Raw genomic sequence first — 56,378 nt, forward strand, 5'->3', positions numbered from 1 at the left:
GGCCGTGGGGCTTGGCTGTTCGGGCGTGCGCCTAATACCGCAGTCAGACTTCGTGGTCTGGGTTTCGCGCGGCCTTGGGCGGCGCGGTCGGGTAGGTTCGACGGGTCAGTCGTCGTCGGCGATGAAGTCTGCTATCGCGGCGGCGATGGCTTCGGGCTGCTCGTCGGGGATGAAGTGTCCAGCGTCGGGCACGACGATCCGGGTGGTGTTGTCGGCCCATGGGCTGATGGAGGCGGCCATGTCCGGAACGGAGCCGTGGCTGCTGGAGATTCCGAGGATCGGCACAGTCAGGTGCCGCCACCGGAGCGCCTCGCGGTTCTTACGCGCTGACTCTGCGGCGTCTCGGTAGTACGCGAGGGAAGCGCGCAGGCCGCCGTCGACGGCGACGGCCGCCGCGTAGTGGTCGAGTTCGGCGTCGTCGAACGTGTTGGGAGACAGGGCCTTCACCTTCAGGAACCAGCCGACGTACTCGCGTTCACGGCCGGCAAGCAGTGTCTCGGGCAAGTCGGGCACGATGTGGAACGCGAAATGCCAGGTTTTCCACGCGCGATCCGGGTCGGTGGGAATCGCCTCCGGGAGAGTGATTCCGGGGATTCCGGCGTCGAGCAGAGCGACCCCGCGCAGGTGGCTCTCGAAGTTGAGGGCGAGGGAGAAAGCGACCCAGGCGCCGATGTCGTGGGCGACCAGGGAGTAAGTCGACACTCCGAGAGCCTTCACGGCGGTGTGGACGTGCGCGGCGACCGTGTGCGTGTCGTAGCCGCGCTCTGGACGCTCGGAGTGGCCCTGTCCCGGCAGGTCGATCGCGATGACGTGGAACCGGTGGGTGAGGCTGGGCATCACCTTTCGCCAGGCCCACCAGGTTTGCGGGAACCCGGCGAGCAGGACGACGGCCGGGCCGCTCGGCCGTCCGCCTTCGACGGCATGAAGGCGGACGCCGTCCGCGTCGACCCAGCGGTGAGTGAATCCGGCCAGACGCTGCAGGGGCAGGTCCCGGATGGGGTTGCTTTCGGAGACATGCGGAGTGCTGGTTGCTGGGCCGGTCACGGGGACCTCCGTCGGTGTCAGATGTGCGGTTGGGACGGTGCAGCTGACGGTGGTGGCTGGGGCCACGTGGTGCGTTTCTCGCGAGGTCGCGAAGTGCGCGGTTTGCCCGGCCATGACCACGCTTGAAGGCTACACATCTTGAACTGATCAGTTCAAGATAGAATGGTGCGCAACGCAGTCCGAACCAACGACGCATCGGCAAGGAAGTGCCGCGTGGCAGGCAAGAAGCAGTTCGATATGGATACGGCGCTCAACGCCGCGATGATCCAGTTCTGGCGCGACGGCTACGCCGACACCTCATTGGACGATTTGTCTCGGGCGACCGGCCTGAACCGCAGTTCCATCTACTCCTCCCTGGGCGACAAGGACACGCTCTTCCTGCGCTGCCTGGATCTCTACGCCGCGCGCTATGGGCAGAAGTACGACGCCGCCCTATCGTGTGCAGCCTCGGAACCCGTTGCCGCTGTTCGTGCGTTCTTCGACGTCACCCTCGAGCGCATCGCCGATCCCGAACTACCTGATGGATGCCTGATTGCCCAGTCAGTCATGGCAATCCCAGTGCTGAGTCCGAGCGTCGCGGCGCACGCCAAGCAGGCGCTCGGCTTCCAGCGGCTGCGCCTGCGTGCCGCGCTGAAGGCCGGCCGACTGACCGACCAGGACGCCGAAGCCTTCGCTGTACACGCGGCGGCTGTGAACCAGTCGCTCGCCGTCATGAGCAGGGCCGGGGCGAGCCCGGCGCAGCTCCTGGCTGTCGTGGGCGTCACCGTTGACGCGCTGTCACAGTCGTTGCGCGCGTAGCGAATCTGATACGGCCGTCGGACTCGCGGCCTGGTACGCACAGTCACTTCATGAGTTCGAGGCGAGCGCGGTAGTGGTGCCAACGCGCTCGGACTGGTGGCTTCGTCGCCAATCCCACCAGGCCAGGTGGAACGCTCCTTACCGCCACCACCCTGAGCGGGGCGACACTGTACGTCTTCGCAGTCATCGAGCACACCAACCGCCGTGTCCGCATCCTCGGTGCGACGACTCATCCCACGGCGGCCTGGGGCACTCAGGCCGCCAGAAACCTCGTGATGGGTCTTCAGGACGCTGGAGCCGCAGTCGCGTACACCCGCGCATTCGGCGCCGTCTTCACCGCAGAGGGCATCGAGATCGGCGGCTGGGCTGTGGCGGGAGGAACGCTACCGGCCAGGCGGTGTGTCGTTAGTGATGGTGGGGGCTCTCGGCGATCGGGTCGGTGAGCGGCGCCGCTGCCCGTAGTGCTGCTGCCGGGGCTGCGGGTGTCGTGTGGGCAGTGGCGTCGAAGGCGGGGTTGGGCGCGGTGGAGTTCGACGGGGCGTTCACGGGTTCGCTCGATCTGTGCGAGTCCTATGAGGCGTGTGCGGCCGAGGTCCGGCAGTTCCTGGCTCCGATGTGGACGGCGACCGAGCAGACCCTGCCCGCCGCGGTCCGGCCGCACGTGCACGCCATCATCGGCTTCACGGTGCGGACCGATCGCATCGCCGACGAGGGCGCGCCGGCGGCCCGCGAACGCCGGATCGCGCGGTGGTGCTCCGACACGCTGGAGGATCTGCGCTCGGGCCGCAGCGGGCATCCGCTGCGGCGGGCGTTCGTGGACACGGCGCTGCGGTGGGATCTCGATCGTGCGGTGATCGAGGAGTTCCTCACCACGGTTCATGCCGACTGCGTCTCTCCGCCCGTGTTCGAGACGTTCGCGGACCAGCGGCGCTATCTGCGGGGAACCACGGGAACGTCGGCCGAGATGTGGACTCCGCTGCTGGAACCGCGGGGGCCGGAGGCTTTCCGGCTGGCGTCGTTGCTGGGCGAGGCGTGCCATCTGGCGGACGTGTTCGAGGACATGCCAGCCGACCTCGCCGCAGGCCGCTGCTACCTGCCCCGTGAGGATCTGCGACAGCTGGGCCTGGACGTCGCCGATCTCCGGCGCAGTGAGCCGCGGGAGGCGCTGGACGAGCTGATCGACATTCAGCTGACCCGCTGGCACGGGCTGTTGCAGCAGGCGGCGCCAGTGACCGCGACGGTGGGTTGTGAGTACGAGGCGTTCCTGGGCGCGCTCCTCCTCGGCGCCCAGGTGCAGTTCGACGAGGTCACGCTCCTGCGTTCCCGGGTGCTGTCCGACGGTCTCGAGCCGCTGACGGTGACGGGTCGCGCCCGGCGCCGCCCGGCGTGGCCCGCGGCCGGTCCGGTGCCGAACCATCTGGCGGTGATCATGGACGGCAACCGGCGGTGGGCCGCGCTGCGGGGCATGTCGGTCGCGCAGGGCCATCGTGCGGGCTATCGGGCCGCGATGCGGCTGGTCAACTCCGCGCTACGGCTGGGAATTCGGCACCTGAGCATCTACATGTTCTCCACCGAGAACTGGGACCGCTCCCAGGAGGAGGTGCACGACCTGTTCGACGCCTTGGCCGACGCGATCAGCCGGGACATCGACTGGCTGCACGAACTCGGCGTTCGGGTGCGCTGGTGCGGGCGGCGCGAGCGGATCGATCCCTCGCTCGCCTCCCAACTGGCACTGGTGGAGAGCGCGACGTCGAACAACTCCGAGCTGACGCTGACTGCCTGCGCCGACTACGGCGGCCGGGACGAGATCGTCACCGCCGCTCGCGCGCTGGCCGCGCAGGCGGCGGCGGGGGCGATCCAACCCGAGGACATCGGCCCTGCGGACATCGCCCGGAACCTGTACGCGCCCGACCTTCCCGACGTCGACGTGCTGATCCGTACCTCCGGCGAGCAGCGGCTCAGCAACTTCCTGCCCTGGCACCTCGCCTACGCCGAGTTGGTCTTCGACCCAACTCTCTGGCCCGACTTCGGCCTGACCCAGCTGCAGGAGGCCCTCACTGACTTCGCCAGCCGAGAGCGCCGCTTTGGCGGCAGCCTGCCCGGCCCGGCGAGGCCCGTGGAGCCGGCCCGGACCGACTGACGGATCCGGGCCGGGCCTCGGGTCACCTCTTCGGCGGCGTGTACAAGCCCTCGGCGGTCATGTGCGCCAGCACCGTGTCGGTGGTGAACGCAGGCGTGCCGAAGGCTGCGGCGAACGCATCAGCCAACTCCGCGGTGGGACGCAGCGGCACCTCCTGGATCCGCACCCTCATCGGCTGGCCCGGCGGCACGCTGTCCGTGGTGAGCCGTCCCTCGGCCAGATCACACCCGAACACCGAACGGTGCCCCAGGTCGACGCCGTTGACCACGCACGTCCCGGACACCACCCCGTCCTGCAGAACACTCTCCAGCTTCTCCACCCGGAAGTTGCCACGCGCCGTGCGCACCGCGATGCCGCCATCCAGGCCACCATTGCCCTGCGCCCTCGGAACGTCGGCCAGTGAGGGATCACCCGAGCCCGACCGCACGGGGAACCGCATCGCCGAACCGCGCGAATCCTTCACCAGCCGTGCCGGAGCCACCGCCTCGACCTCCGCCTCGAACTGGTCCAACTGCCTCTGCGCCTGCGGCGTCCAGCGAACCTCGACCCAGCCGTCGGAGACCGTGCCCCACTTGGCGTCCGCAACCGATGCGGACGCCGTTCCCGCGAACTGCGCCAGCAGCGGAGCGGTCAGGGCCGCGCCCAGAACCATTCGTCGCGTCGTGCTCATCGTTGTGCGCACCATCCTTCCTCGGGCCGCAGGGCTCGACCCCCGGAAGGATCATCCGGTCACCTGAGCGCCTGGGGGCGGACAATGCGAGGAATCACCCGGATGGGGGACTGACGCCTCCATCGGAGCCCCCAGGCGTCCCATACGTACCTGTTTCGTCTGGCAGGTCACCGGCCACAGACGTGGCAGAGGCCGACTCGGAGAACGCCAGGAACGACGACGTCCGCCAGGCACCGGCCGTGATCCCAGCGCGCTGGGTCGGCTGGCGCCTCCTGCAATGCCTCAGCCACCAGCTGCGCACCCTCCCCCAGCCGGACGGAAGGGAAGTTCACGCCCTGCCCCAGTCGGACGGAAGGGAAAGTCCACGCCTTCATGCCGTGAGGACAGCCACCCCCGGAGGGTCTGGTAGGAGATTGTGCCTCTCGGCGGCGCGGGGAGGTGGCTTTGGTGTTCTGATGGCTGGTTGGTGCTGCGCGGTGTAGCGTCGTCAGTAGTAGTCGTGGTTCCGAAGTCTCGTTCGCCCGTGACGTGCTCACGGGCGTTCTTGCTGTTCAGCGTCTCTCCGGACCAGGGCGATCACCTCCGGATCCCGCGCGGTGCGGGACTCGGTATGCATTCCCTTGAAGGAGACAGGCATGGCCAGCGGTACCGTGAAGTGGTTCAACAGTGAGAAGGGCTTCGGCTTCATCGAGCAGGACGGCGGCGGCCCCGACGTCTTCGCTCACTACTCGAACATCGACGCTCAGGGCTTCCGCGAGCTGCAGGAAGGCCAGAAGGTCACGTTCGACGTCACGCAGGGGCAGAAGGGCCCGCAGGCGGAGCACATCCGCCCCGCATAACGGCGTATGAGCGAGGCCCCGACCGGATGTCGATTCGGTCGGGGCCTCTCACTTTCCCCGTCCTCGGCAGAAAAGCGCGGCGCCGAACGCCATTACCACGTCAGTGACCTCAACCATGGTGGTGGATGCGGCGGTCACCGCAGTGAGCACCGCCGTCGGCCCCGGCTCCCGAGTCCGTTCCGCTGTCCGGGGCTCACAGACGTTGGGTTGTGCGACGGGCTCATGTCCGTCAGCGATTGCCCCGGCGAGGTGCCCGCCGGGGGCGGCCCGCTCACCGGCGCCACCCACGCCGCGCTGGCGCTCCCGTGGCCCCCGGTGGCGGGCTGGTGGGCAAGGGGAGTCCGAGGCGTCACCTCTGTCGGCTTGCTCTCTCCAGCCCGTCGAGGATCAGGTCGAGCCCGAAAGCGAACTCGTCGCCGTAGTCGTAGCCGGGGCGCAGTATGTGCTCGGTCACCAGCTCGGACATGTGCGGGTACTGGTCGGTGGGGGCCTGCGCCAGGATCGCCTGCGCCAGCTCCGTGCTTGCGGCGGGAGTGTCGAACGGCAGGCTGCGCTCCTGTAGGGCGAACCCGTAGATGTAGCTGTCGAGGACCGAGTACGCGTGCGCGGCCAGGGCAACGGAGAAACCCGCCTTGCGAAGGCACCCGAGGACGGCGTCGTGATGGCGCAGCGTCGCCGGACCGGGTGAGCTGCGCGACTCCATCAGGCCGATCGCCCAGCGGTGGCGGGACAGGATCTGGCGAACCTCGACCGCCCGCTGCCGCATCGCTGCCTTCCAGTGGTCATGAGGGGATGGCAGGTCGATCTCGCCGAAGATCAGGTCGACCATGCCGTCGAGGAGATCTTCCTTGTTGGCCACGTGCGTGTAGAGCGACATCGCCTCGACCCCGACCGCCTCGCCCAGCTTGCGCATGGTGAGCGCCTCAAGCCCGTTCTCGTCGGCCAGGGCGACAGCCGCGTGCAGCACTTTCTGGCGGCTGAGTGGGATGCGGGGCGCCCGGTCGCGCGCGGGCCGCGGGGTCATCTGCGTCCTCCTGTCGTCGACCTTGACAACCTTACAGAGTAAGGATCAACCTTACGGCGTAAGGTCATCAGATTCTGGAGCGTCGCGATCCAGCGCAAACAGTTCGCCAGCCCAACCCAGTCGGCAACTCCGGCCGCCGCGGGGACGACGATGAAGTCGATCGTCCAGGACCGGTACGGGCCGACCCCCGAGGACGTGCTGCGGCTCGCGGAGATCGAGACGCCCACGATTCGGCCAGACGAGGTCCTGGTCAGAGTGCACGCCGCCAGCGTGGACCGGGGGACGTGGCATGTGATGGCCGGTCTGCCCTATCCCATCCGGATGGCAGGGTTCGGTCTGCGCAGGCCCAAGAGCGCCAATCCGGGCCGTGCTCTCGCCGGAACGGTGCACATCGTCGGCGCCGGTGTGACCGGCTTCAAGCCGGGCGACGAGGTGTTCGGCATCGGCAGCGGCTCGTTCGCCGAGTACGCGCACGCGCGACCCGACAAGCTCTGGCTGGGCGGCATCGACCGTCAGCTCAGGGCCCATGCGCTGTCTCCGTTCGTCGGCCAGAACCTCGGTACGTTCGTCGCTTCGGAGAACTCCGCAGACCTGACGGCCATCCGCGAACTCATCGAGTCCGGCAAGGTCACACCCGCGATCGACCGGAGCTATCCGCTCAACGAAGCCGCCGCAGCCATCCGTCACATGCTGGACGGACGGACCTGCGGCAAGGTCGTGATCACCATCTAGGGCGTGAGTCGAATGTGCTGGCCCTGCGCGCCTACATCGACCCGGCGGCCGCCTTCCGACGCGCGGGGCGACGGCTTTCGCGAGACGCTGGGAGGGAGGAGCGTGCGCGGAAGTGGCGACGCATTTCCAGCTGGAACCCGCAGCTAGCCAAGAAGGCGGGCCGTGATGAGCGATTCGGATACGGGCGCCATGGGGCGGAGCCAGGGTGAGACGGTCCGCCTCTCGACGATCAGGCTGAGCGTCAACGATCAGGTGCGGCAGCTTGAGGTGGATCCGCGGACCTCGCTGCTCGACGCGCTGCGCGAACATCTGCGCCTGAGCGGCACCAAGAAGGGGTGTGACCACGGGCAGTGCGGAGCATGCACCGTGCTGGTCAACGGCCGCCGGGTCAACTCCTGCCTGACGCTCGCCGTCATGCACGAGGACGACGAGATCGTGACGATCGAGGGCCTGGGCGATCCCGATGACCTGCACGCCATGCAACGCGCCTTCGTCGAGAGAGACGGTTTCCAATGCGGCTACTGCACGCCCGGCCAGATCTGTTCGGCCGTCGGCATGCTCGCCGAGGTGGAGGCTGGCTGGCCCAGCCACGCCACGGCTGACGTGTCCGCGCCGCAGGTCGCGTTGACCGACGAGGAGATCCGCGAGCGAATGAGCGGCAACATCTGCCGGTGCGCCGCCTACCCGAACATCGTCGCGGCCATCCGCGGCACCGCGCAGGGAGGCCTGTGATGAGGCCGTTCACCTACGAGCGGGCGACGGACGCGCAGACCGCCGTCGCGGCGGTGTCCCGACCCGGCGCGAAGTTCATCAGCGGCGGCACCAATCTGCTCGACCTGATGAAGCTCGACATCGAGCAGCCCAGCCATCTGGTCGACATCAGCCGGCTTCCGTTGCGGGACATCGAGGAGCTCCCGGACGGCGGACTGCGCATCGGCGCCCAGGCGGCGAACTCCGACGTGGCCGCCGACGCCCGGGTGCGCACCCGCTATCCGGTGCTGTCGGAGGCGCTGGTGGCCGGCGCCTCTGGCCAGTTGCGCAATATGGCGTCCACCGGCGGAAACCTGTTGCAGCGCACTCGCTGCCCCTACTTCTACGACACCGCCGCGGACTGCAACAAGCGTGATCCCGGGTCCGGATGCTCGGCGATCGGCGGGTTCAACCGGATACACGCGATCCTCGGCGCCAGCGAGTCCTGCATCGCCACCAACCCCTCGGACATGGCCGTCGCGATGACCGTGCTGGGAGCGGAGATCGAGCTGCTCGACGCCGATCAGGCGGTACGCCGCGTCGCCATCACGGACTTCTACCGGCTGCCGGGCGACACCCCGCACATCGAGACCGTGCTGCGGCCCGGCGAGATGATCACGAGCGTCGTCCTGCCCCCGCCTCCGCCGGGCCGGCAGAAGTACCGCAAGGTGCGCGACCGGGCGTCGTACGAGTTCGCGCTGGTCTCCGTGGCGGCTGTCGTCTCGACCGATCAGGGAACGATCAGTGAGGCGCGGGTGGCGTTCGGCGGTGTCGCGCACAAGCCGTGGCGGTCCGTCGAGGCGGAGGCCGCGTTGACCGGCCGTCCGGCCACGATGGCCAACTATCGCGCGGCCGCCGAGGCGGCGATGCGCGACGCGGTCGGGCAGGGTCACAACGACTTCAAGATCGAGCTGGCCAAACGCACGCTGTGCCGCACGCTGGCGCAGGTAGCCCGGGCGAGCTGAGGAGGCGGCATGATCGGGCAACCTCTGAACCGCGTCGACGGCCCGTCGAAGGTCGCCGGCCGGGCCACCTATGCCTACGAGCAATGGGAGGCCGGTCAGCCGCTCTACGGTTTCATCCTCGGCGCGACGATCGGCAGGGGCCGTATCACCCGGATCGACACGGAGAGCGCCGAACGCGCGCCCGGCGTGCACATGGTGATGACCCATCTCAATGCCCCGGCGCAAGGCCCTCGCGATGAGTCCATTCCGTTCGAGTACTGGCGCGCCCAGCCGGTGCTGACCGGCCCCGACATCCACCATTACGGCGAGCCGGTGGCACTCGTCGTCGCCACGGCCCTCGAGCAGGCCCGCGCGGCGGCCGATCTCGTCGAAGTCGAATACACCAGGGGGCGGGGACGTTTCAACTTCGCCGAGCAGGAAGACGAGGTGTACATCCCGAAGGTGGTCAACGCCGGTCTCCCCACCGACACCGCGGTGGGCGATTTCGATGCCGGGTTCGACAGTGCGGACGTCAGGATCGACCAGTACTACACGACGCCGTACGAGTTCTCGATGCCGATGGAACCACACGCATGTCTGGTGGAACCGCGTGACGAGGACCTGGTCGTCTACGTCAGCTGCCAGATCGTCGATGCGGCGCAGACCTCGATCGCCAGCACGCTGGGGATCGACCCGGCGCGGGTTCACGTCGTCACCCCCTTCGTCGGCGGGGGATTCGGGTCCAAGCTGGGCATCCATTCCGAGACGATCCTGGCAGCGCTCGCCGCTCGCGCGTTGCGCCGACCGGTCAAGGTCGCGATGACCCGGCAGCAGATCTTCCAACTCGTCGGCATGCGCCCCACCTCCAGCCAGCGGGTTCGGCTGGGTGCGGGGGAGGACGGACGGCTGGCTGCGATCGCCCATGACGTCACCATGCACACCAACCCCGACGTGGAGTACGCCGAGCAGACCGCCGCCACGACCCGCAGCCTCTACGCGGCGCCCCACCGGTTGACCAGCCACCGGCTGGCGCCGCTCGACCTGCCGCGCGGGACGGACGTCCGCGCACCGGGCGAGGCGCCGGGCATGCTGGCGGTCGAGTCGGCGATGGACGAACTGGCGCACACGCTCGACATGGACCCGGTGGAGCTGCGGATCCGCAACGAGCCCACCGTCGATCCCGAGCGGGACGTGCCGTACAGCGACCGGCACCTGGTCGAGTGTCTGCGCGAAGGTGCGCGCCGGTTCGGCTGGGAGCACCGCCCCGCCGCCCCGGCGAGTGTGCGCGACGGGCGATGGCTGGTCGGCTACGGCATGTCGGCCGCCATCCGCGGGCACTTCCAAGGGCCGACCGCGGCGCGGGTGCGGTTGGAGGTGGACGGCACCGCCGTCGTCCAGACGGACATGACCGACCTCGGCACCGGTACCTACACCGTCCTGACCCAGGTCGTGGCTGACGGCCTGGGGCTCTCGCCCGATCGGGTGCGGATCGAGCTCGGGCGGTCCGATTTTCCCTCCAGCTGGGGGTCCGGGGGCTCGTGGGGCGCCACCAATTCGTGCACGGCTGTGCATCGTGCGTGCCTGGCCCTGCGCGAGAAGGTGCTGGTCGCGGCGGGCGGTGACACGCGCTCTCCGCTGCACGGCCTCGACCCGGCAGACGCCGTGTTCTCCGATGGCAACGTGGGTATCGGCGGCGCGTCCGAGGCAGTGAGCGAGATCGTCGCACGCAACCATCCCGAAGGTGTGGAGGCGGAGGGCGGGACCCGCTTCATGGGCGATGATCCGAACTACACGGCCTACTCGATCAACACCTACGGGGCCCATTTCGCCGAAGTGGGGGTCGACGCGGACACCGCCGAGATCCGTCTGAGGCGGATGCTCGGTGTGTTCTCGGTGGGCCGCGTGTTCAACCCGAAGACGGCCCGCTCGCAGCTGATCGGCGGGATGATTTGGGGAGTCGGCGCGGCCCTTGAGGAAGAGGCCGTCGTCGACCCGCGATCCGGTGCCTTCGTCAACTGCGATTTCGCGCAGTACCTGGTGCCGGTCCACGCCGACGTCCCGGACGTCGACGCCGTCATCCTTGACGGGTTCGACGACAAGGCCAACGTCCTTGGCGCGAAGGGCGTCGGTGAGCTGGGAATCTGCGGGGCCGGCGCGGCGGTCGCGAACGCGGTGTTCAACGCCACGGGCGTGCGCGTGCGTGACTTCCCCATCACCATCGAGAAGGTGCTGCCCGGTCTACCCCTGCTGGAGGCCTGAGTTGGCAAAGTTTCGGCGCTGGGGCCGCCATGTCCCGCTCCTGCACCAGCCCCACCAGACATCGCACCGCATCGCGTGGTCAAGCCATCGCAGCACGCCCTGACGGCTCGTCCGGTGTGGCGGGAAACGGCCGGTGCCGGTGGCGTCGTCCTGGTTCGATCGGGCGCAGGCGGATGACCGCGTCGAGGCCGCCCCCGGCCGCGGGACGCAGTTCGATGTCTCCGCCGCTGGCGTGAGCGAGTTGCTGGGCGATGGCCAGGCCGAGACCCGTACCGTCCGGGGAGGCGTTCGGGGCGCGCCAGAACCGGTCGAAGGCGTTGGCGCGTTCCACGTCGCTCATCCCCGGCCCCTCGTCGGTCACATGGATCTCCACGTATGCGTGGCCTGAGTCGCGGCCGGCAGCGACTGAGTGGGCCAGGGTGACGGTCGTGCCGGGTGGAGCGGCGCGCAGCGCGTTGGCGAGGAGGTTGTCGACGATCTGCTCCAGTGCGCCTGGCACCGCCCAAACCCGACCGACGCGGTCCCCGGCGAGGGCGATGCCGATGCCACGGTCGGTGGCGAAGGCGTTCCAGGTATCCGCCCGGTCGCTCAGGATCACGTTGGGGTCCACTGGTACCGGGGCGGTCTCCGAACTCTCCGCGCGGGCGAGGGCAAGGAGGCCCTGGATCATGCGGACGAGACGGTCGATCTCGGAGAGGGCGCTGTCGAGGTTGTGCTGAGCGTGCGGATGGAGGTCGGGTTCGAGGTTCTCCAAGCGCAGCCGCAAGGCGGTGAGCGGCGTCTTGAGCTGGTGGGACGCGTCGGCGGCGAAACGGTGCTGGGCACGCAGCAGATGTTGCAGGCGGGCAGCGGTGCGGGTGAACTCGCTTGCCAGTCGGCGAAGTTCGGGTGGGCCGAGGTTGACTGCGGGTGGTTCGGTCAGGGATCCGTCGGCGAGCTGGGCGGTGGCCCGTTCCAGTTCGCGCACCGGGCGGGTGATCCAGCGGGCGAGCGCGAACCCTATTACCGTCATGGCGGAGAGAACGGCCAGTGCGGCGGCGGCCAGTGCCATCCACGCCGTGTGGATACGGTTGATTGTCTCGAAGGTTGGGGCGCTTAGTCGCACGGCACCGCCGACCGTCGTTCTGTAGGCCACGGGGGCGGTCGAGTAGTACACCTCCCCGCCCAGCATGGCGTCGCGCATGGTGCCGCTGGTGCGCTGGTTGCGGAGGGCGGCGGCGATGTCGGGGGCCCGGAGGAGGTTGCGGTGGGGCCCGGCGGCTGCGGACGCTGAGTCGGCGAGCGTGTTGCCGTGCCGGTCGACGATGGTCACGCGGGTGCCGGCGCGGTGGGCGTATTTGGCGAGCAGCGCGGGCAGTTCCCGTGCGTCAGAGGTTTCCACGTCTTCTTCGACGAGTTCGGCGAGCACGACGACGTCCCGTTCCAACGAGGTGGACACCGTTGAGGTCTCACTGCGTGCGTAGACGATCCCGAAGGGGATCTCCAAAGCGAGCAGGACGAGCAACGCCAGGGTGAGGTAGCTGAGCAGCAGGCGTCGGACCATGGGGCTGGTGTCACTGCTGGGTGGTGCGCGGGGGGCCGGTCGGGTGGGGCGGGTCGGTGGGCACGGCGAGGCGGAACCCGACTCCCCGGACGGTCTCGATCCAGGTCGGGCGGTCCAACTTGCGGCGCAGCGCCGCGATGTGGACGTCCAGTGTCTTGGTCGGACCGAAGAAGTGCGGGTCCCACACCTTGTCGAGGATGTGCTGGCGCGAGTACACGGCGCCGGGGTCGTCGGCGAGCAGTGCCAGCAGGTCGAACTCCTTCGGGGCGAGGGCGACCGGCCGGTCCCCCGTGTGGACCTGTCTGGTCCGCCTGTTGATGACCACGTCCCCGATGTGCTGCGAGGTCCTGTCGGCCTTCGGCCCCGCGTCTTCTTCGCAGGACGGCGTGGCGGCGGGGCGAGTGCGACGTGTGACGGCGCGGATCCGGGCCACCAACTCCCTGAGCCCGAAGGGCTTGGACAGGTAGTCGTCGGCGCCGAGTTCGAGTCCCACCACACGGTCGGTCTCGTCGGCGCGTGCGGTGATCATGATGATGGGCACGTCCGATCGGCTGCGCAGCGCTCGGCAGACGTCGATGCCGTCCATGTCGGGCAGTCCGAGATCCAGCAGGACCATGTCGGGGGAGGCGGCGCCGAGGGCGGCGGCGCCGGTGCCGACCCGGTCCACGGCGAAGCCGTAGCGGCCCAGCCCTTCGACCAGCGGCTCGGCGATGGTGTCGTCGTCCTCAATCAGCAGTACGCGCACCTGGGCAGACTCGCACATATCGGACAGTGGTTGAGGTGTTGTCACGGGAACTTCCTCTTTCGAGTGACCATGGCCCCTTCCCGGTGGGCTGACGTCCCGGTCGTGTGCGGGACCGGGACGCCGGGCACCTCGGGACGGCACTCGGGGGTGGCGGCGATCTGGACGGCAGCCGTGGCCAGCAGGCATGTGAGGCCGCCGATGAGCAGGCCGTAGCGGGCGCCGAGGGCTTCGGCGACCCATCCGACGAGGGGGGCGCCGATGGGGGTGCCGCCCAGGAGGACGAGGAAGTACACGGACAGCACACGACCGCGCATGCGGGGATCGGCGTTGAGTTGGACCATGGCGTTGGCCATCGTGGTCACCAGTACGGCGGCGAAGCCCGTCGGTACGAGAAGGGCGGCGAACGCGGTGGGCACTGGCATGAGGCCTACCGCGGCTTCCAGTGCCCCGAACACCGCGGCCACGCAGAGCAGTTGACGCATGGTGGGTGGCCGGGACCGGTCCGCGCCACGGAGCGCGCCGAGCAGGCTGCCCGCGGCGTAGGCGCAGGACAGGGAGCCGAACGCGGTGGCACCTGAGTGGAAGACCTTGGTGGCCATGAGGGAGATCGTCACCTGGAAGTTGAGCCCGAAGGTGCCGATGGCTCCGGCGAGTGCGATCGGCAGCAGCAGGCCCGGGCTGGAGCGGATGTGCCGTAGCGCATCGGTCAGGCGCACATCGTGGGGTGCGCTGCGCGGGACGGGGTGCAGTTCGGCGGTGCGCAGGGTGGCCAGCACGGCCAGGACCGCCAGGTAGGAGGCGGCGTTCAGCAGGAAGACCGGGCCGGTCCCCACGGCCGCGATGGTGAGCCCTGCGGCGGCTGGGCCGAGGAGGCGTGCGGCGTTGAACTGGGCGGCGTTCACGCTGACGGCGCTGGGCACCTGGTCTCGTTGGACCATCTCGCCGATGAACGCGTTTCTTGCGGGACCGTCCACGGCGGTCGCGGCACCGAGGGCCAAGGCCAGTAGGCAGACCTGCCAGACGCGCACCATACCGCTGATCGTCAGAACGCCGAGCAGGAGGGCTTGAAGTGCCATCAGGCTCTGGGCCGCGATCAGCAGCCGTCGCCTGGAACAGGCATCGGCGATCACGCCGCCCCACAGCCCGAAGAGGGTCTGCGGGAGGAACTGCAGGGCGGTGACGAGACCGACTGCGGTGCCGCTGTGGTGGGTGAGTTGGAGCACCAGCCAGTCCTGGGCCGCGCGGTGCATCCAGGTGCCCACGTTGGACACCAGTTGTCCGATCACGTAGCGGCGGAAGTTGCGGTTGCCCAGGGTGCGCAGTGCCTGCTGACCGGGGCGCCGCGCCTTGGGTTGGGAGCGCTCAGTCACCGTGTCGGACAAGTCGTTCTCCAGTGCCCTGTACTGACCACTGACAGTCCGCGGTGGTTGCCGCAGGTGTGGGGAGCCGCTCGTCGTCCAGGTAGTGGAAGCCCGGCTCGGGATGCATGAGGAAGTCGTGGTGGGAGATGTTCCAGGCGTACGCCCCCGCCATGGCGAACGCCACGCGGTCACCGTTGCGCAGCCGGACCACCGGCACGCGGCTGGCCAGGACGTCCTTGGGGGTGCACAGTTGGCCGACCAAAGTCACCGGTTCCAAGCGGACCGCGCTCCTCGGCCAGGGCCACGCCCAGGTGTCCGAAGGGATGATCTCGAAAGGCTGGTCGTGCCCCCTGGTGGCCGGGGTACGCAGGTGGTGGGTGCCACCTCCCACCACGGCGAACGCCTCACCGTGACTACGCTTGACGTCCAGCACGCGCGTCACGTACCAGCCGCAGTACGCCCCGATGGAGCGGCCCGGCTCGATGCGCACCGTCAGTCCGGGGTGGTCGGCCAGCAGGCGGCGAAGACCGGTACCGAAGGCCGACCAGTCGAAGACGCGCTCGGGCTCCTCGTAGTCGACGCCCATGCCGCCGCCCACGTTGACCTCGTCGAGAGGCAGCCCGTGTGCTCGCGTCCAGTGGGCGGCCCATCCGACGACGCGCTCGACCAGGGCGAGTTGGGCGGGGGCGTCGAGGCCGCTGGCCAGATGCGCGTGGACACCGCGCAGCCGGATCCGCGGGTGTGCCGCGAGGATCCGCAGACAGGCATCGAGTTGCGCGGGGTCCATGCCGAACGGGCTCGGGCGGCCCCCCATGACGAGCGGCAACCGGCCCAGTGGAAGTGGAGGGTTGACCCGTAGCAGTACGTCCACCGTGCGTTCGCCGACGAGTGTGGTGAGGACGCGCAGTTCGTGCTGGCTTTCCACATGCACGCGCTCGACACCCGCCTCAAGCGCGTGCGACAACTCGCGGGCGGTCTTGCCCGGCCCGCCGAACGCGATGCGGGACGTCGGGAACAGGCGCCGGACGTGCCGCAGTTCACCGGCCGAGGCGACCTCGAATCCGTCGACGTGCTCGCCCAGAGTGCGCAGCAGCCGAGGATCGGAGTTGGCCTTGGCCGCGTAGAACAGTTCCACGCGGTCGGGCAGCGCGGACCGGATCGTGCGGGTGTGACTGCGCAGGGCGGCCAGATCGTAGACATAGGCGGGCAGTTGGTCATCGGACAGGCCCTGGATGTGCTGCAGAAGCCTCGTTTTCACAGCGCCGCACCTCGTGGGAAGTCGGCGGCGAGCGGGCTCGGCAACGGCACGTAGGTCGCGTACCGGTCCGCCTTGCGCGCCCAACGCAGTAGAAGGTTGGCCTTGGCGGGCAGCGGCACGCCCGACAGCAGTGCCCGCAGACGCGGCGGGTCACCTGCCGTGCGCGCGAAGCAGCCGAGGTGGTCGCGGACCAGTCCCCACAGCGCGGGCTCCAGACCAGGGCTGACGTCGGCCAGCGCGCCGAGCAGTTCGGCGACGTGGTTGACCAGAAGGCAGTAGACGACCCTGTCCCAACCGCGTTCGGCACTGTGGCTGAGCGGCCCCCGCACCTCCTCGTCCAGCCCCGCCAGGGCCGTACGGTGGTGGTCCGGGACCAGCTTGGTTCCTTCCAGGTCGCGGAAGAGGACCTGAGCGGGCCGACCGTCGCTGCGCACCCCGATGAGGACGTTCTGCAGATGCGGCTCCAGGACGACGCCGTGCTCGAAGTAGGCGGCGAGCACCGGTGGCAGCAGCAGCTGCAGATAGTCGTCCCACCAGGCCAGCGGATCGGTGTCGGCGCGGGCGAGCAGGTGTGAGATGTGCGCCGGGCTGTTCGGATACTCGTCGGCGACGGCGGCGGCCAGCAGCGGTGTGACGCCGGACAGCAGATGCTTCCGTACGCCCTCGCGCACGATCACGCCGAAGCCCTCCACCACCTCTCGATCGCCGCGGCCGTTCCCGAGGCCGAGAGTGCGGTACCCGGGCTCGGCCAGAAGCGCACAACCGGAGTACCGGGTGGCCAGTCCGGCGAAGATCGGCCGCAGGATCCGGTTCAGGGCGACGGAGCCCGACAACTCGTAGAAGGCGTTCTTGCGCACGCAGTTGGTCAGCCGGACGTTCAAGCTGAACTTCAAGAACACATCGCTGTCCGGCTCGTAGACGGTGCGCACCGAAGAGGTGGGCGCGACGGGCGGCCCGCCGGGACCGAGGTCCACGACATCGCCGCGGGCCAGTGCGGCACGCAACGCGGCGTTCGCGGACAGCATCCGGAACTGCCACGGGTGCGCGGGCAGCACGCGGAACCCCGGCGCCGCCGGGTGAAGCCGGTCCAGGGCGCTGTGGTCACCTTCCGCCCGCACCAGGTCAGCGCGGACCGCGAGACAGCGCAGCGGAAAACGTGAACCGGTCTCCGGACCGTACGCCAGCCAGTCCTGGGGGTCCCCATCGCGGGCCTTGGGGGCGGGGTGGAATCGGTGGCCGTAGACGAGGGACTGCTCCGACGCGACGTACGCGCACGACGGCGCCGCCAGGTCGCCGCGGGCCTCCAGCACCGCGCGGACGGTCCCGTGGCTCGCGGCCACCTGGCCCAGGAACTCCTCGTTGTCCACGCCCGTGCGCAAGGTCAACTCGTCACGGACCAAAGCGGCCAGCTGATCCCATTCGAGCGCGGACCATACCGCACCGTCCTGGCGCTCGACCGGTCCGCTGAACCTGTGCGCACCGATCAACGAGACGCGGCGCAGGGGAACTCGCAGCAGGACGCCGCGGCGGGGGAGGCGCACCAGCAGGTGCTCGTTCGCGACGACGACCTGGCGCTCGGGCGAAGACACCTCACGGATGAGGCAGTTGATCAGAGTGTGGGCGGTCACGGTGCCAGCGGTCTGCGCCGGTGTACCGGCCGGAGCCACAACGATCGGGACGGTCATCTGGCGTCATCTCCTCGGCCACGATTGCGCGCGCTGGCCAGCGGGTTGGGGACGCCCACCCACTGTGCCTTTCCCGGCTCGTCGGCGAGCCGCATGGCCGTTGTCGCCTTCAGCGGCCAGTGTTCGCCGAAGAAGGCCTCTTCATCACCGTTGTCGGGCCGCAGATCGGCGTAGACACGCCGCGCCACGGCGGCGACCGAGGCCCACAACGTCCCCGGGTCGGCCCCGCGCGCACGGCAGAGCACGGACACCAGCTCGCTGAACACCCCGCTGAGCAACGCGCCGAACAACTTGTTTCGGAGGGCCTGGATGTCGTCGCCCGCGCGGTCACCAGCCAGCGGCGGAAGTTCGAAGGCGTGCTCGGCCAAGCGCCCCGGGCTCACCCGGACACCGTCCAGGTCCCGGTACAGCACCCGTACCGGCCGCCCCTCGCTCAGTACCACCAGTGTGTTCTGGCCATGGGCCTCCAACGCGACTCCCATGGACAGCAGGGTCAACGCGGGGGGCAGCACCAACTCGGCGAAGTCAACGAGCCACGTCGCGGCTTCTCCCGACACCACAGCTGCACCGGTGGAATGGACAGCGGTGAGCGGCACGGCGACCTCGCCGGGGCCGAGGAAACGCTCGTAGGACTCGCGCACCATCACCGCCAGACTCGGACAGGGGAGCCCTCCGACGCGTACCGCACCACCACCCACCTCGCGCAGGATGCCGAGACACCCGCCGTAACCTGCCTTGTCCACCACGGCCGACACGAAGTCCGACAGCACCGGGCCATCGGTGACCTCCGCAGGCGAGATCGTCCGCCGGTAGTTGGTGACCTGGACGTCCAAGGAGGTCTTGATGTGATGGCCTGGCAGAGCGTCCAGAGGTGCCACGGTACGCAGCGACAGCAGCGGGCGGGAGCTGATCCGTCGATCGACGGTGAACAGATCCGGGTACCGAGGGACCACATGATCGCGCTGCCACGGGTGCACCGGGACCAGAACCGTCCCGCCCTCCCGCAACTCCTCCGGCCACCTGCCCGCCTCCAGCCAGCGGTCGACCGGAACGGCCAACAGCGCGAGATCGACCACGGGCCGGTGCTCCGGCGCGTAAGCCAGTACTTCCGCCATGGACAGCCCGATACGGGTGCGGCAACACGGATGCTGCGGATGACCGTCGACCACCGCCTGTTCGGCGTCGATGGAGTTCTTCACCGGGCGTGGTGCCCCACCGGCAGCGGCACGCGCCAAAGCGAGGTTGACGACGCTGTTGCCCAACTCGTCGGCCAGCGCTCGCGCCCTCGGTGTGTTCGGCGCCATGGCCGCGAGCAGTTCCACCGGATCCGTGATCGGTCCCGACGGCCCCTCGACCGAGAAGTCCGACGGCACCTGGGCGAAACGCTCGGCACACGCCGCGTCCCCCACCAGTCGGCCACGGTGCCCCAACTCCACTATCAGCGTCTGCTCCTGAGCACGCACACCCCGCACCCCTGGCAGCGGCTCGCGCGCCAAGGCTCCCCACAACCGGCCGAGAACAGTCGCACGCGACCCCGGCAGCTCCGCCGAGAACGCCTCGGCGAGCTCCGGGCGCACCGCTCTGACCTCGTCGACCACTGTGTCCCGCACGCTCCACCTCCACCCGTTCACAGACCGCTTCGCCGCTGACGGCATAGCACCGACACTAGGGACAGCCGGGTGAGCAAAGGGCCAGCAAGATGCCAGGGGACGGCCAGCACGAGACCAAGAATTCGGCTGCGGCAGCGCGACCCGCGCCGATCGTCGTGTTCGCGCGAACGTGAGTACCGGTCAACTCACACCCGCCACTTTCCCCCCTTCGATGGATTCCCTTCGGCATGCCGGAGCGGAGTCCATCTGCATCAGCGAGTCTACGCATACGACAAATCACCCTATTGGCTCTCATCAGCGCTTACGTGAAGGGGAGGGGGCCGGCGTGCGCCGCGATCGCGATGAAGAAACGTAGAGCCTCCACGTCCGCCGGGGAGGGCGAGAGATGGTCCAGCCAGTTGCGCCTGACGATGTTCGTCGTCCTGATGGGTGCGGTCATGCTCAACCTCGATTCGTCCATCGTCCATGTCGCACTGCGGTCGCTGGCCACCGGCCTGCGCATGCCGTTGGGGACCGCGCAGTGGATCGTCACGGTCTATCTCCTGGCGTTCGCGGCGGCCGTCCCGACAAGCAGCTGGAGCACCCAGCGATTTGGCCCGGAGCGGGTCCATGCGACCGCGCTCGGCGTCTTCACCGCCGCGACCGCGCTGTGTGGTCTGACCGACGCTCCATGGCAGCTCGTCGCCATCCGTGCCGTGCAGGGCGCTGGCGGTGGACTGATCAGTTCGGTCAGCCGGATCATGCTGGTCACCGCGGCCGGACCCCAGCGGCTACCGAGGGCGCTGGCCGCCCTCGGGATTCCGTTGATGGTGGTCTCGGTCGTCGGGCCGCTGATGGGCGGCGGGTTGTTGAAGTGCCTGGGATGGCGTTCGATCTTCTTCCTCGACGTGCCGGTCGGCGTCCTCGCGACGCTGCTCTCCTGTCGGCTGGTCGAGCCTCGGCCGTCCCGTCCCAAGCCGTCGCTCGACGTGGTCGGTTTGCTACTGGTCTCCCCCGGACTGGCCGGTGTGGTGTACGCGCTTTCCGATGCCAGCCGGGTCAGCGGGCTCGGCTCCCCGGACGTGGTGGTCCCGCTGTGCGCCGGGTCCGCGCTCCTGGCGGCCTTCGTCGTGTGGTCGCTTCGGGGCAGCAGCCCGCTACTGGATCTGCGGCTCTACCGGAACGTGGTGTTCAGAGCGGCCGCGCAGTCGACGCTGGCTACCGGCGCCGTGGTTTTCGGCGGAGCGATCCTGCTCCCGCTGTATCTGCAGAGCGTCCGAGGCGACGACACCTGGCGGACCGGTCTGCTCGTGGCGCCGCAGGGGCTGGGGACGGCCGCCGCGCTGTGGCTGTCCGCTCGACTGTTCGAGCGGATCGGGAGCGCCTCCGTGCTGGTCGGCAGCGGCGCCGTACTGCTCGCCACCCTTCCGTTCGCCTTCCTGACGACGACCACACCGTACTGGTGGCTGATCACCGCCACGATGCTCCGGGGCGCGTGCGTCGGGCTGGCGCTGTATCCGGCGATGACGGCCGCGTACCGGACGCTGCCGCCCGCACACATCGGCCAGGCGAGCACACAGTTCAACACACTTGAGCACATTGGCGGTTCACTGGGGACGGCGGCACCGGTCCTGCTCATGTCCCGCCTGTCCCATGCCCACAGCCATGCTCCGGTGTCCAGGGCACACGCGGTCGATGTCGCCTACTGGGCGCTGATCGCGGTCAGCGTGTGCGGCCTGGTACCCGCGTCCGCGCTGGTGGCCGCGCAGCGCAGGGGCCAGCGACCTGACCCCGGATGAACCTCGGTCCCACCAAGCCGTACCACCGGACTCCGACCGGCTCCGGGCCGGTACTGCGCCGGGAAGCGAGAGTTTGTTGATCGCTCAAGGCTGGGAGTCGATTGCCACTTGCAGGCCCTCGTCACTTGTGGTCGCGGAGGAAGGCGGGGATGTCACCACGGGTCGGGTAGTTCGGCAGGGCGCCGGCCTGTCCTGGAGAAACGCGGTGATGGCGGCGAGCGCCCGTTGCTCGTTGTTGTCGAGACCGTTCCACATGTGGTGCCCGACTCCGGGCATGTACTGCGTGCGGCGGATGGCGGGATCGTCGGCGAGGACGGCGGTCTCCCACTGCCGGACCTGGGAGGAGCACTCGGCGATCATCAGCATCGCGGGCGTCCGGGAGCGCCTCAACTGCGGGGCGATGGAGGGTGAGTCCATGACCGTCTGCTGGACGCGGAGGCTGGCGGCGGGACTGAAGGAGAAGTTCCGTGCGGTGTCCTCGATGGGAATGCGGCGCGCGTCCCGCGCGCAGTAGCCGGACGCGGTGTCGCTGCCGAGATCGGCGGCGGTGAACGCGTTGTCACCCTCCGCCTGTCCCACCAGCCCGCTGTCGGGGCTGAGCAGCCCGAGTTTCATGAGGCCGAACGCGACGGCGTAGCGCGGGACTTGCGTCGAGCGCGGTCCGGTCATGGCCGGTGCGATGCCACGCGCGGACGGTCGACCCTCGTGCCCGGTGATACGCGCGGTGGGGCCGTCCATCGGGCCGGGCTCCGCGATGATCGCCCGGTGGACGTGCGCGGCGACGCGCGGGTCGGCCAGGACCCGGGTGAGTACGACCGCGCCCGAGGAGAATCCCAGGACGTCGACCCTGCCCTTGCCCAGCCGGTCGACGAAGGCGCCGAGGTCGCGGACCGACCTGGAGATCGTGTACTGGCCCATGGGAAGCAGATCGCTGCGTCCGCCACCGGCCTGCTCGTAGGCGTAGACGTCGTAGCCCTGCCGCGCCAGGAGTTGCAGGAACCGGTGGTCGAGTACCGAAATGCCGCGCACCGGACCGCCGTTGAGGTACACGAGCGGAACGGGGTGCCGGATACCGGCGTTCGCGGGCGGGTAGTGGTACACCGCCACCCGGCTGCCCGTGGCCAGGCTCCAGTGCTGTGTGGCCACGAACGGCAGGGCTCGTCGGAGTTGAACCCCGACGAGTTCGTCAACGCCGACCGCAGACGCAGCCTGACCATGCAGAAGCGGGCTTGGTGACGAAGCCCAACTGGTCGCAGATACCGGCAAGTTCTTCCACCGGCGACAGTGCCAGCCACGCATCATCCGCGGCTACTTCCGCGGCCCCTACGTGCGCTACATCCTCGAATGGAACCGATTGAGTTTCGGATCAACAGGCCGAGAACCGGTTCCGCATGCCGTACTCGGTTGTGAACTTGTCCGGGTCGTTCGACTGTTCTTCCCGACAGGGCGAACGTTGCCCGATGCGGTACTGGTCCTGTCTGGCTACTTATGTCGGGCAGGCCCGCTTCGTCAATAACTCATCACATCGGGGTGATTTGCCTGGGAAGAGGCGGCAGGAGTGGCGAGGCGGCCTAACCTTTGGGTATGCGGACCGCCTCTTCCCTCGATGTGGAGGAGCCTGGCGGCCTGACGTGGGCCATCATCCGGCAGGACGGTAACGGCAGCCGCTACCGCGTGAGCCGCTATGCCACCCGCCAGGAGGCCGAGCGCGTGTGTGAAGCCTTCCAGGCGCGCGGCTACGGGCCGCTCTACGTAATCGAGAAGGTCGACCGCCAGCAGGCACCCTAGCCGTACACGCCTTGGAAGACCGATGAAGGCCTTGCTCGCAAACTCCCCGCCTGTGCCAGGTGCGCCCCCGTTCGGCACGGCACGCGTCGGCCCCGGCTTGGCGACTGGATCGCTGATTCCTCCGGCTTAGATGATCGCCGCGAGAGTGCCAAGGAGCGGGCTGAGGAGGGCGACGAGGCCATGAGCGGCGAGGCCCAGGAAGTTCCGCACGGCAACCTGCGCTGACGGGCACTTCCCTGGCAGCCAGAGAGCCCCATCTCTAGTTCTTCAGGGCGGTTCGGCTGGCCGGTATGCGTTCGTTCGTCTCACCGGCTTGGCGAACCCCGGGGGAGTGGCGCAACCCGTCCCGAACGTGATCGGTGACTCGCCGGGTGCTGGCCCGTCCGGGTTGGCGGTGCTGCCCGGTGGTGGGGGGGGGCGGTTGGTCGGGGAAGGCGCGCAGGCCCAGCTCGATTCTGAGCTCCTCGCTGTCCGGCAGCGACTGCAGTCTGCGCAGCACGATGTCGTCGATGTTGCTTTGGTCTCGAAGGCGGATCAGGGCGTCGCGTTCGACGGCGATCAGCGCACGGCGCAGTTCGAGTCCGGCCCGCATGCCGGATCCGGTGGGCTCCGGTGTGTCCTCGGCTTGGGCGGCGTACTGGTGCGGTTCGTCCAGGATGACGTCGACGGTCTCCCGTGGCGTGTTCAGTCGGCGGGCGCAGTCGGGGGGGGCCTCCAGCGCGGCGGTGACCATCTGGCGACGAGCGCGTCGTTCCTCGGTCGTCTCTGCGGCATCGCGGCGCAGGCCCGCCCAGCGGACCACCGCGGGCATGGTGGTCCCTTGAACGACCAGCGTGACCAGGATGACGACGACGGCGGTGAAGACCAGCAGGTTGCGTCCCGCGAACGGCCGACCGTCGGCCATGGTGTCGGGACGGCGAGAGCGGCTGCCAGCGACACGGCCCCACGCACCCCGCTCCAGGCGAGGGGGAACCGTTGCCGGGCGCCGGAGCGCAGCGTGCGCTGGATCGGACGGCGGTCGACGGCGCGGATGATGTACGGCACCGAGTAGAACCACAGCAGGCGAGTGGCGACCACCACGCCGCTGATCAGCAAGGCGGTGACCGCCGCGTGTCCCAGGGCGGCGGAACCGGTCGCGCTCACGATGGCCGGTGTCTCGATGCCGACCAGGACGAACAGGGCACCGTTGAGGATGAACGTGCTCACTTCCCAGAAGTGGACGACCTGCACCCTCGCGCCCGCGCTCATCACCTTGGGACCGGCCTGGCTGCGGAACTCGCCGACCATGTCGTGGTCCGCATGCGTCCGGAACGCTGGCTCACCGCCGACCTGGGCACGGCTTGATCAGTGACTTGGCCCCGGTCATCCGCGCAGCCGTAGAGCAGAGCGTCGATGGCCTGGTTCAGGCGACTCGTGCGGCCGAAGGCGGTATGGCGGGCAGCCGGTTGAGACGTGCGCCGTAACCTCCTGCGAGATGAGTTGCCGTCCCGCTGTGAACTGAGGACGCCATGGCACCTTCGGCCTCCGTCGGCTTGCCTGAACTGGTTTGGTGGCGGCCGGATATGGGCCAGGTGCTCCGTTCCCGAGACACGGGGACGGTGTTCCGGTACGTGCAGCGTTACGCGAGCCAGGCCAGCCTCGCGGCGGTCGTCGACATGACGCAGGGTCGCGTGAACGAAGTCATCAACGGACGCCGCGAGGTGGCTCGCCCAGACGTGTTTTAGCGGATCGCTGACGGGCTCGGCATGCCGGACGATGCCCGGCACATCTCCTCGGTCTCGCTTCGGCCCGAAGTCAAGCCCTGGTGGCGAGCGGTCGCCATGCGTTCCAGGTGTCGAGTCGCTGCTGGTAGGCGGCTTCGACGACGGGATAGGGGTACGCACCGAGGAAGAGCCGCAGAGGTGGTTCCTCGGTGTCGACCAGTTCGAGGATGACCTCGGCGGTGGCCTGCGGATCCTGTGGCGCGCGGGCGGTGGCGCCGGCCCGGCGCGCCTCACGGATCGGTTCGTACGCGGCGATGGGTTCGGTACGTACCGCGGACGCGCCGGACCAGTCGGTGCTGTAGGGGCCGGGTTCGACGATCGTGACGTGGATGCCGAGCGGGCCGACTTCCTGGGCGAGTGCTTCACTCATCCCCTCAAGCGCCCACTTGGAGGCGTTGTACAGCCCGAGGGTGGGAAAGGCGGCGAGACCTCCGAGACTGGACACCTGCACGATGTGCCCGCTTCGTTGGGCTCGCAGGAACGGCAGCGCGGCCTGTGTCACCCACAGCGGGCCGAGCAGGTTGGTGTCGAGCTGGGCGCGGGCCTGCTCCTCGGTGGTCTCCTCGACCATGCCGAAGAGGCCGTAGCCAGCGTTGTTGACGACCACGTCGAGGCGGCCGAAAGCCTCGGCGGCCCGCCGCACGGCGGCGGTGGCGGCGGCCCGGTCGGTGACGTCGAGGCGGAGCGGGAGCACGCTGTCCCCGTAGGCGTCGACGAGGTGTTGCAGCGACTCGGGGCGGCGCGCCGTGGCGGCGACGCGGTCGCCGCGGGCGAGGGCGGCGGCGGCCCAGATCCGACCGAAGCCGCGGGACGCGCCAGTGATGAACCAGGTCTTCATGGCTCGATCCTGCGTGGTCCGCCGGTCTGCAGCCAGCACCCCGGGAGGGTTACCCTCCCGCCATGGCGACCGACAACCCCCTGGGGGAGTTCCTGAAAGCCCGGCGGGGACGGATCCGGCCCTCGCACGCGGACCTGCCCGCCCTCGGCCGACGCCGGGTCGCGGGGTTGCGCCGGGAGGAGTTGGCCCGGCTCGCAGGTATCAGCGAGCCGTACCTGACCCGGTTGGAACAGGGCGTCGACCGCCACCCCTCACCGCAGGTACTGCGGGCGCTCGCGCGGGCACTGGACCTCGACGCCGACGCCTCGGCGTTCATGTTCGCGCTCGCCGCCCCGGATCACGTACGGCCTCCGGAGACCGAGGTCACTCCGGACGTGCACCAGCTGCTCGACGCGTGGGTGGACAGCCCGGCGTACGTGCGCAACCGGCGGTTCGACGTGCTGGCCGCGAACGAACGGGCCCGCGCGCTCGCCCCGATGTACGAGCCCGGGCACAACCTGGTCCGGGACATGTTCCTCTCCTGCGAGGTCCGCCGACTGCTCCCGGACTGGCCGGAGATCGCCGCGCAGACCGCTGCTGCCTTGCGCGCGGAGGCCGACCCACGCGATCCCAGGACCGCGCGGCTCGTCGCCGAGCTGGAGGCCAACGAGGACTTCCGCCGCCTATGGGCACGGCAAGACGCGCGGCCCTCCCGCGACGAGCTCAAACGGTTCATGCATCCGGTCGTGGGGGAGTTCTCCCTGCGGCGGCAGGCGCTTACCGTTGGCGGTGCCGAGCAGCAAGTGATCATCGTCTACCAGGCGGCGCCCGGAAGCCCCTCTGCCGCCGCCCTGGCCCGGCTCCTTTGATGTGCGGATGGAGCGTTGGGCGCGGCGGATCTGAAAGGGAAGGACGGAGGCGGCTCAAGAGGCGGTGGTGATCCACCTCGCATGGTCCGCCTCATGTGCCGCCGCCTCACCGGAGCATCCACCCCGAACTGGAGAGGGACCTGACCCCGGAACGAGACCCTACCTTCAGGGCCGAACGCTCGGTGCGGAGAAGGGCCGCACCTCCCCCGGGAGGGGGGGGATGCGCGGCCCTCCCGATGGCGCCGACCCGGTCAGGAGGCCACCCGGGTCGGCGAGTTGCTGTGTGCTTGGGCTTAGTTGGCGTCGTTCCCGGACTCAGAGACGGTCGGCGAGAGCACCTGGAGGTTCGGGACGACCGACACGAGGCCGGCGACGCCCTTCGGGGAGCTGATCTTGTGGTCGTTGGGGCCGTGGTGCGCCGTGGCGCTGGCGGCCCCGGCGGCTCCGATGGTCATTGCGGCGGCGAGGGCGGCGGTGGCGGTGGACTTGCGGATGCTCATGGCGGTTCCTCCAGACATAGGGGGTGCCGGGCAAAGACTCCGGCAAGAAGGAGTGTTGCGTATGGAAAACCGCTGTACCGACCAGTGGTCAGTATGTTCATCCTCGCTCGTGATCGCGACGTGCGGGTTGACCACCTGTGAGTTGATCCAGGTGTCCAACTGGCGTATGTGCGAGGCCAGTTGAGGGGGCGCGTGGCCGGTCTTTCGCGTAGCGTCGACTTGGGCCCCGGATCGCCGAGTGCAACGCAGACAGCGCATGCTGGACCTACGGCCCACCGGGTACCGGCCCGGCACAAGGTTGCCGAGGAGCCGGGCCGACTGCTCGGGGACCTCTCGGACCTTCAGGTGTGGCACGTGCGCGAGCTGATGATCCGGGCCGGGCAGCGCTTCGACTACAAGTCGTGCCCCGAGCCAGCCACACCATCCACGCTCGACGACTGAACCCAGCCGGGCGCGCTCGGCGCCCGGCGTCTCCCGTCCTCTTCGCAAGTCGTTCAACCGCACGTCGGGCGCACGGCGGTGCGGCCGCCGCCCCGGTGGCCGTGAACGGGTACTCGGCTGGTCACCGGGGCGGGTGCCATGCTGGTGCGGCCCGAGTGGATCACCTGCTGGCCGAAGCCGTCGCGGTGGTTGTGGTGCACCTGCGCGCCGGCCCTGGTCGTCGTTGCTGATCGTGACCCCGCGTCGGCACAGCCCGATGACGGTGGGCCTGCGAGGTGGTGTCCGCGGAGCTGAGGCGTAATCGGTCCCGTTCATGCGGCGCGGGCCACAGCGGCTGTCCGTGGAGAGCCTTGCGATCGGACAGGCGGATCAGGGTAGGTCGGTCCGTGGGTGGTGGTTCCACTGGGATCGTTTGGATCAGATCGGCGGTATGGCCGTTCGTTCGAGAGGGCAGACGCAGGAGGCGTGGCATGACCGGACCAAGGCTGGTGCTGTTCGACGTCAACGAAACCCTGAGTGACATGTCTGCGCTGGGAGCACGCTTCGAGGAGATCGGCGCGCCGGCGCATCTACTGCCCACCTGGTTCGCCGGGGTACTGCGAGATGGCTTCGCGCTGACCGCGGCGGGCGCGTACGCCGACTTCCTGGACGTGGCCCAAGCCGGATTGCGCGGTCTTCTGGCTGACCTCCCTGGTTGGCACGGTGACCTCGACAGCGCGGTGGCGTACGTCCTGGACGGCTTGAACCACCTCGCGGTCCACCCGGACGTGGCCGAGGGCGTGCGGGTGCTGCGGGATGCCGGGCTGCGGCTTGCGACCCTGACCAACGGCTCCACCGCCGCCACCGAGCGCCTGCTGGACGGCGCCGAACTGAGAGACTGCTTCGAGGCCTTGCTGGACGTCAGCGCCCCGGCCGCCTGGAAGCCTGCTGCCGCCGCGTACCAGTACGCCACCGAGACCCTGGGCACCGCTCCGGAGGAGACCGTCCTGGTCGCCGTCCACCCTTGGGACATCGACGGTGCCCGCCGCGCGGGACTGAAGGCCGCCTGGCTGCAGCGCAAAGCGAGCGGATACCCGGCGGTCATGAAGGCCGCCGACTACACGGCGACTGATCTGCCACAGCTCGCGCTGGCGCTTGCCCAGGACCGCTGAGCGGGCGGAAAGCGGGGCCGACACTTCGGCCGCGGCGAGGCCCCTCCCGAGTCGCGGAAGAGTGATGGCTCACGCAGGCTAGGTGATCAGACGCCGTGGCGGGTAAATGGGCCTCGGCCTGCGCCCGAAGCGCTCTACGACCGGAGGAGGGGCCATGTGGACTGCCGGGCGATGGTGGACCGGGCCTGCCGGGCTGGGCGGAGTGTGCGGCGAATGCCCAACGACCCGGCGGGTAGGCCGAGGTCATGGGCGCCAAACAGCCCTACCACGGCCGTCGACACACTCATGACGGGACACCCACCACGTCAGAACGGACAACCGCATGCCGACGAATGACAACGCCTCCAACAGCAACATGCAGGACCCGACCTCCAAGCACCCGCAACCTGACTTCCCCGCGCAGGATCAGGAGCACCCGGGTTGGACCGGCCCGATGGACCCGCCCCCTGACCACGGCGAGACCTCCTATCAGGGCAGCGGCCTGTTGGTGAACCGCAAGGCCGTTCTGACCGGCGGTGATTCGGGCATCGGTCGTGCGGTCGCCCTGGCCTTCGCCCGCGAGGGAGCCGACGTACTGTTCACCTACCTGCCGGAGGAGAAGGACGACGCGGCCGAGACCGCGCGGCTGGTCAGCGAAGCCGGGCGCACAGCGGTGCCGGTGGTCTGCGACGTCCGCGAGGAGGAGCAGTGCCAGGCGCTGGTCGACCGAGCGGCGGCCGACTTCGGCAGGATCGACGTCCTCGTCAACAACGCGGCCTACCAGATGTCCCAGCCGGACGGAATCGGCGCCATCACCACGGAGCAGTTCGACCGGGTGGTGAAGACCAACCTGTACGGCATGTTCTGGCTGTCCAAGATGGCCGTCCCCCACATCCCACGGGGCGGTTCGATCCTCAACACCACCTCCGTGCAGGCATACCAGCCCAGCCCCCACCTGCTTGACTACGCGACGACCAAGGGCGCCATCGTCACCTTCACCCATGGGCTTGCGAAGATGCTGGCCAAGGACGGAATCCGGGTCAACGCCGTGGCGCCCGGCCCGGTGTGGACACCGCTGATCCCCGCGACACTGCCCGACACCAAGGAGTTCGGCAAGCAGGCACCGCTGGGCAGGCCCGCGCAACCCGCGGAAATCGCACCGGCGTACGTCTTCCTCGCCTCGGAACACGCCAGCTTCGTCACCGGAGAGATCCTCAACGCCACCGGCGGCACACCGCTGCCCTGATCGGCACCCTTCCGGGCTCTGCCCCGGAGGCCTCGTCGTGAAGCGGACAAGCGAACAGCACGGGTGGACACGGCAGGACGTGACAACCAGCGGACAGCGGAGGTGGTCACCGTGCGGGCAACCGTATGGCACGGCAAGCGTGATGTACGAGTGGACACCGTTCCCGATCCGGCGATCAGGGAACCGACGGACGCGATCGTGCGCATCACATCAAGTGGCTTGTGCGGCTCCGATCTGCATCTGTACGAGGTGCTCACCCCGTTCATGACCGAGGGCGACATCCTCGGTCATGAGCCGATGGGAGTCGTGGAGGAAGTCGGCCCCGCGGTCGCCGGTCTCAAGGCCGGCGACCGGGTTGTCGTGCCGTTCCAAATCGCGTGCGGCACCTGCTTCATGTGCGCCGACGGGCTCCCCACACAGTGCGAGACCACGCAGGTCAAGGAAGAAGGCATGGGGGCCGCGCTGTTCGGCTACACCAAGCTCTACGGCGCTGTGCCCGGCGCGCAGGCCGAGTACCTGCGGGTTCCGCAGGCCCAGTACGGACCGATCAAAGTCCCACAGGGGCCACCCGACGAAAGGTTCGTCTACCTCTCTGACGTACTGCCAACCGCCTGGCAGGCGGTGCGCTACGCCGGGTTGTCCAAGGGCAGCACGCTCGCTGTCCTGGGGCTGGGGCCAATCGGCCGCATGTCCTGCAGGATCGCCCTTCACCTCGGCGCCGCCACGGTTATCGGCGTGGACCGCGTGCCTGAACGGCTCGACGGCTGTCGCCGTGACGGCGCGACCGTCCTCGACCTGGAGACGTTCGATGGGCAAAGCGAACTGGTCGACGCGGTGCGGGACCTCACCGCGGGCCGCGGTCCCGACGCGGTCATCGACGCGGTGGGCACCGAGGCGCACGGCGGCCACGCGGGCGCCCTCGCCCAGGCGGCGGTCGGGCTGCTGCCGCACCGCTGGGCGGCACGGTTGACGCAGAAAGCGGGCGTGGACCGGCTGAGCGCGCTGCACTTGGCCATCGCCATGGTGCGCCGAGGCGGGACGATCTCGGTCAGCGGAGTCTACGGCGGAATGGTGGATCCGCTGCCGATGATGACCATGTTCGACAAACAGCTTCAGCTACGCATGGGCCAGGCCAACGTCCGCCGCTGGACCGATGAGATCCTCCCCCTGCTCACCGACGACGACCCACTCGGCGTCGATACGTTCGCAAGCCACCACATGCCGCTGGCGGACGCTCCCAAGGCGTACGAGATGTTCCAGAAGAAGACGGACGGCGCGACCAAGATCCTCTTTCACCCCTGACGGATTCGCCGCCCTTCTCGTCAACCCAGCTTCGCCGTGGATGTTCCGCACGCTCGTGAGCGCGACGAGCGCGGCGTCCACTGCTGGTCGGTAACGCGGCCACGCGGCGACGAGATGGGGCCATGGACGCGCTTCCCCAGGGCCGCGCCGGGCGCGGGGGCGGCCGGCGGCGCAGCCGGGCGGCTTGGGCGCCCCGACCTCGTTGAGGGGCACCGGCGGCCTTGGTTGGGTTCATCTCCTGGCGCTGCGGCGAACGTCGGCCACGAGCGCGACGACGAAGGCGGCCACCAGGATCAGGCCCAGCAGCGCCGCCAACGTGCCGTCCGGCGCGCCGCCGGTGAGCAGGGCGGCCGCGCCGATCAGCAGAGTGATCAGCACTGCTGCGGCGATCTTCCAGTCGTCGCCGACCAGGAAGTCGTACCAGAACCGGCCGAAGCCCTTGACGAAGGCCATCACGTTCACGGTGTTCCCTCAGCGTTCCTCTGCGGCGAAGGTGGAGGCGCGTTCGGCGACGCCGGGCACGACCTTGATCAGAATGCGGCTGACCGCGAACCAGACCGCGATCAGGACGAGTACCGACCAGTCGTGGCCGAACCACGTGACGCTCTGCCCGCTGGGCGTGAACACGCCGAGTCCCTCGACGGCCCAGAAGGTGCCGAAGCTGGTCAGCAGCAGCCCGACGGCGTACTTCAGGGCGTTCTCCGGGACCCGGGAGAGCGGTCCGTGAGCCAGGAACCCGGCAACGACCACGCACAACGCCGCGGCGATCGCGGCGACGGCCGCCACTGGCACGTCGTGCGCGTTCGTGCCGAAAGTGATCACGATGAAGACGACCTCAACACCCTCCAGGAAGACACCCTTGAAGGAGACGGCGAAGGCGAACGAGTCCAGTCCGAAACGGGTGGTCCCCTCGGCGTCGCGCGCCGCGGCGGCCTGTTCGGCGAAGGCCTTCTCCTCGTCGTGGACTGCCTTCAGACCCGAGCTGCGCAGTACCGCCTTGCGCAGCCACTGCAGACCGAAGATCAACAGCAGTGTCCCGATGGTCAGTTGCAGTGCGGCCTGGGGCAGCCAGGTGGCTAGCGCATAGCCCGCGGCGGTGGTGAACGCCGCCAGGACGACGCCTGCCGCGGCCGTCCCTGCCCAGGCCGACTTCCAGTCGCGGGTCATACCCATCGCCATGACGATGGTCAGCGCCTCCACCGCCTCGACCACCGAGGCGACGAAGACCGCCGCCACCAATCCGTACGTCGCGCCCATACCGGGGCCTCCTCCCGCACGACGAGCATGCGTCCGGACGCTGGCGAAATGCCTTGGCTGGGAGGGCCGTAGTCGGTGTGCTGGGCGTGCCACGATCGGCACCAGCCCTCCGGGGCTCGATTGGGGATATAGTAGGGCGTGCTACAAGGGAGGTCAATACTCGTCGTGTCTACTACAGAACCGCGTCGTGGCTCCCTCGCCGAGCGGGTCACCGCTCGGGAGGGGGAGTTGAGCAGCTCGGAACGGCGCGTCGCGCGCTACCTGGCCGACCATCCCGACGAGGTGGTCTTCGCCTCGGCGGAAGAACTCGGCAGGCTGACCGGTACCAGCGACGCCACCGTGATCCGTACTGTGAAGTCGCTCGGCTACGCCGGTCTGCCCAGCCTGAAGGAGCTACTGCGCGAATCGCTCCGGACCCGGCTCGCCCCGGCCGGACGCCTGGGCCGCAGCCTCGATGAGTACGGGAGCGAGCCGAAGGGGCTGCTCACGCGGGTTCTGGAAGACCACGTCCACCTGCTTGAGGAGGCACGGCGCACCATCGACCCCGAGGAGTTCGCCCGGGTCGTGCGGCTGATGGGCGGCGCCCGCGAGACGGTGGTCTACGGCCTCGGCGGTCTGGGGACGCTCGCCGAATACCTCGTCACGCGGCTATCGCGGATGCGGCACCGGGCCCGCGTAGCTCGCTCCTCCGGTTACCTGCTCGCCGACGACCTGCTCGCCCTGTCCGGCGAAGACGTCCTCGTGGTGATCGCGCACACCAACGTGGCGCCGGAGACCGCGGTCGCCCTCGACCATGCCAAGCGGGTCGGGGCACCCGTGGTGCTGATCACGGACAACTTGGCCGAGGCGCTCGCGGACGACGTCGAGGCCGCGATCTCGGCGCCCATCGGCAAGACGGGCACGTTCAGCTCGCAGGCGGCCACGCTCGCAGTGCTGGAGGCGTTGATCCTGGCGGTGGCGGCGGAAGACCGCGAACAGGCGACGGAGGCCATGACCCTGCTCAATCAGCTTCGCGACGAGTTGCACGGCCTACCGTCCACCGCGGCAGGCGCGGCCGACGCACCGCCCCGCCGACCCCGGCGCCGCAGGTAGCGCGCACGGAGGGTCGAGCGGGGCGGCGTCGCGTTCGCGACGGGAGCGTTACGGTGACGTCGGGTCAACGGACGGCGGTGACGTTGGTGGCCTTCTCGCCGGCCACGTCGAAGAGCACGCGCTGGCCCTCGCGGGTTGTCTGCGTCTCCATCCCCGAGAAGGGGATCAGGTGGCCGCTCTCGTCGGTGATGACGCCGATGCCGTCCGCCTTGTTGTACAGGGCGATCGTTCCGAGGGGCATCGTCACTCCTTCGTGGTGTGTCGGTTCGGGCTGCGAAGCCGCTGACTCGCGGGCGTGAGCAGAGCATCACCGACGGTGCCCAGTGCGGGGAAGCGAGTGTCGGCGCGTCGGCCACATATTGACGGAAAGTCAGCGTGCGCTTACGCCGGGTGTCGGATGGTGTGGAGCCTTGCCCTCGAACCCGCCCTCACTGTCCTCCGGTACCGGATCGCCACGGCGGCGGCAGTTCCTGACGCGGAGTCGATGGGCCGGCGTCTCTCGTCGCGGTCGGGCCACAGCCGGTCGGCGAAGGCGACAGCGGTTTCCAGGCTCATCGCGCCCGCATCCGCCCTGTGGATGTGGCGGTGCGGTGTCGCCGCCGGGGCAATGTGCTGCGCCGCGGGGCGGCCTGACTGTGCCTCAGCCCGCCTGGTTGCTGTCCTTGTGGGCACCCCACCCGTGCCAGCGCTCGATCTCGATCCATGCGCTGAACCGGCCACGGTCTCTTTGCGGATACGGCTTGCCGATGAACTGCCGGGACAGCCGGTCGATGTCGGCCAGTTCCTTGTCCTCCCGGATCTCGGCGACCCGGCCGATGATGCTGATGTGCGTGTACCAACTGTCCTTGTCGAGCACGGTGAGAGACACTCGCGGATCGTTGCGCATGTGCTCCAGCCGCTTGCGGCCCTCGTCCATGTTGACCAGAATCCGGCCGTCGTCCCAGAGGTACCAGGTGGCGGTGGACACAGGTTGCCCGTCCGCGCGAAGCGTTGTGATGACCGATGGGTTGGCCTTCTTCAGCATGGCGACCGCGTCGTCGGAAAGGGGAGGTCTCGACATGTTGGCTCCTTCTGAGCTTTGACGTGTGGTGCTCGCTTCTCTCTTACGTTCGCCGCCCGTCCACCCTGTCACATCCGACTTCTCGAATGACGCGTTTCCACGCCGGGTCCCGGCGGCTGCCGATGCGCAGTCAGGTGGCCGAGCCCATGCGCCACGGCCGCTTTCGGCTCCACAGCTCAAGGCACGATCCGTTGCTGCGTACTGATGAGGTGTCCGGGCTATGGCGACGGGTGCGGCTTTGGTGTGTGGCTTGAACACCAGAAGGTGCGCCGGTAGGCGGTGGGCGTGGTGTCGAGTGCGCGGCGGAAGTGCAGGCGCAGGTTGGCGGCTGTGCCCAGCCCGCAGTCGCGTGCCACCCGGTCCACCGGGTGGTCGGTGGTTTCCAGTAGTTCCCGTGCCCGGCTGATCCGGGCGTTGAGCAGCCACCGCAGCGGGGTCGTGCCCGTCTCCTCGGTGAACCGGCGGATGAAGGTGCGCTGCGACAGGCCGGCGTGGCGGGCGAGCACCGGCAGCGTGAGTGGCTCCTCGAGTCGTTGCAGGGCCCAACCCCGGGTGGTGGAGAGCGAGGCTTCGCCGGCTACTGCGACCGGAGCGGGTACGTACTGTGCCTGCCCGCCGTCTCGGTGCGGGGCGGCGACCAGGCCGCGGGCGATCTGGTTGGCAACCACCGCTCCCAGATCGCGGCGCACGATGTGCAGGCACAGGTCGATGCCGCAGCACACCCCGGCCGAGGTGAGCACGTCCCCCTCGTCGACATACAGAACGTCGCGGTCGACCGTGACGGCGGGGAAATCCCGTTCGAGCTCCTCGATGTGCTTCCAGTGGGTCGTGGCATGCAGGCCGTCCAGCACGCCCGCCGCGGCCAGCGCGAAGGCTCCCGTGCAGATCGACACCACGCGCCGCCTACCGTCGCGGGCCTCGGCCAGCGCGTCGAGTACGGCATCCGGAACCCGGGAGATCGGCTCGAATCCCGGAACGATCACCGTGTCGGCGACACGTACCTGCTCCAGGCCCCCACCGGCGACCAGTGCGAAACCCGCGGTGGTGGCCACCTTCGCGTCGAGCGCGCACAGGGTCATCTCATAGGGCGTCTCCGGTCGGGCGTTGAAGATCTGCGTCGGGATCGCCAGATCGAGGGGTGTGACCCCGTCCAGCGCCAGGACCGCGACTCGATGCACTGTCATGGCAAAATCCTATTGAAGCTCGGCAATTTTGCCACTCGTCAGGTCAGAGCGGTCGCGGCCACGATGAAGTCATGACCGCATCTACTCGCGAGGCGACCACCGACCTGATCGCGCTGCCTGGCACACCGCTTGCCGACGCCGTCGTGAATCTCGTCCGGCCGGTGCAAACGCCCTCCGTCTTCAACCACAGCGTCCGCAGCTACCTGTTCGCCAGGCTGGTGGCCGCCCGACTCGACCTGGCCGCCGGCCGCGACTACGACGACGACCTGCTGTTCGCCGCCTGCGTGATGCATGACCTCGGCGTCGCGTCGGACGGCCCGCACCGTCAGCGTTTCGAGGTCGAAGGCGCCGACCGGGCCGCCGAGTTCCTCGTCGAGCGCGGGGTTCCCGCAGCCGACGCCGACGAGGTCTGGCAGGCCATCGCCTTGCACACCTCTCCCGGCATCGCGGAGCGCCGCGGCACGCTGTGCGTGCTCGTCCGCGAAGGCGTCGCCGTCGACTTCGGCGGCCCGCTGGGGGCCGAGTACGTCGAAACCGTCACCGACGAGCAGGCCGACGCCGTTCACGCCGTCTACCCGCGACTGGACATGATCGGCTCACTTACTGACGCGATCGTCGCGCAAGCCGCGAAAAACCCGAAGAACGCACCCCGCTACGCGATTCCCGGTGAGTTCCTCCGCGAACGAGAAGTCTTCGGCCAGACCCGGCTGGAGCACGCCTGCCATTCGTCCCGCTGGGGCAGCTGACTTCACCGATTCCACGACCCGTCAACGCAGAAGGGCAAGCACCACAATGACCATCCACACCGTCGAGATCCCCGAGGACTCCGAAGTCTTCGGAGAAACCAGCGGCGCCTTCGCGCGCTTCGGTTATTCTGCCGCGGTCCGCGCGCACGGCCTCCTGTTCATCGCCGGAACCATCGGCCGCCGCGCCGACGGAACCATCGCGGACACCATCGAAGAGCAGACCGAGATCGCCATCCGGCGCATCGAGGAGGTTCTCCGCCTGGAGAACCTCGACCTGTCCGCCCTCGTCGACGTGACCAGCTACCACGTCGACATCCACCAGCACCTGCCCGGCTTCCTCGAAGCCAAACAGCGCCTCATCAAAGGCCCCTTCCCGACCTGGTCGCTGATCGGCGTCAGCGGTCTCGCCAGCCCGGGGCTTCTCGTCGAAATCCGCGCGACCGCCGCATATCCCGACGCATCCCGGTAGACCGCCGCTCCTGGGCCGTTCCCCGGCGCAGGAGCACCGTCACCACCGACGGCATGACGTCCGAGCACCTCGGTCCCGAGGTCGCAGCCTCATGCTCGACCTCGACGGCAACAACAGCTCCAATCTCCCTGACTGTTTGTACGGACCCCGGCGGACCGGTCAAGACCCCCACAGGACGAAGTCAAAGCCGGGTGTCCGCAGCGTAGGGCGACGGTGTGGGAGGAGCCGGGGCGGGTACCAGTGCGGAGACCAAAGAATTCTGTGAAGCGGGCGTTGGGTCGGAAGACTCCTGCGTCTGAAGACTTGGGAAGAAGTCTGGGATGAGAAGAGCTTCTGTCCGGGCCTGGAAGTCCTGGCGTACACGTCCTGTGATGCGGATTCCGCTGGACGCAACCGACGTGGAGAGCGCCAACCGGCGGTTCTTGCTCTACGGGGTGCTGCCGCTGTGGTTCGCGCCCAGTGTGGCCGATTGGGTGATGCACCGGCGCACTCGGATCGAGCAGACCACTGGCGTGCGGGAATCGCTGATCCACCTGCTTATGATGGCCGAGGCTGGCGTGCCGATGACGCTGGGGCTGTTGGCGCGAATCAATCCGCTGGTGCTGTCGACGATGGGCGGGGCGGCAGCGTTGCATGGCGCGACGGCGGTGTGGGACGTCACCGTCGCCACATCGGAGCGCGAGGTGCGGCCGGTAGAACAGCACATTCACAGCTTCCTGGAAGTCCTGCCGTTGACCGCGACTGCATTCGTGGCATGCCTGCACTGGGACCAGGTCCGCGCGATGGTGCGGGGCGGGGGAGACGATGCGTGGAGACTGCTGCCGAAGGACCAACCCCTGCCGACGCGGTACCTGGCGGGTCTAGCCGCCGGAGTCGCCTTGTTCGTCGCACTGCCCTACGGCGAGGAGCTGATGCGGTGTCTGCGGACCAAGCGCGCAGCGGGTTGACGCTCGACTAGGGGACCTCGCGGTGACGAGTTGGTGGTCGGCCCCGAGGGGCTGAGGACCACTGGCCGCGCGTCATTCGTCGCTGAGATCGCGAGGCTGTAGCGCTGCGGTGGCAGGTCCGTGCAGTACCTCGCCGCCGATGGAGAAGCGGGAACCGTGGCATGGGCAGTCCCAGCTGCGTTCGACTTCGTTGAACGCCACGAGGCAGCCCAGGTGGGAACAGACTGCGGACACCGCGTGCAACGCGCCTTCATCGTCCCGGTGCACAGCGCAATGCTGTCCCTTCCATCGCACGACAGCACCGCCGCCCGGCGGGATGGCGTTCAGCGCGTCGTCTCGGCCCGGGCACAGCCGATCGGCGACGAAGTGGCGGGCGGTGGCAAGGTTCGCTTTGACGAAGGCACCGGCTTCGGCGATCGGGTGGATGCGCCGAGGGTCGTACAGCCCCGCCCAGGCGACGTCCTTTCCCTCGATCAGGTCGGCGAGCATCCGGCCTGCCATGGCGCCTCCGCTCAGGCCCCACCCTCCGAATCCAGTCGCGACGTAGACGTTCCGCGCGGCGAGGTGGAAGAGGCCCACATGCGGGACCCGGTCGGTGGTCCAGTTGTCCTGCGTGGCCCAGTGATGAGTGATTTCCCTGATGGGAAAACGCTCACGAGCCCAGCTGGTCAGACGTTCGAACCTTTCGGTCACGCCTGGCTCACCGGGGGTGTACTTTTCGCCGGTGACGATCAGCAGCCGGCTCCCCTCACCGTAGGGAGCGCTACGCACCGACCGTGTGCCTTCGTGCGGGGTTATGTACATCCCGCGTGGGGCAAGCTCTGCGTCCATCGGACTGGCGATCACCAGTTCCCGTAGCGGCCTGAGTCGGCTGAAGGCCAGGGAGCGGTCGAAAGCCGGGTAGTGGGTGGCGATGACCACGGACTCGGCCGTCACCGTGGCGCCGGTGTCGGTGGTGACCTTGTTGGTGCGGCCTTCCCGCAGGTGCGTCACTCGGCTGTGCTCGTACATGCGCCCGTGTTGCCGCGTCAGGTCCTCGGCGAGGCCAAGCAAGTAGCGCCGGGGGTGGAACTGGACCTGCTCGGCGACGCGAATACCTGATCCGGTGGCAAAGGGAAGACCGGTATCGGTCACCAGGGACGCGTCCAGGCCGGCTTCGCGAGCGGCATCTACCTCTTCGTGGATCTCGCTGTTGTGCTGAGCGTCAGCTGCGTAGGTGTAGGCCGGACGGCGCTCGATCTCGCAGTCGACACCGAGGTCCATGGCGGTGGCAACGACACGCTCCACCCCTTCGGACTGGGACTGCGCGTACAGGCGCGCGGCCTCGGCGCCGAATCTGGAGCGCAGGTGCGCGTAGATCAGTCCGTGTTGGGCCGTGAGCTTGGCCGTCGTGTGGCCGCTTACACCGGCAGCGATGTGTGCCGCATCCAGAACCACCACGGACCGCCCTGTCCGCGCCAGCTCCCACGCGGTGCACAACCCTGCCATGCCGCCGCCGATGACTGCGACGTCGGCGTTCACGTCGTCGTCCAGTCGCGGGTATGACGTATGGGCGGCTGACTCCATCCAGTACGAGATGGGCTCGCCAGGGATTGTCGCCATACATGCTGTATACCCAGATATAGGCGAAAGAGGTGGTGCGCTACATGGGGATCGTGTGTTCTTCCGGCTACCGGTGAGCAGGCGGTCGACCACCCGCAGCACCGCCATCACCACGCGATTGAGGAGGTCCACGGCCCCGAGCGCGGGCACTGACACCACACCCGTCTCCCGCGCGACGCTCACATGCGCCGTCACCGGCCGCCGCCCGACGTTCAGCGGCAGGTCGGTGAGCTGCGCGCCACTGCCGCCCGCGCGCCCGCTCCAGCGGCGGCGAGGCACGACGCGGCGCAGTGCGGTGTGGTCTCGTCGACCTCGAAGTCGGCCTCAACCTCGGCCTCAACCTGCCGCACGGACTTCTACCGTGGCGAAGATTCTGTCCTGCGGCCCTCCGCTCTGCGGAGCCCACGCGTCAGCCGCCGCGCACGGCCTTTCGTACGGCGTCGCGGATGCGGTCGGCAACGGCCAGGTAAGGACCGAACGCCATCCTTTCCACCGCCGAGTCGGCTCTCGGGTGCGGACGAGTCGGGGCCAGTATTTCGGCGGCCCTGGCAAGCTTCGCCAGGAGTTGGACTCGTGCGGCGCCCCCGGCCTCGCGCAGTTGGGGGAGTTCGAACCGTTCCTCGGATTCCATGTGGGCTGCCACGGCGTCGCGCAACGTGCCGAACTTGTCGCTGAATTCCGCGGCCTCCGGAGCCCGGGAGACGATGTCGTGAAGTTCACCGAGGAGTTGTTCGGTCTCCCGCTCTTCCGCCAAGCGGGCGGAGACGACCTCCTGACCGCCTTCGATGGTCCGTCGCGCGAAGGGGTGGACGACCTCCGCCTCGGCGGTCTCGTGAACCATCAGTTGACGGACAAGGCGGTGGAACGCTTTCTGGCGCTCCTTGCCTTCTGCCGCCAGCACCTCGTCCATCTGACGTCGAATCTCTTGGTGTTGGCGTTCGAGCATGAGCACGACGTCGTTGCTCTCCGGGGCTTGGCCTACCGTGGCATGCTCGGTCATTTGCCTTCCTTTACGGGTACGCTCCACCGGCCGAGCCGCGCCGGAACCGGTTCGTTGTGGTGCCGCGCGGCCCGGTTGGCGAGTGCGGTGACCCGGTCGACAAGCCGTGAGTCAAGGCGTTCACAAGCCTGGACCCCTGACATGGTCTGTACCGGACCCGTGCCGTTCCCGGACGATGGCAGCAGCCGGTCGACAAGGGAGAGCATCCGCACCGCGGTGACAGGAGCCACCCCGTGCAAACGGACGGCGGCCTTCGCGGCCGGGGTGAGGATGATTTCCGGGCGGCGACGCTCGGCGGCACGCACTATGGCTCGGGCCGCGCGTCCAGCGTTCATGGACAGTAGGGGCATGCCTGCTCCCGTCGCGAACCATGCGTACTCCTGCTCGGCGTTCCCACCGAACCGCGCGGCGAAGTGCGAGCCGGTGCGCATGAGTCCGGGGATCACGGTGGTCACGCTGATACCAGTGGGGGCCAGTTCCGCCCGCAGGCCGTCACTGAACCCGGTGGCCGCGAACTTCGCCGCCGAGTACGGCAGCAGATGCGGAACGGCGACGCGGCCGCCGATTGAGGTGATGTTGACGATCCGTCCCGTCCCACGCGATCGCATCCCTGGCAGAACGGCGAGGACCATCCGCAGTTGGGCGAAGAACATCAGCTCCATCGCCTCACGGAAGTCCTGCTCGGTCATCGTCTCCATCGGCCCGACCTGGATGATCCCCGCGTTGTTGACCAGGATGTCGACGTGACCGAAGCGCTCCTGGGCGTCCGCGACCAACCGCTCGGGTGTCGCCGCGTCGGTGAGGTCGGCAACCGTCGAGTGCACCTCGGCTCCCGTGGCGCGCAGTTCCTCCTCGGCTCGACGCAGTTCGTCGGCGTCCCGGGCGCAGATGAGCAGTCGGCACCCGCGGCTCGCCAACTCGCGGGCGATCAGCAGTCCAAGCCCTCGCGAACCTCCGGTGACCAGCGCGGAGAGTCCCTTCAGCGGGCTTTTCGTTGTGGCCAATTTCGGGCTCCCTTCGCTGTTTTCCCTGCCTGCCCGTCAGCTCAACCGCCGTGCCGCCATTCGCGGCCACGAGATGACTTCGGTTGTGCCACGGTCGCCTCCGCACGAGTGCGTCGGGGAAACGGGGCGTGTCGTTCAACAGCGTCGTGTCCATGGGGCAACCGCGGTGAACCGCGAAGAAGACAGGAACGCGCGGGCCGGCGTGCACGTTGTACACGACCTCGTACGCCCCGGAATCGCTGGGCGCCGTACGGACCACGAGCATGGCGTGCTCGCTGTCCAGGAGCCGCAGCCGCCGGTCACGGAAGGTGCGCGGATCTCGGTGGTCGCTCGAGGGCGACAGCAGGGCGACGGGGCCACCGGCGATATGTGGAGCAAGCGCCAGGTCAACCGCTGCCCTGACCATCTCATCGCGCCCCCCGGTGGTGTCCGCTCCGGGGGACCGTACGAACAGCCTGAGAGGACGGGGCACGGCATCCGGTTCGGGTACGCGGGTATTCGTCACTGACACGTTACCGTCGTCCACGACGACCTCCACGTGCAGACGCCGTTCCCCTCGACCCTAGACCGGCCTGGTGCGCCGCGCACCTTCGGCGGCGGATGGCTGTTTCCCTCGTCCCAGCGGATGGTATGTGTGTCCGTGCTGGTGAATCGGGGCGCCCGGGGGCACGGGGTTGCCTGAGCGGGCTACGCGCCTCGCGCCACCGCAGTACGCGCCCAACGACCTCGCGGCATCGGCATTCACGTCGTCGGGCATGGGAATCCCCCGAACCCATCCGGGTGTGTCAATCCACTTCGCCCGGGTACGCGGAAGGAGAAGATACCCAGCCTGACGTCGCTCGGACTGAGAAGCCCCGGGGCGGATGGCAAGTGCGCGTCTACTCGCGTGCCCGCATCCGACGCCGTATGGGAGGCCACCGCGATGACATCGACTGGATGCTTCCTCTACTGCGAGGAGTTCGGATCCGAGGAAGTACTGGTACAGACCCGCGTGGCCGAGCACGCCGGGTTCGAGCGTTTGGCCATCTCGGAGGTGAAGTGAGCCCCCGGGGCTCACGTCCGCCAAGGCGGCCAGGTGGAAAAGGCACTTGAGGAGGGAGGACAGCGTGAAGGTCGCATTTCTCGTAGCACCGGAAGGCGTTGAACAGGTGGAGTTGACCGACCCGTGGCAGGCGGTCCGCGAGGCCGGTGGCACCCCCACCCTCGTATCCACGAAACCCGGGAAGATCCAGGCGTTCAACCATCTGGACAAGGCCGACACCTTCAATGTCGACACCACCGTCGAAGACACCTCGGTGGAGGACTACGACGCCTTGGTGCTGCCCGGTGGCGTGGCCAACCCGGACTTCCTGCGGATGCATGAGAAGGCAGTCGCGTTCGCCAAGGGCTTCTTCGAAGCCGGCAAGCCGGTCGCGGCCATCTGCCACGCTCCATGGACGCTGGTCGAAGCCGACGTGGTGAGGGACCGGACCCTCACCTCGTGGCCCAGCCTCAGGACCGACATCCGAAATGCCGGTGGAACGTGGGTCGACCAACAGGTCAAGGTCTGCCACTCAGGCAGCAATGCCCTGATCACCAGCCGCAAGCCGGACGACCTCAAGGCATTCAACGACGCCTTCCTCTCGGAGTTCGCCAAGGCGAAGGGATGAGCCGGGGGCCTCGTCTTCCAGACGGACGAGGAGGACACGATGGCCGGAAACCACGAAGAGAAACCTGACGAAGGGCTCTCCGTCCCACAGGACGCGCGAATGGCTTCCGGCGCCGCACCACCCGCAGAGTCGGGCGTTTCCGGACTCGGCCCACCACAGCCCGAAGCACCGCGCAGGAACTGGCGTCCGGGCCCGTTGACGCCTGTCTGGGTCGTGGTGGCACTCATCCTGCTTCTGGTGGTGGCCCTGGCCGTCTACATGGCCGTCAGGTAAGGGCACCTCCCTGGTTTGGACGGGTCGAGTGCGGCTACCCGCAGGGAGAAGAACCTGTCCGAGGCGAGTAGGCACAAGGAAGGGACACAGCGATGAACAAGGCGGAGCAGGAGCGCGCCCAGGCGGCGAAGCTTCCCGCAGATGACGTGGTCGGCATACTCCTTCAGCAGCACGCGCGCATCAGGGACCTGTTCGACGAAGTCAAGAGCGCTGAAGGTGAGCGCAAACAGCAAACTTTCGAGGAACTGCGGGCTGTCCTCGCGGTGCATGAGACCGCGGAGGAGATGATCGTGCGGCCGGTCGCCAGCGAGACCGCTGGACGGGAGGAGGCCGAGGCCCGGAACAGGGAGGAGGCGGAGGCCAACAAGGTTCTCGCCAAGCTGGAGTCGATGGACATCAGCAACCCGGAGTTCGACGCGATCCTGGCCGAGTTCGAGAAGGCAGTGAGCGATCACGCGGACAAAGAGGAGCGCGAGGAGTTCCCCGCGGTGCATCAAGGCCGCACCGAGGAGCAGCTGATCCGCATGGGGAAGCAGTTGCGCGCGGCGGAGAAGATCGCGCCCACGCACCCGCATCCGGCGACCGCGGGCTCGCCAGCGGCGCAGTGGGCCACCGGGCCCCTGGCGTCCTTGGTCGACCGGACGAAGGACGCGATCCGCTCGGCCGCCGGGCGGGGCTGACGGTAAGGACGCTCGCCGACAGCGAAGGAGCCCAGGCATGACCTCCGGAACCCCGGATCCCCGGCAGCGGGACCACGACGACAAGGACCGGCAACTCGACGGCTTCCGCGCGGCACCCCAGTCCGATGCGCTCACCACCGAACAGGGGGTGCGGGTCGACGACACGGACAACGCGCTGCGCGCCGGTGAGCGTGGCCCGACCCTGCTGGAGGACTTCCACAACAGGGAGAAGCTCACCCACTTCGACCACGAACGCATACCGGAGCGCGTGGTGCACGCGCGTGGTGCGGGCGCGTACGGCTACTTCGAGCCGTATGAGTCGCTGGCCGAGTACACCTGTGCGGACTTCCTCCAGGAGCCGGGGCGGCGCACCCCGGTGTTCGTACGCTTCTCCACCGTCCAGGGGCCGCGGGGCTCGGCTGACACCGTGCGTGACGTCCGCGGGTTCGCGACGAAGTTCTACACCCGCGAGGGCAACTACGACCTGGTCGGCAACAACTTCCCGGTGTTCTTCATCCAGGACGCCATCAAGTTCCCGGACTTCGTGCACGCGGTGAAGATGGAGCCGCACAACGAGATCCCCACGGGTGCCTCCGCGCACGACACCTTCTGGGACTTCTGTTCGCTGCAGCCGGAGTCCACCCACATGCTGATGTGGTTGATGTCGGACCGGGCCATCCCGCGCAGCTTCCGGATGATGCAGGGCTTCGGTGTGCACACCTTCCGGTTCGTCAACGCCGAGGGTCGTGGGACCTTCGTGAAGTTCCACTGGAAACCGCTGCTCGGGGTCAACTCCCTGGTGTGGGACGAGGCGCAGATCGCCGCAGGCCGCGACCCCGACTTCAACCGGCGCGACCTGTGGGAGGCCATCGAGTCGGGCAACTACCCGGAATACGAACTGGGGGTGCAGTTGGTGGCCGAGGAGGACGAAGGCGCCTTCGCGTTCGACCTCCTGGACGCCACCAAGATCATCCCCGAGGAGCAGGTGCCCGTACAGCCGATAGGGCGCATGGTCCTCGACCGCAACCCGCAGAACTTCTTCGCCGAGACCGAACAGGTCGCCTTCCACACCGCCAACGTCGTTCCCGGCATCGACTTCACCAACGACCCGCTGCTCCAGGGCCGCAACTTCTCCTATCTCGATACCCAGTTGATCCGGCTGGGCGGACCCAACTTCGCTCAACTGCCGGTCAACCGGCCCATCGCGGACGTCAACACCAACCACCGGGACGGCTACGGCCAACAAGTCATACAGCCGGGAAACAGCTACTTCCCCAACTCGCTGAGCGGCGGCTGTCCGGCACACGCGGGCGCGGGTGACACCAGTGGTGTCTTCCGCCACTACCAGGAACGAGTGGCCGGCGAGAAGGTCCGGGTCCGCAGTGACAGCTTCAAGGACCACTACAGTCAGGCCACCTTGTTCTGGAACAGTATGTCGGACTGGGAGAAGGCACACATCGTCGAAGCGTTCCGCTTCGAACTCGGCAAGGTGGGTTCGGCCGAGGTGCGTGAGCGCATGGTGGCCAACCTGTCCAACGTCCACGGCGATCTGTGCGCCGCCGTGGCGGCGGGCCTGGGACTGCCCGCGCCGCGGCCCGCCTCCACCGTCCACACCTTCTCGTCGCCCGCGCTGAGCCAGGAGAACCTCGCTGGCAACGGCATCAGCACCCGCAAGGTCGCCGTGCTGGCGGCGGACGGTACCGACGTCGAGCAGGTCGAGGCGCTGCGCGGCGGCCTGACCGAAGGCGGCGCCGTGGTCGAGGTGCTCGCGGCCAGCGAGGGCAGCGTGCGCGGCACCGACACCGCGGTGTTGGACGTGGACCGGGCCCTGCCGACGATGGGGTCCGTACTGTACGACGCCCTGCTGGTACCCGGCGGCAAGCAGGCCGTACAGACCCTTTTGGACGATCCGGCCGCGGTGCGTTTCGTGGAGGAGAGCTACCGCCACGGCAAGCCGATCGCCGTCCTGGGCGAAGGCAAGCAACTGCTGACCGCCGCCAGGCTGCCGACCGAGGTACTGAACGGTGACGGGACGGAACAGGGCGTGATCAGCGCCGACAGCGCCGATGACATCGCCGACGCCTTCGCCTCCGCGATCGCACGGCACCGCTTCATGCGCCGCCCGGGACTGCTCAATCCGGGAACGGTCGACTGAGCACCGCACGGCCGGGTCAGCGATCCCGCCCGGTCGTGTGACGACGGACACATCAGCGGGTCAGGTGAGTGGTCGGTCGGCCGGGTGCCGACCGGCCGCTCGCCGCGTGTGAGCAATGCCACTCGGTCGGCCAACCTCGCTTTGGCACAGGGGTGTTGGGGTGGTGCTCGGGGCATGGGCACGAGGTGTTGTCTTCCGGTGCACGGCCGGCGTCTGTGAGACTTCTCGACGTGCCGCTCTCACCGTCGAGAGCCGCGGACCACGAAGCACCCGCCGCCCCAAGGCGGGGCTCTGTCCGCTTCACCGCCGTGCCACCGCGCCTCTCGCGCTGACCGGGATACCGCCTCGTGCCTGTTGCCGTTGAACTCACCCCTGCCCAGCGGACCGCTGACACCCTCGAAGAACACCGCCCCACACAGACGCCCGCGCGCCCGGAGCGTTCGCCCTGGCGCTGCCTGCGCAGCCGCAGCATGCGCTGGTGGTCCACGGCGAACCTGTTCTCCAACCTCGGCACCTGGATGCAGCTCACCGTGCAGAACCTCCTGGTGCTGCAGTTGACCGGCTCCGCCGCGATGACCGGGCTCTCGCTCTCCGTCCAGGCCGCGCCGGGGCTGCTGGTGGGACTGCTCGGTGGCGCCGCGGTGGACGCCTGGCCGCGCAAGCTGACGGCAGCCGTCAGCCAGGCGGTGCTGGGGACCATGGCGTTCACCACCGCCGCCCTGGTGTCGTTCCACATGCTCAGCGTCCCGGCGCTCATGGTGATGGCCGCCGTCACCGGTCTGGTGGCGACGGTGGACGGACCGGCCACCTCGCTGCTGGGTAACGACCTGGTACCGGAGAGCGACGTGCCTTCCGCCATCGCGCTGGGCTCCGTGGTGCACAGCGTCGGCCGGCTGGCCGGTACGGCGCTGGCCGGGATCACCATCGCGGTGGTCGGGGAGGCCGGTGCCTACGTCGTCAACGGGCTGTCGTTCCTGTTCGTCTCCGCGGTCATTCCCTTTCTGCGCCCGGTGGCGCGGGAACGGAAGGCCGCGCCGACGCCACCGCGCGGACGCGCCGCGGACGAGCCGCGCATGGCGTTGCGCGAGGGCCTGGCGTTCTTCATGGGCCGCCGCCGTCTCGTGGCGCTCATGGTGATCACGGCGGTGAGCGCCGTGCTGGGCCGCAACTACGCCTTGACCCTGGCGACGCTGGTCACCGGCCCCCTGCACGGCGGCCCGGCCGCCTATGGTGTGGTATCCACCGTCCTGGCCATCGGCGGCACCGCCGGTGCGGTGCTGGCCGGGCGGCTGCGTCGTCCCTCGGTCCGCCTGGTGGCGGTCCTGGCCGCCGCCGGTGGGCTGCTCCAGATGGTCGCCGGATGCGCTCCGCTACTGCTCATGTTGCTGGTCGTGGTGGTACCGATGGCGATCGTCGAGTCGATCTCGGACACCGCGGCCACCACGATCCTGCAGACCGATCCGCCTCCGCACATGCGGGGCCGCGTCCTCGGCGTGTGGAACAGCGTCAGCACCGGCTGGGGCCTCGCCGGCCCGCCCGCGCTGGGCCTGCTCATCCAGGTCGCGGGCGCGCGTGGCGCGCTGGTCGCCGGTGGTCTGATCATCGCGGCGGTGATCGGCGCGGGTGCCCTGGCCCACGGCCGCCTTCAGCGGGTCTCGCCGGCACCGGTGCGGGAGGCGTTCGCCACCGCGTCCTGACGGGTCAGCGGTGCTGGGCCGCACTGGGCGATCCCGTCGCAACGGCCCGCAGCTCGCGTTCCGGCCAGCCGGGCACCGGCCTTCGGTGCAGCAGTGCGCTGGGCAGCCGGGGCAGTGGGCAGTGCGCGGCCCCCCAGCCACGGGCGGTCAAGTCGATGGCGAGCAGCGCTTCCTCCCCGCCGAAGTGCAGCAGTGGATGGACCCCCCCGGCATCCACGAACGCCGCCCGGCGCACCACGCTGGCGCAGACGAGGAACCCGAGCGCGGAGGGGCCGGGCAGGTCGGGGGCGGGGCCGAGAGGGGAGCCGGCCAGCACCGCGTTCAGGGGGTCGGGCCGCTCACTGGTCCCGACGCGGGTGGCCGCGGCCAGCAGACCGAGTCGGGGATGGGCGTCGAAGGCGGCGACCGCCGTGGCAGTGCCTCCGCGTCCCACCACGAGTCGTCGTCGCTGAACGCGACGTAACGGCTGTCGAGCAATGCGACGCCGTGGTTCCGGGCGACGGCTCCCTCGTTGCGCGCCAGTCGCAGCACCCGCACGTCGGGGAAGTCGGCACGTACCGCGGCGGACGTGCCGTCTACGGAGGCGTTGTCCACCACCACGATCGGCGGCCGACCGGGTAGCGCGCCCAGTCGGCTGAGCGTGGCCAGTAGCCGGGAGCGCCGGTTGCGCGTGATCACCACCAGGCCGACAGCGGGGCGTTGTCGTGCCGCGCCCATCAGCCGTCCGTCCCGGTCAGCCTGTGCCTGCGCGCCGGGCCGGGTGGAAGCGTGTTGACGGCGTCCAGCACCTCCTCGACGGTGATGCGTAGCAGCCGTTCGTCCGGCTGCTGGCCATGGGCGTCTCCCGGACGCCCGTCGCCGTCCGGGTCGCCGTGCCACAGCACCCGGTGCGGCCCGTCGGCGGGCGGTCCCCACAGCCGCGGGTGCACGGGGCCGAAGAGGACGACGGACGGTGTGCCCAGTGCGCTGGCGAGATGGGCCAACCCGGTGTCGCCCACCACCACCGCTCTGGCGTGGGCGAGCAGCGCGGCCAACCGTTTGAACGGGATGTCAGTCGTCCCGCCGACCACGCTTCCCGGCGGCAGCCCTGCCTGGACGGCCACGGAGTTCGCCAGGTGGCCTTCTCCCGCGCCCGCCGTGACGACGACGCGGTGACCGCATCGGTGCAGCGCCTGCGCCACCGCCGCGAACCGCTCGGCGGGCCAACGGCGGGCCGCCGCCTCGGCTCCCGGGTGGATCACGATGGCGCCAGGCGCGGATGTGCGGGTGTCGGGCACCGTGATCGCGAGATCACCAGGGTCGGCGGGCAGGCCGTACCAGTCCAGCAGGCGGCACCAGCGGGACCTTTCGTGTTCCTCCGGCAGCCAGGGCGGTCCGCAGGGCTCGGCGTAGGCGAGCAGCGCCGACGGGCGCAGGGCCCTCAGCGGCAGGCAGCTCGCGGCTCCGCTGCCGTGCAGGTCGACGGCGATGTCCGGGGGGCGGCCTGCCCAGATCAGACGTTCGGGAACCGAGCGGCCCGGGGCGGTGGTCGGCAGCAACCGGTGGACGCTCCCGATGGTGGCCACGGCGTCGGCCAGTTCGGCCGAACACGCCAGGGTGATGCGGTGGTCCGGCAGGCGGCGGCGCAGCGCCCGCAGGGCGGGCACGGCCGCCAGCAGGTCGCCGAGGCCGAGCGCCCGGAGCACCAGGACCTGGCGAACGGGCGGCTGTTCGGACGTACTGAGGCCCATCACGATCAACCCGTTACTCGGTCCGTACCGCCGCGGCGGCGGCGCGCAGGGCCAGTTCGGTGGTGGAACGGCCGTCGATGTACGGGAGGACGAGGGCCTGGCCGCCCCAGGCGCGTAGGACATCGGCCTCCGGGAGCGCTTCCGCGGTGTAGTCGCCGCCCTTCACCCAGACATCGGGCCGCAGTTTGCGCAGCAGTTCGACGGGCACGTCCTCGTCGAAGACGGCCACCGCGTCCACGCAGGCCAGCGCACTGAGCACGCGGGCACGGTCTGCCGCAGGCGCCAGCGGTCGTCCTGGTCCCTTGAGCCGGGTGACCGACGCATCGCCGTTCATGCACACGATGAGGCAGTCGCCCGCCCGGCGTGCCGACTCCAGCAGCCCTACGTGTCCGACGTGCAGCAGGTCGAAGCAGCCGCCCGCCGCGACCACGGTCCCGCCACTGGCACGCACCGACCTCGCCAGGGCGAACGGATCCGCGCTCTGCGGCACCGGCTCGGCCCGCGTCGTGCTCGGGGCAGCCCACAAGGCGGGATTGCCCACCCCGCCGTGGGCGACGAAGTCCGTGGCGGCGGTCACCGCGCACTGCACCGCCTCCTCGATCAGCCCTCCGTCGGCCAGCGCGCTGGTCGCGGTGGCGGCGAAGCAGTCACCCGCGCCGCACGGATCGCCCGCCTCCTGGCGCCGGGCGGGTAGCAGCATGGGCGAGGCGCTGCCACGGCTGAGCAGCGCACCGCGCTCACCCAATGTGATGACCACCGCGGCCGCCTGCCAGTGGTCGCACAGGGCGTCGGCGCGGGCCGCGTACTGACGCAGCGGATTGCCATCGGCGGCGACCATATGCTCGGTGAGCGCGCGCGCTTCCGTCGCGTTGGGGGTCGCGAGGCGCACTCCGGGTACCGGCGCGCCGCCACGCGGATGCGGATCCCACACCACGGGTACGCGCTGTGCGGCTTCGGCGAGCTGGGACCGCAGGGCGCAGGCGGTGCCCCTGCCGTAGTCGGAGACGAGGACAGCCCCGGCTTCCGCGATCGCCCGGCGTACCGGTTCCGTGGGCTCGCCCGGGGTGCCTCCGCCGTCGTCAAGCCGGGCCAGTGGCCGGTTACCCGCCCTTACCCGGGTCTTGACGGGGATGGTGCCGTTCAGCGGGAAATCCACGATCCGGACCCGGTCGGCGAGCAGGGAACGCACCGTGTCGTCGGCTTCGCCCTGGCCCAGCGCGGTGACCAGGATGACCTCGCGCCCGTCGCGGGCGGCGAGTGCCGCGGCCAGACCCGCACCACCTGGGCGCGTCCGCACACCGTGGACCTCCACCACCGGTGCGGGCGCGTCGGGGGCGAGTCTGGTCGCCTGCCCGTCGATGTCGCGGTCCAGGAGTGCGTCGCCGACCACCACGAGCGGTCGCTTCCTCATGAGTACGCACCCACGGAGAACGGCGCGATCACGCCGGCCCGCGCCACGATGAGACTGTCGGCCGAACGGGTGACGGAGTCAGGATGCGATCCGACGGGGTTCGCCGCGCCGGATACGACTGCCGTGCACCACTGTCGCCTGGGAGCCCGCATTTCGCCTCCTTGCCCGGTGAAGTGCCAGCACAGGCTGGTCTTCCCACGGTGCCGTCCACGGCCGTCCGATTACCCAGCCTGCTTGCAGTGCGCCGGATTCGCGACCTGAGCCGGGTACTGCTGACGGGCGGCCTTCGGATGGGCATCATGGAGATGCGATGACCGGTCGTCTCACAGCCGATCGCTGTGCATGGCTGTTGGTGAGCCGAACCTTGGCCCCGACTTCGAGTGGTCAGGAGTGGGCATGGGTGAGTATTCGCCCATCCGCCGTGGTGGGCGTGCGCCTGCCGGGTGCCAGACACGCCGTCTTGGTGTGGAAGAGGAGCTTCTCCTGGTCGACCCGGACTCGGGAGCGGCGAAGGCGGTCGGTGAACAGGTCATGGAGCTGTCCGGGGAAGCGGACGGGTTCCAGACGGAACTTCAGGCGGAGCAGTTGGAGATCGCCACCCGGCCCTGTGCTCAGCTGGAGGAACTCGCCGAACAAGTCCGCGCGAGCCGCGCCGCCTTGTCGCGCAGAGCTCGCCAAGTGGGAGCGGAGGTGGCGGCGCTGGCCACCTCACCGGTCCCGGTCGACCCGACTCTGAGCCGGTCACGGCGCTACGAGCGGATGGCCGAGACGTTCGGTCTGACCACGCGGGAGCAGCTCAGCTGCGGTTGCCACGTTCATGTTGAAGTGGCCTCACAGGAGGAGGGAGCCGCGGTCATCGACCGCATCCGGCCTTGGCTGGCGCCGCTCATCGCGCTGAGTGCGAACTCGCCGTACTGGCAGGGCCGCGACAGCGGCTACGCCAGCTACCGGTACCAGATGTGGAACCGCTGGCCCACTGCCGGGCCCACAGAGTTGTTCGGGTCCAGCAAGGCCTATCACTCACTGGTGTGTGAGTTGTTGCGTACAGGAACCTTGTTGGACGAGGGAATGGTCTATTTCGACGCGCGGCTTTCCCATCACCTTCCCACCGTGGAGATCCGGGTCGCCGATGTCTGCCTGGAGGCGGACGACGCCGTGCTGGTGGCGGCGCTCGCGCGAGGGCTCGTGGAGACCGCGGCGCGAGAATGGCGCGTCGGCCGACCCCCGGACCCCGTGCCCGCGCAGGTCCTGCGGCTGGCTGCCTGGCGGGCCAGCCGCTTCGGGCTGGACGGGTGGCTCCTGCACCCGTTGACGCACACACCGGCCCCCGCCGCCGAGGTGGTGAGGACGCTGTCGCGTCACGTGCGGCGGACACTGTCCCAGGACGACGCGATGACTTGCGAACGCCTCCTGGACCAGTTGCTCAGCCGAGGCACCGGCGCGGGGTTCCAGCGGGCGGCCTACGCCGCACGCGGCTGTCTCGCCGATGTCTCCCGGGCCGCGGTGGCCCGCACCACCGGGCGGTGACATGGGCCGATGGAACGGACGGAGGGTCAGTTCGGGGGCACACGGTCGTAAGGGCCGGGGAGCGGGTGTACGGAGATGGCCTCGCTCGTCGTGGCGCTGGCCAGCGCCGCGTCGAACGCCTCACAGAGCAGATGCAGGGCGACCAGATGGGTTTCCTGCACGGTCGCGGTGTGTTCGGCGCTGACGCACAGTGCGGCATCCGCCCGGGTGGCCAGCGGGTTGGGACGTGGTCCGGTCATCGCCCATACGACGAGGTCACCCGCGTGTGCGGCGTCGGCGGCGCGCATCAGGTTGGGGCTGCGTCCCGAGGTGGACATCAGCACCAGCACATCCCCGGGACGGCCGTGCGCGGTCACCTGTCGCGCGAACAACTCGTCGAAGCCGTAGTCGTTGCCGATGGCGGTCACACTCGACGTCTCGGCGTGCAGGGAGATCGCCGAGTAGGCGGGGCGGTCGGTGCGGTACCGGCCGACCAGTTCCGCGGTCAGGTGCTGTGCCTGCGCTGCGCTGCCGCCGTTTCCGGCCGCCAGCAGCCGGCCCCCGCCGGACAGGACGCCCGCCAGCAGCCGGCCCCATCCGGTGAGCAGCGGGGCGTGTTCGCGGCGCAGTTCCACCAAAGCGCTCTGCAGGACGCGGCAGTGCTCGGTGGCGGGGTCGGTGCCGCCGCGCGGTGCGGCGTCCCGGATGCCAGCGGAGTGGTCGAAGGAGTGTCTCATCGTGCCGTCCTCACGTCGGTTGCCCGGGTCCGGACGGCGGCTCCCCGCGACGCGTCGACCAGGGTCTCGTCGTAGACCTGTTCGGTGGCCGCCGCCACCCGGTCCCAGCTGAACCGCCTGAGCACCCGGCGCCGCCCGGCAGCGCCGTAGGCGGCCCGCAGACGTGGGGAGCCGAGCAACTCCCTTATGCAGTTGGACAGTTCGACGGCGCTGGCCGGGGTGACGAGTCGTCCGGTGGTGCCATGGGCGACCGTGTCCAGATGGCCTCCGACCGCGGTGGCGACCACGGGCACTCCGCAGGCCATCGCCTCAAGCGGCGTGATGCCGAACGGTTCGTACACCGACGGGCACAGCACCAGATCGGCGCTGCGGAGCAGGGCGGGCATGTCCTTGCGCGGTACGCCGCCCAACATGACGAGCCGGTCGCCCACCCCGGCTTCGGCGGCCAGTTTGGCCAGCCGCCTGGCCTCCGGATCACCCGCCAGCCGTTCCAGCGGGGGGCCGCCGGCGACGAGCAGTTCCGCGGCGGGAATCCGGGCGAGCGCGGCGATGGCCAGGTCCGTCCCCTTGCGGGGAACCAGGCGCCCGACCTGGAGCAGCCGTGGCCACCCGTGCCGTTGGGCCCGTTCGCCATGAGGGACGAAGCGGTCGACGTCCACGCCGCACGGCACCACTCGGACGTGTTCGGCGGGGATGCCCATGGCGTGTAGTTCGCGTACTTCATCGCGGCAGGTGGCGATGATGCGGTGGCATGCGCGCCCGATCGCGATCTCAAGCACGATCCGGTTGCGCGAACTGGTGTCGGCGGCGCCCTGGTGGCGGCGCTTGACAGAGCCGAGGGCGTGGTAGGTGTGGACGACGGGAACGCCGAGGTCGTGGGCTCCACGCAAGGCGGCCAGGCCGGACATCCAAAAGTGCGAGTGCACCAGGTCCGGCGGGTGCCGCGACCAGTGGCGGGCCAGGTAGACGCCGAACTTCCCCATGTGGGGCAGCAGTTCGTCCTTGGGTATTCGCCGCGGCGGTCCGGCCGGTACGTGGTGCACGGTGACACCGTCGCGCAGTGGAATCTCGGTGGGCAGGGTTCTGGCATCGCGCCGGGTGTAGACGGTGACCTCGTGTCCCCGGTCGGCGAGCGCTCCGGCGAGCGCCGCCACGTGCACGTTCTGCCCGCCCGCGTCCACCTCGCCCAACGTGGCCAGGGGGCTGGCGTGTTCTGAGACCAGGGCGACCTTCAACCGCGTCATCGACGGCTCACCTCTTCCAGAAGACGATCCCAATCGGTCAGGAACCGCTTGAGCCCGTACCGCTGCAGTGCGGCCTGGCGTGCCCGCGTCCCATCCGCGGTCGCGGCATCGGGGTCGCGGACGTAGGCCCGCACGGCATCCACCAGTTCCTCGGGATCGGTGGAGACCACTCCCGCCCCTGGTGGAACCGCGCGTACCACCTCGGTGGTGGCGAGCGCGACCACCGGCATGCCCAGGTGCATGGCCTCCAGCAGGGACAGTCCCAGCGAGGTCCAGCGCACCGGGTGGACGTACACCCGGCGCTCGGCCAGCGCGGTGTGCAGCCCGGACTGCGGAAGGTCATCAGTACGGCAGCGGTCCTGCGGCAGACCGAGGTGCGCCGCGAGGCCCTTGGTGCGCATCCCGAACACGTCGAGTACCGCGGCCTCGGAGAACAGCGGCAGCAGATCGGTCCCGGTGGTGCGGCCACGTCTGATGGGTTCGTTGACCACCACCGCCGCGTGCGGCAGTCGGCCGGTGTAACGGTGACCAGGGTCCGGGATGCCGTGCTCGATGACTTCCGTACGGGTGCCGCCGTTGTCCCAGAACAGCCGGTTGAAGTGACTGACGTGGACCAGCGTCACATCGTCGCGGTCGGCCATCGGGTGGCGGGTGTCGGGTACCTGGCCGTCGGGCGCGTTGTGTTCCAGGTAGATGGTGGGGATGTCCCTACCTGGGCGCCGCCCGAGCCACTGACGCACCAACTCCTCCTCGTGGGGCCGCTGGAGCACCACCACGTCCGGTTCGGCGTTCGCCAGGAGATCCGTCGGCAGCTCCCTGACCGAATCCGGCCAGGCGAAGGTCCGCGCACGCCCGAGTCCGTCGGGCCCGCGGTCCGGTGTCACCGGGACCAGATAGGTGTGCGGTCCCTGGACGAACGCGGTCGTCCATGAGCCGTGTACATGCCATAGCAGGATTCTCACGCGGTCACCTCACGCGCCGTTGGTCGGTTGGCCGTCAGGGCCGGGGGAGCGACAAGCTCGTCCACGGCCCTGACGACCTCCTGGGAAGTGATGGAGTCCAGGCACGGATGGCCGGGCACAGGGCAGCGACGAGCTCGGGTTCCGGCGCACGCCGCGCTCTGCTGACCGAGGATCACGTGCCGCACCCCGTAGGGCCGCCAGCGTTCGACGGGCACAACGGGTGAGAACAGCGAGACGACGGGCGAGCCCACCGCCGCCGCGAGGTGCGCCGGTCCGGTGTTGCCGACGACGACGGCTCCGGCATCCGCGAGGACCCCGGCCAACTCGGCGAGTCCGGTACGGCCGCCCAGGTCGAGGGCGCAACCGTCGGCAACCGCCTCGGTGAGCGCCGTTTCGCCCGGTCCACCGGTGACGACCACCCGGTGGCCCGCCACGGTCAGGGCGCGCACCACCGAGGCCATCCGCCCCAGGCTGGGCGCACGCGCCGGGACGGACGCGCCGGGGTGGACGACGACGTACGGGCCGGGGCCCGTCAGTGGCCGGGCGCTCGGTGGGGTGAGGATCTTGAGCCGCCCGTCGTCGCCGCGCGGTAGCGCGAAGCCGTCGGCAACCGCGAGGTCCAACGCTGCCCGCGCCTCGTGTCGTCCGGGAGCTCTCCTGTGCCGCAGGTCGAGCAGGCTGCCGGGGTAGTCCTCACTGTCAGCGGCGATCCGCCTCACCCCGGCCAGGCGCAGCAGCAGCGCGGCAGGCAGCGGGCTCTGGTGGTACGACGTCAGGATCAGCGCCCGGTCGAACTGACGGGCCGTCAGGACCCGCAAAAGTTCGCGAACTCTGTCGGGGCACAACTCGGGTGGGTTGTATCCGACCCAGGGAGCCTCCCACACCAGCACCTCGTCGACGCCGGGCAGCAGCCGGGCGGCGGTGGCCCCCTGCGGTC

Annotated in this window: 53 protein-coding genes and 1 pseudogene (1 of these 54 only partly in view); 23 read left to right on the plus strand and 31 right to left on the minus strand. The window is 69.3% G+C overall.

Going from position 1 to position 56,378, the window contains the following annotated elements; all coding sequences use genetic code 11:
- Positions 1–105: 105 nt before the first annotated feature.
- Entirely contained in the window at positions 106–1,044 is a 939-nt protein-coding gene (locus P3G67_RS00500; RefSeq protein WP_276091631.1) for an alpha/beta fold hydrolase, read from the minus strand.
- 213 nt (positions 1,045–1,257) lie between these two features.
- Between P3G67_RS00500 and P3G67_RS00505 the strand changes: the two genes are divergently transcribed.
- Together P3G67_RS00505 and uppS are read left to right on the plus strand one after the other, a co-directional pair.
- Positions 1,258–1,842 carry a TetR/AcrR family transcriptional regulator gene (locus P3G67_RS00505; RefSeq protein ID WP_276091632.1) on the plus strand — a complete coding sequence of 195 codons (585 nt, stop codon included), beginning with the start codon at positions 1,258–1,260 and terminating at the stop codon, positions 1,840–1,842.
- Between the two features lie 496 nt (positions 1,843–2,338).
- Positions 2,339–3,982, plus strand: a complete 1,644-nt coding sequence (gene uppS / locus P3G67_RS00515) for a polyprenyl diphosphate synthase (RefSeq protein WP_276091633.1) — start codon at positions 2,339–2,341, stop codon at positions 3,980–3,982.
- Between the two features lie 22 nt (positions 3,983–4,004).
- Here uppS and P3G67_RS00520 read toward each other — a convergent pair whose 3' ends face one another.
- Entirely contained in the window at positions 4,005–4,652 is a 648-nt protein-coding gene (locus tag P3G67_RS00520; protein WP_276091634.1) for a hypothetical protein, read from the minus strand.
- A gap of 635 nt (positions 4,653–5,287) precedes the next feature.
- Here P3G67_RS00520 and P3G67_RS00525 point away from each other — a divergent pair.
- Positions 5,288–5,491, plus strand: coding sequence for a cold-shock protein (locus P3G67_RS00525; RefSeq protein ID WP_269859228.1), 204 nt, complete (start codon positions 5,288–5,290; stop codon positions 5,489–5,491).
- A gap of 349 nt (positions 5,492–5,840) precedes the next feature.
- On the opposite strand, the gene P3G67_RS00530 is transcribed toward P3G67_RS00525, so the two are convergent.
- Complete coding sequence (locus P3G67_RS00530; RefSeq protein ID WP_276091635.1) at positions 5,841–6,515, minus strand: TetR/AcrR family transcriptional regulator; 675 nt, start codon at positions 6,513–6,515, stop codon at positions 5,841–5,843.
- 150 nt (positions 6,516–6,665) lie between these two features.
- On the opposite strand from P3G67_RS00530, the gene P3G67_RS00535 reads away from it, so the two are divergent.
- The 4 genes from P3G67_RS00535 (at position 6,666) to P3G67_RS00550 (ending at position 11,200) form a co-directional block, all read left to right on the plus strand.
- Positions 6,666–7,247 carry a zinc-binding dehydrogenase gene (locus tag P3G67_RS00535; protein ID WP_276091636.1) on the plus strand — a complete coding sequence of 194 codons (582 nt, stop codon included), beginning with the start codon at positions 6,666–6,668 and terminating at the stop codon, positions 7,245–7,247.
- Between the two features lie 165 nt (positions 7,248–7,412).
- On the plus strand, positions 7,413–7,979 hold the full coding sequence (locus tag P3G67_RS00540; protein ID WP_276091637.1) for a 2Fe-2S iron-sulfur cluster-binding protein: 567 nt from the start codon (positions 7,413–7,415) through the stop codon (positions 7,977–7,979).
- Positions 7,979–8,962 (plus strand): FAD binding domain-containing protein, encoded by a 984-nt coding sequence (locus tag P3G67_RS00545; protein WP_276091638.1) that lies wholly within the window; start codon positions 7,979–7,981, stop codon positions 8,960–8,962. Before P3G67_RS00540 ends, P3G67_RS00545 begins: the two co-directional genes overlap by 1 nt.
- A gap of 9 nt (positions 8,963–8,971) precedes the next feature.
- Positions 8,972–11,200: a xanthine dehydrogenase family protein molybdopterin-binding subunit gene (locus tag P3G67_RS00550; protein ID WP_276091639.1), complete on the plus strand. Its 2,229-nt coding sequence runs from the start codon at positions 8,972–8,974 to the stop codon at positions 11,198–11,200.
- A gap of 79 nt (positions 11,201–11,279) precedes the next feature.
- On the opposite strand, the gene P3G67_RS00555 is transcribed toward P3G67_RS00550, so the two are convergent.
- The 6 genes from P3G67_RS00555 to P3G67_RS00580 are packed head-to-tail and all read right to left on the minus strand — an operon-like array spanning position 11,280 to position 19,402.
- Complete coding sequence (locus tag P3G67_RS00555) at positions 11,280–12,743, minus strand: sensor histidine kinase (protein WP_276091640.1); 1,464 nt, start codon at positions 12,741–12,743, stop codon at positions 11,280–11,282.
- A gap of 10 nt (positions 12,744–12,753) precedes the next feature.
- Positions 12,754–13,488, minus strand: coding sequence for a response regulator transcription factor (locus tag P3G67_RS00560; protein ID WP_276091641.1), 735 nt, complete (start codon positions 13,486–13,488; stop codon positions 12,754–12,756).
- A gap of 41 nt (positions 13,489–13,529) precedes the next feature.
- Positions 13,530–14,870, minus strand: coding sequence for an MFS transporter (locus P3G67_RS00565; protein WP_276091642.1), 1,341 nt, complete (start codon positions 14,868–14,870; stop codon positions 13,530–13,532).
- Positions 14,851–16,107 (minus strand): type III PLP-dependent enzyme, encoded by a 1,257-nt coding sequence (locus P3G67_RS00570; protein ID WP_276091643.1) that lies wholly within the window; start codon positions 16,105–16,107, stop codon positions 14,851–14,853. Before P3G67_RS00570 ends, P3G67_RS00565 begins: the two co-directional genes overlap by 20 nt.
- A complete protein-coding gene (locus P3G67_RS00575) occupies positions 16,104–17,792 on the minus strand; it encodes an IucA/IucC family protein (RefSeq protein WP_276091644.1) in 1,689 nt (562 codons plus the stop codon). Before P3G67_RS00575 ends, P3G67_RS00570 begins: the two co-directional genes overlap by 4 nt.
- A complete protein-coding gene (locus P3G67_RS00580) occupies positions 17,789–19,402 on the minus strand; it encodes an IucA/IucC family protein (RefSeq protein WP_276091645.1) in 1,614 nt (537 codons plus the stop codon). Before P3G67_RS00580 ends, P3G67_RS00575 begins: the two co-directional genes overlap by 4 nt.
- 341 nt (positions 19,403–19,743) lie before the next feature.
- Between P3G67_RS00580 and P3G67_RS00585 the strand changes: the two genes are divergently transcribed.
- Complete coding sequence (locus tag P3G67_RS00585) at positions 19,744–21,180, plus strand: DHA2 family efflux MFS transporter permease subunit (protein WP_276091646.1); 1,437 nt, start codon at positions 19,744–19,746, stop codon at positions 21,178–21,180.
- A gap of 84 nt (positions 21,181–21,264) precedes the next feature.
- Here the strand turns inward: P3G67_RS00585 and P3G67_RS00590 are convergent, their stop codons facing one another.
- Positions 21,265–22,326, minus strand: coding sequence for an alpha/beta fold hydrolase (locus tag P3G67_RS00590; protein WP_276091647.1), 1,062 nt, complete (start codon positions 22,324–22,326; stop codon positions 21,265–21,267).
- 438 nt (positions 22,327–22,764) lie between these two features.
- Between P3G67_RS00590 and P3G67_RS00595 the strand changes: the two genes are divergently transcribed.
- Entirely contained in the window at positions 22,765–22,968 is a 204-nt protein-coding gene (locus P3G67_RS00595) for an SPOR domain-containing protein (RefSeq protein WP_276091648.1), read from the plus strand.
- A 259-nt stretch (positions 22,969–23,227) separates the two neighbouring features.
- Here P3G67_RS00595 and P3G67_RS00600 read toward each other — a convergent pair whose 3' ends face one another.
- The 3 genes and pseudogenes from P3G67_RS00600 to P3G67_RS00610 all read right to left on the minus strand — a co-directional run bounded on the left by P3G67_RS00600 (position 23,228) and on the right by P3G67_RS00610 (position 25,569).
- Positions 23,228–23,872, minus strand: a complete 645-nt coding sequence (locus tag P3G67_RS00600; RefSeq protein WP_276092064.1) for a hypothetical protein — start codon at positions 23,870–23,872, stop codon at positions 23,228–23,230.
- Positions 23,873–23,934: 62 nt separating this feature from the next.
- Positions 23,935–24,255, minus strand: a pseudogene (locus P3G67_RS00605) (Na+/H+ antiporter); the annotation flags it as partial.
- 507 nt (positions 24,256–24,762) lie between these two features.
- On the minus strand, positions 24,763–25,569 hold the full coding sequence (locus P3G67_RS00610) for an SDR family oxidoreductase (RefSeq protein WP_276091649.1): 807 nt from the start codon (positions 25,567–25,569) through the stop codon (positions 24,763–24,765).
- Between the two features lie 62 nt (positions 25,570–25,631).
- Here P3G67_RS00610 and P3G67_RS00615 point away from each other — a divergent pair, with 62 nt between their 5' ends.
- On the plus strand, positions 25,632–26,417 hold the full coding sequence (locus P3G67_RS00615) for a helix-turn-helix domain-containing protein (protein WP_276091650.1): 786 nt from the start codon (positions 25,632–25,634) through the stop codon (positions 26,415–26,417).
- 293 nt (positions 26,418–26,710) lie between these two features.
- Here the strand turns inward: P3G67_RS00615 and P3G67_RS00620 are convergent, their stop codons facing one another.
- Entirely contained in the window at positions 26,711–26,917 is a 207-nt protein-coding gene (locus P3G67_RS00620) for a hypothetical protein (RefSeq protein ID WP_276091651.1), read from the minus strand.
- Between the two features lie 911 nt (positions 26,918–27,828).
- On the opposite strand from P3G67_RS00620, the gene P3G67_RS00625 reads away from it, so the two are divergent.
- The 3 genes from P3G67_RS00625 (at position 27,829) to P3G67_RS00635 (ending at position 31,036) form a co-directional block, all read left to right on the plus strand.
- Entirely contained in the window at positions 27,829–28,509 is a 681-nt protein-coding gene (locus P3G67_RS00625) for a haloacid dehalogenase type II (protein ID WP_276091652.1), read from the plus strand.
- 322 nt (positions 28,510–28,831) lie between these two features.
- The gene (locus tag P3G67_RS00630; protein ID WP_276091653.1) at positions 28,832–29,734 is read left to right on the plus strand and encodes an SDR family oxidoreductase; all 903 of its coding nucleotides are present in this window, start codon (positions 28,832–28,834) and stop codon (positions 29,732–29,734) included.
- Between the two features lie 111 nt (positions 29,735–29,845).
- Complete coding sequence (locus P3G67_RS00635) at positions 29,846–31,036, plus strand: zinc-dependent alcohol dehydrogenase (protein ID WP_276091654.1); 1,191 nt, start codon at positions 29,846–29,848, stop codon at positions 31,034–31,036.
- A 231-nt stretch (positions 31,037–31,267) separates the two neighbouring features.
- Here the strand turns inward: P3G67_RS00635 and P3G67_RS00640 are convergent, their stop codons facing one another.
- Together P3G67_RS00640 and P3G67_RS00645 are read right to left on the minus strand one after the other, a co-directional pair.
- Complete coding sequence (locus P3G67_RS00640) at positions 31,268–31,489, minus strand: hypothetical protein (protein ID WP_276091655.1); 222 nt, start codon at positions 31,487–31,489, stop codon at positions 31,268–31,270.
- Between the two features lie 18 nt (positions 31,490–31,507).
- Positions 31,508–32,293 (minus strand): hypothetical protein, encoded by a 786-nt coding sequence (locus tag P3G67_RS00645; RefSeq protein WP_276091656.1) that lies wholly within the window; start codon positions 32,291–32,293, stop codon positions 31,508–31,510.
- A 165-nt stretch (positions 32,294–32,458) separates the two neighbouring features.
- Between P3G67_RS00645 and P3G67_RS00650 the strand changes: the two genes are divergently transcribed.
- Positions 32,459–33,385, plus strand: a complete 927-nt coding sequence (locus tag P3G67_RS00650; RefSeq protein ID WP_276091657.1) for a MurR/RpiR family transcriptional regulator — start codon at positions 32,459–32,461, stop codon at positions 33,383–33,385.
- 64 nt (positions 33,386–33,449) lie between these two features.
- Here the strand turns inward: P3G67_RS00650 and P3G67_RS00655 are convergent, their stop codons facing one another.
- From P3G67_RS00655 to P3G67_RS00665, 3 genes are all read right to left on the minus strand, one after another.
- Positions 33,450–33,626, minus strand: coding sequence for a cold-shock protein (locus tag P3G67_RS00655; protein ID WP_269859589.1), 177 nt, complete (start codon positions 33,624–33,626; stop codon positions 33,450–33,452).
- A gap of 399 nt (positions 33,627–34,025) precedes the next feature.
- Positions 34,026–34,445 (minus strand): PPOX class F420-dependent oxidoreductase, encoded by a 420-nt coding sequence (locus tag P3G67_RS00660; protein WP_276091658.1) that lies wholly within the window; start codon positions 34,443–34,445, stop codon positions 34,026–34,028.
- A 218-nt stretch (positions 34,446–34,663) separates the two neighbouring features.
- Positions 34,664–35,629, minus strand: a complete 966-nt coding sequence (locus P3G67_RS00665; protein WP_276091659.1) for a GlxA family transcriptional regulator — start codon at positions 35,627–35,629, stop codon at positions 34,664–34,666.
- 71 nt (positions 35,630–35,700) lie between these two features.
- Here P3G67_RS00665 and P3G67_RS00670 point away from each other — a divergent pair, with 71 nt between their 5' ends.
- From P3G67_RS00670 to P3G67_RS00680, 3 genes are all read left to right on the plus strand, one after another.
- The gene (locus P3G67_RS00670) at positions 35,701–36,375 is read left to right on the plus strand and encodes an HD domain-containing protein (RefSeq protein WP_276091660.1); all 675 of its coding nucleotides are present in this window, start codon (positions 35,701–35,703) and stop codon (positions 36,373–36,375) included.
- A 46-nt stretch (positions 36,376–36,421) separates the two neighbouring features.
- Positions 36,422–36,844 carry a Rid family hydrolase gene (locus P3G67_RS00675; protein WP_276091661.1) on the plus strand — a complete coding sequence of 141 codons (423 nt, stop codon included), beginning with the start codon at positions 36,422–36,424 and terminating at the stop codon, positions 36,842–36,844.
- 371 nt (positions 36,845–37,215) lie between these two features.
- On the plus strand, positions 37,216–37,791 hold the full coding sequence (locus tag P3G67_RS00680) for a diguanylate cyclase (protein ID WP_276091662.1): 576 nt from the start codon (positions 37,216–37,218) through the stop codon (positions 37,789–37,791).
- 72 nt (positions 37,792–37,863) lie between these two features.
- Here P3G67_RS00680 and P3G67_RS00685 read toward each other — a convergent pair whose 3' ends face one another.
- The 4 genes from P3G67_RS00685 to P3G67_RS00700 form a co-directional block, all read right to left on the minus strand.
- Positions 37,864–39,393, minus strand: a complete 1,530-nt coding sequence (locus P3G67_RS00685; protein ID WP_276091663.1) for an FAD-dependent oxidoreductase — start codon at positions 39,391–39,393, stop codon at positions 37,864–37,866.
- 212 nt (positions 39,394–39,605) lie between these two features.
- Positions 39,606–39,743, minus strand: coding sequence for a hypothetical protein (locus tag P3G67_RS00690; protein WP_276091664.1), 138 nt, complete (start codon positions 39,741–39,743; stop codon positions 39,606–39,608).
- A 59-nt stretch (positions 39,744–39,802) separates the two neighbouring features.
- Complete coding sequence (locus P3G67_RS00695) at positions 39,803–40,393, minus strand: hemerythrin domain-containing protein (RefSeq protein WP_276091665.1); 591 nt, start codon at positions 40,391–40,393, stop codon at positions 39,803–39,805.
- Positions 40,390–41,397, minus strand: a complete 1,008-nt coding sequence (locus P3G67_RS00700; RefSeq protein WP_276091666.1) for an SDR family NAD(P)-dependent oxidoreductase — start codon at positions 41,395–41,397, stop codon at positions 40,390–40,392. The genes P3G67_RS00695 and P3G67_RS00700 overlap by 4 nt, the downstream gene beginning before the upstream one ends.
- A 1,106-nt stretch (positions 41,398–42,503) precedes the next feature.
- Here P3G67_RS00700 and P3G67_RS00705 point away from each other — a divergent pair.
- The 5 genes from P3G67_RS00705 (at position 42,504) to P3G67_RS00725 (ending at position 47,851) form a co-directional block, all read left to right on the plus strand.
- The gene (locus P3G67_RS00705) at positions 42,504–43,046 is read left to right on the plus strand and encodes a type 1 glutamine amidotransferase domain-containing protein (protein WP_276091667.1); all 543 of its coding nucleotides are present in this window, start codon (positions 42,504–42,506) and stop codon (positions 43,044–43,046) included.
- 99 nt (positions 43,047–43,145) lie between these two features.
- On the plus strand, positions 43,146–43,319 hold the full coding sequence (locus tag P3G67_RS00710) for a DUF6480 family protein (protein WP_276092042.1): 174 nt from the start codon (positions 43,146–43,148) through the stop codon (positions 43,317–43,319).
- A 92-nt stretch (positions 43,320–43,411) separates the two neighbouring features.
- A complete protein-coding gene (locus tag P3G67_RS00715) occupies positions 43,412–43,999 on the plus strand; it encodes a hemerythrin domain-containing protein (protein ID WP_269859603.1) in 588 nt (195 codons plus the stop codon).
- 37 nt (positions 44,000–44,036) lie between these two features.
- Complete coding sequence (locus tag P3G67_RS00720; RefSeq protein WP_276091668.1) at positions 44,037–46,154, plus strand: catalase; 2,118 nt, start codon at positions 44,037–44,039, stop codon at positions 46,152–46,154.
- A gap of 455 nt (positions 46,155–46,609) precedes the next feature.
- The gene (locus tag P3G67_RS00725) at positions 46,610–47,851 is read left to right on the plus strand and encodes an MFS transporter (RefSeq protein WP_391858172.1); all 1,242 of its coding nucleotides are present in this window, start codon (positions 46,610–46,612) and stop codon (positions 47,849–47,851) included.
- Positions 47,852–47,855: 4 nt separating this feature from the next.
- Here the strand turns inward: P3G67_RS00725 and P3G67_RS35825 are convergent, their stop codons facing one another.
- Genes P3G67_RS35825 through P3G67_RS00740 form a run of 4 tightly spaced genes read right to left on the minus strand, consistent with a single transcriptional unit; the run spans position 47,856 to position 50,992 of the window.
- Positions 47,856–48,167, minus strand: a complete 312-nt coding sequence (locus P3G67_RS35825) for a hypothetical protein (RefSeq protein ID WP_313879547.1) — start codon at positions 48,165–48,167, stop codon at positions 47,856–47,858.
- A 5-nt stretch (positions 48,168–48,172) separates the two neighbouring features.
- Positions 48,173–48,568 carry a glycosyltransferase family 2 protein gene (locus P3G67_RS00730; RefSeq protein ID WP_313879548.1) on the minus strand — a complete coding sequence of 132 codons (396 nt, stop codon included), beginning with the start codon at positions 48,566–48,568 and terminating at the stop codon, positions 48,173–48,175.
- Positions 48,568–49,581, minus strand: coding sequence for a glycosyltransferase family 9 protein (locus P3G67_RS00735; RefSeq protein ID WP_276091670.1), 1,014 nt, complete (start codon positions 49,579–49,581; stop codon positions 48,568–48,570). The genes P3G67_RS00730 and P3G67_RS00735 overlap by 1 nt, the downstream gene beginning before the upstream one ends.
- Before the next feature lie 13 nt (positions 49,582–49,594).
- Positions 49,595–50,992 (minus strand): PfkB family carbohydrate kinase, encoded by a 1,398-nt coding sequence (locus P3G67_RS00740; RefSeq protein ID WP_276091671.1) that lies wholly within the window; start codon positions 50,990–50,992, stop codon positions 49,595–49,597.
- A 465-nt stretch (positions 50,993–51,457) separates the two neighbouring features.
- Here P3G67_RS00740 and P3G67_RS00745 point away from each other — a divergent pair, with 465 nt between their 5' ends.
- Positions 51,458–52,519 carry a glutamate--cysteine ligase gene (locus tag P3G67_RS00745; RefSeq protein ID WP_391858153.1) on the plus strand — a complete coding sequence of 354 codons (1,062 nt, stop codon included), beginning with the start codon at positions 51,458–51,460 and terminating at the stop codon, positions 52,517–52,519.
- Positions 52,520–52,545: 26 nt separating this feature from the next.
- Here P3G67_RS00745 and P3G67_RS00750 read toward each other — a convergent pair whose 3' ends face one another.
- The 4 genes in view from P3G67_RS00750 to P3G67_RS00765 are tightly spaced (each overlapping or abutting the next) and all read right to left on the minus strand, a layout consistent with a single transcriptional unit that may run on beyond the window.
- The gene (locus P3G67_RS00750; protein WP_276091673.1) at positions 52,546–53,235 is read right to left on the minus strand and encodes a D-sedoheptulose-7-phosphate isomerase; all 690 of its coding nucleotides are present in this window, start codon (positions 53,233–53,235) and stop codon (positions 52,546–52,548) included.
- On the minus strand, positions 53,232–54,479 hold the full coding sequence (locus P3G67_RS00755; RefSeq protein WP_276091674.1) for a glycosyltransferase: 1,248 nt from the start codon (positions 54,477–54,479) through the stop codon (positions 53,232–53,234). Before P3G67_RS00755 ends, P3G67_RS00750 begins: the two co-directional genes overlap by 4 nt.
- Positions 54,476–55,441, minus strand: a complete 966-nt coding sequence (locus P3G67_RS00760; RefSeq protein WP_276091675.1) for a glycosyltransferase — start codon at positions 55,439–55,441, stop codon at positions 54,476–54,478. Before P3G67_RS00760 ends, P3G67_RS00755 begins: the two co-directional genes overlap by 4 nt.
- Positions 55,438–56,378, minus strand: the 3' portion of a protein-coding gene (locus tag P3G67_RS00765; RefSeq protein ID WP_276091676.1) for a glycosyltransferase family 9 protein. The gene runs 106 nt beyond the window's last position; only the last 941 of its 1,047 coding nucleotides appear in the window; the start codon falls outside the window, past its right edge; its stop codon occupies positions 55,438–55,440. Before P3G67_RS00765 ends, P3G67_RS00760 begins: the two co-directional genes overlap by 4 nt.

The sequence above is a fragment of the Streptomyces silvisoli genome, assembly GCF_029269905.1.
Taxonomy (GTDB): domain Bacteria; phylum Actinomycetota; class Actinomycetes; order Streptomycetales; family Streptomycetaceae; genus Streptantibioticus_A; species Streptantibioticus_A silvisoli_A.

Bases quoted from the DNA above. Each gene is read 5' to 3' on its own strand.
- P3G67_RS00520 (WP_276091634.1), bottom strand. From the start codon at position 4,652: ATGAGCACGACGCGACGAATGGTTCTGGGCGCGGCCCTGACCGCTCCG.
- P3G67_RS00525 (WP_269859228.1), top strand. From the start codon at position 5,288: ATGGCCAGCGGTACCGTGAAGTGGTTCAACAGTGAGAAGGGCTTCGGC.
- P3G67_RS00530 (WP_276091635.1), bottom strand. From the start codon at position 6,515: ATGACCCCGCGGCCCGCGCGCGACCGGGCGCCCCGCATCCCACTCAGC.
- P3G67_RS00535 (WP_276091636.1), top strand. From the start codon at position 6,666: ATGAAGTCGATCGTCCAGGACCGGTACGGGCCGACCCCCGAGGACGTG.
- P3G67_RS00540 (WP_276091637.1), top strand. From the start codon at position 7,413: ATGAGCGATTCGGATACGGGCGCCATGGGGCGGAGCCAGGGTGAGACG.
- P3G67_RS00545 (WP_276091638.1), top strand. From the start codon at position 7,979: ATGAGGCCGTTCACCTACGAGCGGGCGACGGACGCGCAGACCGCCGTC.
- P3G67_RS00550 (WP_276091639.1), top strand. From the start codon at position 8,972: ATGATCGGGCAACCTCTGAACCGCGTCGACGGCCCGTCGAAGGTCGCC.
- P3G67_RS00555 (WP_276091640.1), bottom strand. From the start codon at position 12,743: ATGGTCCGACGCCTGCTGCTCAGCTACCTCACCCTGGCGTTGCTCGTC.
- P3G67_RS00575 (WP_276091644.1), bottom strand. From the start codon at position 17,792: ATGACCGTCCCGATCGTTGTGGCTCCGGCCGGTACACCGGCGCAGACC.
- P3G67_RS00585 (WP_276091646.1), top strand. From the start codon at position 19,744: ATGAAGAAACGTAGAGCCTCCACGTCCGCCGGGGAGGGCGAGAGATGG.
- P3G67_RS00595 (WP_276091648.1), top strand. From the start codon at position 22,765: ATGCGGACCGCCTCTTCCCTCGATGTGGAGGAGCCTGGCGGCCTGACG.
- P3G67_RS00600 (WP_276092064.1), bottom strand. From the start codon at position 23,872: ATGGCCGACGGTCGGCCGTTCGCGGGACGCAACCTGCTGGTCTTCACC.
- P3G67_RS00610 (WP_276091649.1), bottom strand. From the start codon at position 25,569: ATGAAGACCTGGTTCATCACTGGCGCGTCCCGCGGCTTCGGTCGGATC.
- P3G67_RS00615 (WP_276091650.1), top strand. From the start codon at position 25,632: ATGGCGACCGACAACCCCCTGGGGGAGTTCCTGAAAGCCCGGCGGGGA.
- P3G67_RS00620 (WP_276091651.1), bottom strand. From the start codon at position 26,917: ATGAGCATCCGCAAGTCCACCGCCACCGCCGCCCTCGCCGCCGCAATG.
- P3G67_RS00625 (WP_276091652.1), top strand. From the start codon at position 27,829: ATGACCGGACCAAGGCTGGTGCTGTTCGACGTCAACGAAACCCTGAGT.
- P3G67_RS00630 (WP_276091653.1), top strand. From the start codon at position 28,832: ATGCCGACGAATGACAACGCCTCCAACAGCAACATGCAGGACCCGACC.
- P3G67_RS00640 (WP_276091655.1), bottom strand. From the start codon at position 31,489: ATGGCCTTCGTCAAGGGCTTCGGCCGGTTCTGGTACGACTTCCTGGTC.
- P3G67_RS00645 (WP_276091656.1), bottom strand. From the start codon at position 32,293: ATGGGCGCGACGTACGGATTGGTGGCGGCGGTCTTCGTCGCCTCGGTG.
- P3G67_RS00655 (WP_269859589.1), bottom strand. From the start codon at position 33,626: ATGCCCCTCGGAACGATCGCCCTGTACAACAAGGCGGACGGCATCGGC.
- P3G67_RS00660 (WP_276091658.1), bottom strand. From the start codon at position 34,445: ATGTCGAGACCTCCCCTTTCCGACGACGCGGTCGCCATGCTGAAGAAG.
- P3G67_RS00665 (WP_276091659.1), bottom strand. From the start codon at position 35,629: ATGACAGTGCATCGAGTCGCGGTCCTGGCGCTGGACGGGGTCACACCC.
- P3G67_RS00670 (WP_276091660.1), top strand. From the start codon at position 35,701: ATGACCGCATCTACTCGCGAGGCGACCACCGACCTGATCGCGCTGCCT.
- P3G67_RS00675 (WP_276091661.1), top strand. From the start codon at position 36,422: ATGACCATCCACACCGTCGAGATCCCCGAGGACTCCGAAGTCTTCGGA.
- P3G67_RS00680 (WP_276091662.1), top strand. From the start codon at position 37,216: ATGCGGATTCCGCTGGACGCAACCGACGTGGAGAGCGCCAACCGGCGG.
- P3G67_RS00685 (WP_276091663.1), bottom strand. From the start codon at position 39,393: ATGGCGACAATCCCTGGCGAGCCCATCTCGTACTGGATGGAGTCAGCC.
- P3G67_RS00695 (WP_276091665.1), bottom strand. From the start codon at position 40,393: ATGACCGAGCATGCCACGGTAGGCCAAGCCCCGGAGAGCAACGACGTC.
- P3G67_RS00710 (WP_276092042.1), top strand. From the start codon at position 43,146: ATGGCTTCCGGCGCCGCACCACCCGCAGAGTCGGGCGTTTCCGGACTC.
- P3G67_RS00715 (WP_269859603.1), top strand. From the start codon at position 43,412: ATGAACAAGGCGGAGCAGGAGCGCGCCCAGGCGGCGAAGCTTCCCGCA.
- P3G67_RS00720 (WP_276091668.1), top strand. From the start codon at position 44,037: ATGACCTCCGGAACCCCGGATCCCCGGCAGCGGGACCACGACGACAAG.
- P3G67_RS00730 (WP_313879548.1), bottom strand. From the start codon at position 48,568: ATGGGCGCGGCACGACAACGCCCCGCTGTCGGCCTGGTGGTGATCACG.
- P3G67_RS00735 (WP_276091670.1), bottom strand. From the start codon at position 49,581: ATGGGCCTCAGTACGTCCGAACAGCCGCCCGTTCGCCAGGTCCTGGTG.
- P3G67_RS00740 (WP_276091671.1), bottom strand. From the start codon at position 50,992: ATGAGGAAGCGACCGCTCGTGGTGGTCGGCGACGCACTCCTGGACCGC.
- P3G67_RS00750 (WP_276091673.1), bottom strand. From the start codon at position 53,235: ATGAGACACTCCTTCGACCACTCCGCTGGCATCCGGGACGCCGCACCG.
- P3G67_RS00755 (WP_276091674.1), bottom strand. From the start codon at position 54,479: ATGACGCGGTTGAAGGTCGCCCTGGTCTCAGAACACGCCAGCCCCCTG.